This is a genomic window from Comamonas sp. MYb21, assembly GCF_037479395.1.
Lineage (GTDB): Bacteria > Pseudomonadota > Gammaproteobacteria > Burkholderiales > Burkholderiaceae_C > Comamonas.
On sequence record NZ_JBBGZC010000014.1, the window covers coordinates 1 to 57671 of the forward strand.

The 57671-nt window shown below is 62.5% G+C and carries 46 protein-coding genes and 1 riboswitch (1 of these 47 running past the window's edge); of the genes, 16 read left to right on the top strand and 30 right to left on the bottom strand.

Translation table 11 applies throughout. The features are described 5' to 3' along the window. Window positions 1–306: 306 nt before the first annotated feature. The gene (locus tag WH367_RS19865; RefSeq protein WP_339537385.1) at window positions 307–1041 is read right to left on the bottom strand and encodes an SDR family oxidoreductase; all 735 of its coding nucleotides are present in this window, start codon (window positions 1039–1041) and stop codon (window positions 307–309) included. A 104-nt stretch (window positions 1042–1145) separates the two neighbouring features. Here WH367_RS19865 and WH367_RS19870 point away from each other — a divergent pair, with 104 nt between their 5' ends. Together WH367_RS19870 and WH367_RS19875 are read left to right on the top strand one after the other, a co-directional pair. After that, window positions 1146–2069: a LysR family transcriptional regulator gene (locus WH367_RS19870; protein WP_339537387.1), complete on the top strand. Its 924-nt coding sequence runs from the start codon at window positions 1146–1148 to the stop codon at window positions 2067–2069. Window positions 2070–2145: 76 nt separating this feature from the next. Then, window positions 2146–2224: riboswitch (ZMP/ZTP riboswitch) on the top strand. Window positions 2225–2248: 24 nt separating this feature from the next. Continuing rightward, complete coding sequence (locus tag WH367_RS19875) at window positions 2249–2809, top strand: hypothetical protein (protein ID WP_339537388.1); 561 nt, start codon at window positions 2249–2251, stop codon at window positions 2807–2809. Between the two features lie 495 nt (window positions 2810–3304). Here the strand turns inward: WH367_RS19875 and WH367_RS19880 are convergent, their stop codons facing one another. Genes WH367_RS19880 through WH367_RS19895 form a run of 4 tightly spaced genes read right to left on the bottom strand, consistent with a single transcriptional unit; the run spans window position 3305 to window position 9357 of the window. Further along, the gene (locus WH367_RS19880; RefSeq protein ID WP_339537389.1) at window positions 3305–6445 is read right to left on the bottom strand and encodes an AAA family ATPase; all 3141 of its coding nucleotides are present in this window, start codon (window positions 6443–6445) and stop codon (window positions 3305–3307) included. Then, window positions 6442–7005, bottom strand: coding sequence for an ABC-three component system middle component 1 (locus WH367_RS19885; protein ID WP_339537391.1), 564 nt, complete (start codon window positions 7003–7005; stop codon window positions 6442–6444). Before WH367_RS19885 ends, WH367_RS19880 begins: the two co-directional genes overlap by 4 nt. Next, window positions 6986–8293, bottom strand: a complete 1308-nt coding sequence (locus WH367_RS19890) for an ABC-three component system protein (RefSeq protein WP_339537392.1) — start codon at window positions 8291–8293, stop codon at window positions 6986–6988. Before WH367_RS19890 ends, WH367_RS19885 begins: the two co-directional genes overlap by 20 nt. Then, complete coding sequence (locus WH367_RS19895; RefSeq protein ID WP_339537394.1) at window positions 8290–9357, bottom strand: ComEC/Rec2 family competence protein; 1068 nt, start codon at window positions 9355–9357, stop codon at window positions 8290–8292. The genes WH367_RS19890 and WH367_RS19895 overlap by 4 nt, the downstream gene beginning before the upstream one ends. Window positions 9358–10051: 694 nt before the next feature. On the opposite strand from WH367_RS19895, the gene WH367_RS19900 reads away from it, so the two are divergent. After that, the gene (locus tag WH367_RS19900) at window positions 10052–10312 is read left to right on the top strand and encodes a barstar family protein (RefSeq protein WP_445228140.1); all 261 of its coding nucleotides are present in this window, start codon (window positions 10052–10054) and stop codon (window positions 10310–10312) included. A 212-nt stretch (window positions 10313–10524) separates the two neighbouring features. On the opposite strand, the gene WH367_RS19905 is transcribed toward WH367_RS19900, so the two are convergent. From WH367_RS19905 to WH367_RS19925, 5 genes are all read right to left on the bottom strand, one after another. Beyond that, window positions 10525–12030, bottom strand: coding sequence for a hypothetical protein (locus WH367_RS19905; protein WP_339537396.1), 1506 nt, complete (start codon window positions 12028–12030; stop codon window positions 10525–10527). Between the two features lie 708 nt (window positions 12031–12738). After that, complete coding sequence (locus WH367_RS19910; protein ID WP_339537397.1) at window positions 12739–13719, bottom strand: tripartite tricarboxylate transporter substrate binding protein BugD; 981 nt, start codon at window positions 13717–13719, stop codon at window positions 12739–12741. Window positions 13720–13744: 25 nt separating this feature from the next. Next, complete coding sequence (locus tag WH367_RS19915; RefSeq protein WP_339537398.1) at window positions 13745–15145, bottom strand: class II fumarate hydratase; 1401 nt, start codon at window positions 15143–15145, stop codon at window positions 13745–13747. A 52-nt stretch (window positions 15146–15197) separates the two neighbouring features. Then, entirely contained in the window at window positions 15198–16586 is a 1389-nt protein-coding gene (locus tag WH367_RS19920) for a cation:dicarboxylate symporter family transporter (protein WP_339537399.1), read from the bottom strand. Window positions 16587–16608: 22 nt separating this feature from the next. Next, window positions 16609–17985 (bottom strand): class-II fumarase/aspartase family protein, encoded by a 1377-nt coding sequence (locus WH367_RS19925; RefSeq protein ID WP_339537400.1) that lies wholly within the window; start codon window positions 17983–17985, stop codon window positions 16609–16611. 117 nt (window positions 17986–18102) lie between these two features. Between WH367_RS19925 and WH367_RS19930 the strand changes: the two genes are divergently transcribed. Continuing rightward, entirely contained in the window at window positions 18103–18849 is a 747-nt protein-coding gene (locus WH367_RS19930; protein WP_339537401.1) for a GntR family transcriptional regulator, read from the top strand. 101 nt (window positions 18850–18950) lie between these two features. Here WH367_RS19930 and WH367_RS19935 read toward each other — a convergent pair whose 3' ends face one another. Both WH367_RS19935 and WH367_RS19940 read right to left on the bottom strand, forming a co-directional pair. Next, complete coding sequence (locus WH367_RS19935) at window positions 18951–20270, bottom strand: Ig-like domain-containing protein (protein WP_339537402.1); 1320 nt, start codon at window positions 20268–20270, stop codon at window positions 18951–18953. A gap of 357 nt (window positions 20271–20627) precedes the next feature. Continuing rightward, window positions 20628–23099 carry a TonB-dependent siderophore receptor gene (locus WH367_RS19940; RefSeq protein WP_339537403.1) on the bottom strand — a complete coding sequence of 824 codons (2472 nt, stop codon included), beginning with the start codon at window positions 23097–23099 and terminating at the stop codon, window positions 20628–20630. A 386-nt stretch (window positions 23100–23485) separates the two neighbouring features. Between WH367_RS19940 and WH367_RS19945 the strand changes: the two genes are divergently transcribed. Further along, window positions 23486–23851, top strand: a complete 366-nt coding sequence (locus WH367_RS19945) for a VOC family protein (protein WP_021025476.1) — start codon at window positions 23486–23488, stop codon at window positions 23849–23851. A gap of 13 nt (window positions 23852–23864) precedes the next feature. Here WH367_RS19945 and WH367_RS19950 read toward each other — a convergent pair whose 3' ends face one another. Next, a complete protein-coding gene (locus tag WH367_RS19950) occupies window positions 23865–25073 on the bottom strand; it encodes an MFS transporter (RefSeq protein ID WP_339537404.1) in 1209 nt (402 codons plus the stop codon). Between the two features lie 15 nt (window positions 25074–25088). Beyond that, window positions 25089–26102, bottom strand: a complete 1014-nt coding sequence (locus WH367_RS19955) for an NAD(P)H-quinone oxidoreductase (RefSeq protein ID WP_339537480.1) — start codon at window positions 26100–26102, stop codon at window positions 25089–25091. A 42-nt stretch (window positions 26103–26144) separates the two neighbouring features. On the opposite strand from WH367_RS19955, the gene WH367_RS19960 reads away from it, so the two are divergent. Then, window positions 26145–27134 carry a LysR family transcriptional regulator gene (locus tag WH367_RS19960; RefSeq protein ID WP_339537405.1) on the top strand — a complete coding sequence of 330 codons (990 nt, stop codon included), beginning with the start codon at window positions 26145–26147 and terminating at the stop codon, window positions 27132–27134. Window positions 27135–27185: 51 nt separating this feature from the next. On the opposite strand, the gene WH367_RS19965 is transcribed toward WH367_RS19960, so the two are convergent. Next, window positions 27186–28268, bottom strand: a complete 1083-nt coding sequence (locus WH367_RS19965) for a linear amide C-N hydrolase (protein ID WP_339537406.1) — start codon at window positions 28266–28268, stop codon at window positions 27186–27188. Window positions 28269–28357: 89 nt separating this feature from the next. Further along, entirely contained in the window at window positions 28358–28756 is a 399-nt protein-coding gene (locus WH367_RS19970) for a hypothetical protein (protein WP_339537407.1), read from the bottom strand. A gap of 199 nt (window positions 28757–28955) precedes the next feature. Between WH367_RS19970 and WH367_RS19975 the strand changes: the two genes are divergently transcribed. From WH367_RS19975 to WH367_RS19990, 4 genes are all read left to right on the top strand, one after another. Continuing rightward, window positions 28956–29897, top strand: a complete 942-nt coding sequence (locus WH367_RS19975) for a LysR family transcriptional regulator (RefSeq protein ID WP_339537408.1) — start codon at window positions 28956–28958, stop codon at window positions 29895–29897. 205 nt (window positions 29898–30102) lie between these two features. Beyond that, a complete protein-coding gene (locus WH367_RS19980) occupies window positions 30103–32475 on the top strand; it encodes a TonB-dependent hemoglobin/transferrin/lactoferrin family receptor (protein WP_339537409.1) in 2373 nt (790 codons plus the stop codon). A gap of 30 nt (window positions 32476–32505) precedes the next feature. Further along, a complete protein-coding gene (locus tag WH367_RS19985) occupies window positions 32506–33030 on the top strand; it encodes an EF-hand domain-containing protein (protein WP_339537410.1) in 525 nt (174 codons plus the stop codon). A gap of 3 nt (window positions 33031–33033) precedes the next feature. Next, a complete protein-coding gene (locus tag WH367_RS19990) occupies window positions 33034–33825 on the top strand; it encodes a DUF4198 domain-containing protein (RefSeq protein ID WP_339537411.1) in 792 nt (263 codons plus the stop codon). Between the two features lie 85 nt (window positions 33826–33910). On the opposite strand, the gene WH367_RS19995 is transcribed toward WH367_RS19990, so the two are convergent. Beyond that, a complete protein-coding gene (locus WH367_RS19995; protein ID WP_339537412.1) occupies window positions 33911–34831 on the bottom strand; it encodes a LysR family transcriptional regulator in 921 nt (306 codons plus the stop codon). A gap of 98 nt (window positions 34832–34929) precedes the next feature. On the opposite strand from WH367_RS19995, the gene leuC reads away from it, so the two are divergent. Genes leuC through WH367_RS20010 form a run of 3 tightly spaced genes read left to right on the top strand, consistent with a single transcriptional unit; the run spans window position 34930 to window position 37899 of the window. Beyond that, the gene (leuC, locus tag WH367_RS20000) at window positions 34930–36345 is read left to right on the top strand and encodes a 3-isopropylmalate dehydratase large subunit (RefSeq protein ID WP_339537413.1); all 1416 of its coding nucleotides are present in this window, start codon (window positions 34930–34932) and stop codon (window positions 36343–36345) included. Next, window positions 36338–37021 (top strand): 3-isopropylmalate dehydratase small subunit, encoded by a 684-nt coding sequence (gene leuD / locus WH367_RS20005; RefSeq protein ID WP_339537414.1) that lies wholly within the window; start codon window positions 36338–36340, stop codon window positions 37019–37021. Before leuC ends, leuD begins: the two co-directional genes overlap by 8 nt. Continuing rightward, the gene (locus WH367_RS20010; RefSeq protein ID WP_339520662.1) at window positions 37021–37899 is read left to right on the top strand and encodes an alpha/beta fold hydrolase; all 879 of its coding nucleotides are present in this window, start codon (window positions 37021–37023) and stop codon (window positions 37897–37899) included. Before leuD ends, WH367_RS20010 begins: the two co-directional genes overlap by 1 nt. A gap of 119 nt (window positions 37900–38018) precedes the next feature. On the opposite strand, the gene WH367_RS20015 is transcribed toward WH367_RS20010, so the two are convergent. Beyond that, the gene (locus WH367_RS20015; RefSeq protein WP_339537415.1) at window positions 38019–38642 is read right to left on the bottom strand and encodes an HAD family hydrolase; all 624 of its coding nucleotides are present in this window, start codon (window positions 38640–38642) and stop codon (window positions 38019–38021) included. Window positions 38643–39005: 363 nt separating this feature from the next. Here WH367_RS20015 and WH367_RS20020 point away from each other — a divergent pair, with 363 nt between their 5' ends. Together WH367_RS20020 and WH367_RS20025 are read left to right on the top strand one after the other, a co-directional pair. Further along, entirely contained in the window at window positions 39006–39473 is a 468-nt protein-coding gene (locus WH367_RS20020; protein ID WP_339537416.1) for a (R)-mandelonitrile lyase, read from the top strand. After that, the gene (locus WH367_RS20025; protein WP_339537418.1) at window positions 39451–40257 is read left to right on the top strand and encodes a carboxymuconolactone decarboxylase family protein; all 807 of its coding nucleotides are present in this window, start codon (window positions 39451–39453) and stop codon (window positions 40255–40257) included. Before WH367_RS20020 ends, WH367_RS20025 begins: the two co-directional genes overlap by 23 nt. Window positions 40258–40261: 4 nt before the next feature. On the opposite strand, the gene WH367_RS20030 is transcribed toward WH367_RS20025, so the two are convergent. The 11 genes from WH367_RS20030 to WH367_RS20080 all read right to left on the bottom strand — a co-directional run bounded on the left by WH367_RS20030 (window position 40262) and on the right by WH367_RS20080 (window position 55728). After that, a complete protein-coding gene (locus WH367_RS20030) occupies window positions 40262–41674 on the bottom strand; it encodes an efflux transporter outer membrane subunit (protein ID WP_339537420.1) in 1413 nt (470 codons plus the stop codon). A 2-nt stretch (window positions 41675–41676) separates the two neighbouring features. After that, the gene (locus WH367_RS20035) at window positions 41677–43743 is read right to left on the bottom strand and encodes an ABC transporter permease (RefSeq protein WP_445228136.1); all 2067 of its coding nucleotides are present in this window, start codon (window positions 43741–43743) and stop codon (window positions 41677–41679) included. After that, window positions 43740–44918 carry an efflux RND transporter periplasmic adaptor subunit gene (locus WH367_RS20040; protein ID WP_339537422.1) on the bottom strand — a complete coding sequence of 393 codons (1179 nt, stop codon included), beginning with the start codon at window positions 44916–44918 and terminating at the stop codon, window positions 43740–43742. The genes WH367_RS20035 and WH367_RS20040 overlap by 4 nt, the downstream gene beginning before the upstream one ends. 94 nt (window positions 44919–45012) lie before the next feature. Then, window positions 45013–45363 carry a DUF3325 domain-containing protein gene (locus WH367_RS20045; protein WP_312987750.1) on the bottom strand — a complete coding sequence of 117 codons (351 nt, stop codon included), beginning with the start codon at window positions 45361–45363 and terminating at the stop codon, window positions 45013–45015. Further along, window positions 45360–47060, bottom strand: a complete 1701-nt coding sequence (locus tag WH367_RS20050) for a PepSY-associated TM helix domain-containing protein (RefSeq protein WP_339537424.1) — start codon at window positions 47058–47060, stop codon at window positions 45360–45362. The genes WH367_RS20045 and WH367_RS20050 overlap by 4 nt, the downstream gene beginning before the upstream one ends. 1 nt (window position 47061) lies before the next feature. Next, a complete protein-coding gene (locus tag WH367_RS20055) occupies window positions 47062–47355 on the bottom strand; it encodes a DUF3649 domain-containing protein (protein ID WP_239811237.1) in 294 nt (97 codons plus the stop codon). A 203-nt stretch (window positions 47356–47558) separates the two neighbouring features. Beyond that, the gene (locus WH367_RS20060) at window positions 47559–50045 is read right to left on the bottom strand and encodes a TonB-dependent siderophore receptor (protein WP_339537425.1); all 2487 of its coding nucleotides are present in this window, start codon (window positions 50043–50045) and stop codon (window positions 47559–47561) included. Window positions 50046–50181: 136 nt separating this feature from the next. Beyond that, a complete protein-coding gene (locus WH367_RS20065) occupies window positions 50182–51543 on the bottom strand; it encodes a sigma-70 family RNA polymerase sigma factor (protein WP_339537426.1) in 1362 nt (453 codons plus the stop codon). A gap of 98 nt (window positions 51544–51641) precedes the next feature. Further along, window positions 51642–54065, bottom strand: coding sequence for a TonB-dependent siderophore receptor (locus WH367_RS20070; RefSeq protein WP_339537427.1), 2424 nt, complete (start codon window positions 54063–54065; stop codon window positions 51642–51644). Between the two features lie 149 nt (window positions 54066–54214). Beyond that, complete coding sequence (locus WH367_RS20075) at window positions 54215–55222, bottom strand: FecR domain-containing protein (protein ID WP_339537428.1); 1008 nt, start codon at window positions 55220–55222, stop codon at window positions 54215–54217. Continuing rightward, window positions 55219–55728, bottom strand: coding sequence for a sigma-70 family RNA polymerase sigma factor (locus tag WH367_RS20080; protein WP_339537429.1), 510 nt, complete (start codon window positions 55726–55728; stop codon window positions 55219–55221). Before WH367_RS20080 ends, WH367_RS20075 begins: the two co-directional genes overlap by 4 nt. Window positions 55729–55933: 205 nt before the next feature. On the opposite strand from WH367_RS20080, the gene WH367_RS20085 reads away from it, so the two are divergent. Then, a complete protein-coding gene (locus WH367_RS20085; RefSeq protein WP_339537430.1) occupies window positions 55934–56830 on the top strand; it encodes a LysR family transcriptional regulator in 897 nt (298 codons plus the stop codon). 90 nt (window positions 56831–56920) lie between these two features. Here WH367_RS20085 and WH367_RS20090 read toward each other — a convergent pair whose 3' ends face one another. Then, a protein-coding gene (locus WH367_RS20090; RefSeq protein ID WP_339537431.1) for a ParB/Srx family N-terminal domain-containing protein crosses the window boundary here: on the bottom strand, window positions 56921–57671 show its 3' portion. Its footprint extends 902 nt past the window's final position; 751 of the gene's 1653 nt are visible here — the last part of the coding sequence; the start codon falls outside the window, past its right edge; the stop codon is at window positions 56921–56923.

Sequence of the window (57671 nt, forward strand, 5' to 3'; positions counted from 1 at the left end):
CAGGGCTATCGCCCATCGAGTTTGAACAGCGCCATTCCCAACGGCTCAAGAGTGTCTAGCCAAGTCGGGGCGATTCAATGATTGTTTAACTCCGATGAGAAATGGAAAGCTCAAGATCGGCATAACCTCATTTGATCTTGAATACCGTTCAATGTTTGGCGATGCCATCGTCGTCGCTGAAGAGGAGATGCGTAGAAGATATCCGCAAGGATGACGCGAGTACCTACGAACATAGAGGAAGCCACAGCCTGAAAACCCCAGCTCCATGCAAGTAAGCTCTCACGCCCGCCCATCATCAGATTTCCATCAATGCGGGCTCGCAGTGGGCCGCATGATGATCTCGCTGGTATCCACATCCGCCGGCTGCGAGATTGCAAAATGGATGGCCCGCGCGATCGCCGATGCGCTGATGGCCACCTTGCGAAACTCCTTCATCTCTTCGCGGCCAGCGGCATCCGTGATGGTCTCCGCCAACTCCGACTCCGTCACTCCAGGGCTGATCGTGGTCACGCGGATGTCGCTGCTTTCCTGCCGCAGCCCTTCCGAGATGGCCCATACCGCGTACTTGGTGGCGCAGTACACGGCGGCGGTCGGCGACACCGCATGCGCGCCGATGGAGGCAATGTTCACGACATGCCCAAAGCCCTGTTGGCGCATGGCGGGCAGCACCGCCGCAATGCCGTGCAGCACACCGCGAATGTTCACATCGATCATCCAGTCCCACTCCTCCACCCGCAATGCGGCAAGGGGTGACAACGGCATCACGCCAGCGTTGTTGATGATGGCATCGATGCGTCCATAGCGATTCAGCGCATGGTCGGCAAAGGCCTGCAGTTGCGCACGCTGGGTCACATCCAGCGCCAGCGCTTCGGCCACACCGCCTGCGTTCTGGATATCGGCCACGATCTGGCCCAGTTTGTCGACCCGGCGAGCGCCGAGCACAACGGTAGCACCGTGCGCAGCCAGCAGCTTGGCGGTGGCCTCACCGATACCGCTGCTGGCACCGGTGATCAAAATGACTTTGTCGAGCAAGTTTTTCATAGCGAACTTTCTGCACATGGCGTTGGAAAGTTCAAACTGTAGGCAGCTTGGTTTGATCAGAGAAGTGCGCCAATGCTGCACAATTTGGTTAGACTTTCTAACCAATGAAAGACGAACTCCAGCTCCTCCACTGCTTCTTGGCGGTGGCCAAAGCGCAAAACTTCCGTGCTGCCGCCGACCAGCTGGGCGTAACACGCTCTGCCGTCAGCCAAGCCATGCGCAAGCTGGAGGACCAACTGGGCATCGCCCTGGTCCACCGCACCACCCGCCATGTACGCCTGACCGAGGCCGGCCAGACGCTGCACCAGCAAATCAGCGGCCCCTTGGCTGCCGTGCAGGTGGCGCTCGAAGAAGTATCCGAAGAAGGCCCAGCGCGCGGCCTTTTGCGCGTGGCGGTCACCTCCATCGCCGAGCGCTTTCTGTCCGGTCCCTTGATCAGCGCCTTTACCGCCGCCCACCCGCACATCACCTTGGATGTCACCGTCACCGATGACGAATCCGACATCATTGCCGGCGGCTTCGATGCCGGCCTGCGTCTCGGTGAAGTCATCGAGCAGGACATGATCGCCATCCCGCTGACAGGGCCGCAACGGCAAGTGGTCGTCGCCACCCCCGCCTACCTGTGCGCACAGGGAACACCCCAGCACCCCAATGACCTGCTGGGCCACCGCTGCATCGGCTGGCGCGCGGAGCTGGAGTTCGCCCCATACCGCTGGGAATTCCAGGAAAACGGCCGCGATTTCAGCCTCGCGGTCGCCCCCCGTGTCACCACCAATGACATGCTGCTGATGGTGCGCACCGCGCTGGCCGATGGCGGCATCACCATCGGCATGGAGGAGACCTTTGCGCCCTACCTGGAACGCGGGGAGCTGGTCTCGGTGCTGGACAGCTACCTGCCCTACTTTCCCGGCTTTTACCTCTACTACCCCAACCGCAGAAACCAGCCGCGCAAGCTAAGGGCCTTGGTGGAGCATGTGAAAGGCTGGGTGCCGGTGGGCGGATCTTTGCCCGGGTCCATATCGGCTTAAGTAGCAAGAGAGATCAGCAAGCTGCAGGTGATCTGCAGGCCCGCGCTTGTTCGCCGAATCACTTTTGGCTATGCTGGCCGGGTCATGTGACTGGCGAAAAAGATGGAGCACCATCAGGGAGCATGATGCATGAGCCGTTCGCCTGGGCGTTTTGGTATTCCTTCCATTCCGGAGATTTGATGACTAACGCCCCCCATCCCCTCAACGCCCCTTTCTGCTCTGCCGAGGCCCTGGACCTGCGCAGATCCCCACTTCTTGTTCCCTCACGCTTCCACGGTGTGCCCTTTGTATTTGAGCGCTACCCTGGCGCCCCTGGTGTCAGTGGGCTGACCGGTGGCGCCAACTGCCAGCAATACGCCTATGAGTTTTTACGCGAGCACGGATTCTCCATTGGCGATTTGCGCTCCAGCAACTTGTGGGAAGACTCGGAATATACGGATGAAGTTGCCACACCACAGGCCTTTGATCTGGCCCTGGTGCATGACCGCCCAGACGCATGGGGTGCCCATGTGATGGTTGCAGTGGAGAGCGATCTTTTCCTGCACCTTTCGATCCGCATTGGCAGGCCCGCCGTGGAGACATTGGCCGAGGTCATGGCGCGCCCCTATTACCAGCACCTGATTGGGTTCAAGCGCTGCCGGTTTCGTGACATCGTTGGCGGGGCGAAAAATGAAAGGAGGGCTGGTGTATGCACCGTCGCCAAGGCAACGGGAGAACTATCGCTTAATTTGCAAGGCTGATGACAGCTCATGCATGGCCAACATCGGTCAGCCGCATAGTTCACTTCAACGACTGGTGCAGGCTGGTCGCAGTCGCTGAGATTTAGCAAGCCTGTAACCGCTGCCGCCGATACCAGACGTTGTCCTGCTATCTAGCCAAGTTTCCGCTGTACGCCTGAAACCGGAAGCTTGCTGGATCGCAGTGCGCCAGACAGCCTGAACGGCAGCTCTCGAAAGCTGCGAACTGGTGCTGACGACCCGTTGTCGACATTCTCCGGGAGCGACCGATACAGCAGATTCCAAAGAACAACGGCCATTCAGTCGGACGCGTCGGTTGGCTGGACGTCGGCCAAAGCCGACATCGCAGCGGCTTGGGTGTGACGGCAGGCTGGCCGCTGACTTTGGCAGCACTAAGCAGCCGGACGGCAGCTTGCCTTCGTTGCTCGCTACGCGGGATTTTCCGGTATGCATTGCCCTTCAGGAGATTTAGAATCTCGACTTCATGCTGTTGAGCCGCTATGAAGGCTCCGCTTCACCCGTTCGCGCCTTTATCCGACCAAACGTCTCCAATTCAAGGAATTTTGACTCATAGTGATATTCAGGAATCTTTCGCTTGAGCAGCTCGAAAAAGTTCCTATCATGCGTCGACAATATAATCTGTCGGTCAAATTTTCTAGAAATAGTACGCAACAGGTCTATCGTAGCCAGTACGTTGATTGAATCCATAGAGTGAATTGGATCGTCAATGAAGATGCATCCAACTGGCTCTCCATGCGCCTTTACATGAAGTGCGCGTGCCAGAAAAATGCTTAGACTAAGTATGTTTACCTGAGCTGCACTGAAGTAAAGGTTAGGTGCGATGCAGTCGCCGGCCTCGTCCGAAACGAGGACGTGGAGACGCGGTTTTTCCCCTTCTGGAAACTCGCACGTAAAGCGAACCTCTTTGAAGTCCGGGTGTGGATCGATTTTCCTGTAAATCGAATTGATTAAATCAGTAAAAAAGAAGCTACTGATTCTCGAATCCAACCTTTGAATGACGTGCGTGTATTCGCCATTAACTTTAGCGCTGAGGGCCTCATGCCTAGCCTTCTCAGTTAGTAGCTTATCGAGTTGTTTCCGCGCCTCAATCGATTCGACATAGGGAAGCGCGAGCTCCAATTGTTCGCCTAGCAGCGCATATTGCCTAGCCAACCCTGTTGTTGTCTCTTTCTGTTGCGCATACATCGCATTTGCGGAATTAATGCCATCCACGATCCTTTCAGGCAGCCACGACAAATCGTACTTTGGCAGATGCGAGCCGATCTTAGATACGAACGTAGAAATTTCCGCCTCCGATTCAAGCCGTGAGCGTTGGTTCGATTGTTCCTCGCGCTCTACGGAGGCCAGGTCATCTGTGCTCGGGTTAGGCGCCGTGGCCTCCTCCTTCTCCAACTGATCTCGCGCATCCTTCAACTGCTGCAAAGCAGCTGCTGCTTTACCCTGGCTGTCTCCCAGCATCTGAGCCACGTGCTGCCTTAGTTGTGCAGGATCGACGGCATTTGACAAACAAACGGCCATTAATTCTTTGTACACCTCGCCACCTTTAGCCTGCTCCGCCTTTGCCCTTGCCTCGCCAATCGCTTGAATCAGCAGTTTCACCGCGTCTCTGCGGAGTTGAGCCTCATCCTCCGAACGAGAGAGGTCCGACTGTTCCGTCGAGCGACGCTCGGAAACCTCACGAATATCTTTTGCTAACTTTTGGCCAAGTTGCTCTGCACTTAGATTCAGCACGAGCTGAGCCGAAGTCTGTGCGCGAGAGGCCGCAGCCTGAATGTCGCGATCGAGCGACTTTATTTCTAATGTGAGCGCTTGCAACTCCCGTTCGCTCTGTGAGACTCCAGCTCGGAAGTCAAGTACTGCCTTATTCTTTCTCTGATTCCACTCCTCGATTAAGGCAGTGACATGCAGACATGATTCGTCGAAGGCGGCCTGCGCATCATTCTGCTTGTGGAGCGCGGCTGCTTCCAGTTGATTAAGTAATTGATTGCCCAGGATGTTCTGCAAAAGCTCGTCGGGGCTCGCGTGTTCTTTCGTGCATAGCGGGCATTGATTCGAAGGCGTTTTCGCTAGTATCTCGCAGCCGAGTGACACCAATGTCGCAAATTGGCCTTTTTGCGCATCGAATGCTGCTAAAGCATTTCTCGCGGCCACAAGAAGCTCAGCCCGTCGGGCTTTCTCAAGAACAGCTTGCTGAACAGGAAGTACGGATATGCCCTCTTCCAAAATCATGGTCAATTCAACTGCGTTGATTGATTCTTCGGTAATTTCTAGGCCAATCAGACTTTCGAGATTACTCCTCTCCAAATCACGCTTCGCGGTTAGCACATTAAGACGTTGTTGGCGGTCGTCCCTTTGAGCCTGTCTTTCGGCGATAACAGCGCGCCCTTCGTTGAGATCACGAAATATTTCGGGGGCCTGCTCTCGTAGAGCCACTAGTGCGTTCGCATTAACATCCAAATCTTGCAACGATGTCTTGCATGTTGCGATGCGTTCTTCCCAGCTTTCAAGCTCCGCCTTCTTGACTTGAAGCTGCGCTACCGACTCTTGCTCTCGTGCAGTGATTTGAGCAATTTGACCAAGCGTCTCTTCGAACAAAGGTACTTTGCTCAACAAGGTCTGATGCCTTATCGTGTCCGCGTGTGTTCGTTCAACGAACTCAGTCGAATGCGCGACTTTCTCTTTGAGCTTGGCGTAGCGATTCAGAGCATGACGCCGTTTCTCGAGTTCGGACAACGCCTTTATTGCAGTAGCTCTCGTCGCCATGGATTCCGCTATAACAGGCAACTCGACGAGCGCTGCCTGCAAGTCGGTCAGAAACCGCTCAAAGTCCGCGCTATTATTGTTCAGTTCGTGCAGCCGCTGCGCAATCAGATTGCGAAGATCGCGCTCGCTGTCTGCGTCAAAGCTCTGTGAGACCGATTCAATGCGCTCACCACGATCGACCAGACTTTGGATAGTCCGATTAACACTTTCGAAGATCCCGGTGTCAGTCTGTTTTGCGAGAACTTCTTCGTATCTTCGCTGCTCCTCGGACATGCCTTTTAGCAGGATCGTCAATTCGCGCCTAAGGGCAACGAGATTGGCGCGATAGGTATCATCGCTATCTCCGAAGTTTTGCATAAACCTGTCATAGCGCGCGTCAGGCTTCTCCTCTCGAAGGAATCCGTCGATGGCCTCTTGAGACAGGAAAACTCCCGCGACCTCTTCCATTCCGTGCACCGGTGCTTCGCGTTTGAAGAGATAGTCTCGGCTACCAGCGCGCGCCTTCGGCACATCTTTAATGACATCCCCGAATCCGATTCCCGTTACGGTCACTCGTGAAGGCGCAGAATCTGGGATTACACGATTCCGCAAAATGTGTTGACGACGACTCTCCTGATTCTGAGCTCGAGATATATTATCGTTTTCAACGCGAGTGTAATCGCGAACGAATCGCTCGATATTATTCGTAAGCGCCCACTCTACAGCATCGTAAAAAGATGTTTTACCAAAGCCGTTTGGGGCATAGATGGAAATAAATTGTGCAGGGTCGCCCGACGGAGTTGTGAAGTCAAAGGTTCCATCGCTTTTCTTTTCATATGCGCGGAAACCTTCAATGATGACTTTTTTGATTTTCATGAGAAGGATCCTAGACGCTCGAGAAGTTCATTGATGCGACCGCGCCGAATTTCGGAAGAACGCTCTTTTCCATCGAGAGGAAGTTTCGAGGAGGCCGAGAGGAATTCTCGAAATCGATTAGAGTTCTCAAGCTGATCGCACAGTCCGTCCACTACATCCGAAAGCTTAAGGTCTCGCCCTAGAATGGAATTCTCCAGAGCCTCTCGCACGACAGTGTCGGAATCCGAGGCAAACGTCGGTCCTGCTAATACCAGCTTTCTGAGCGCGAACCTATCGTTCTCAATGCGGTACTTGAGGTGCTTGTCCATCGCCGACGGTGTCACCAACGCGAGGTAGATGTTCCAAGACAAAAATTCGTCTGGCAACGAAGACTGGTATTCAACGGCGATTTCGTTGTTGATCAATCGCCAATATTTTTCGCAGGTTTCGTTGTCTGAAAAGCGAGCTACAAAGCAACTGATTAAATGCCTCTCGTCATCTGACTGAAAGAATGCAAAATCGACAGCCGGCGCGATACTTTTCAGAAAACCTACATCCAGATTATTGGGCAATAGCTGCACGATAGGCCTCCGCTAGCAACTGCAGTACGGTATGTTCATCAAGTCCAAGTTTATTGTCGTAAAGTTCTTCTTGCCGAACAATACAGTCCATGTGGAGACCATCAAGATGAAAAAGTCTCACTTTGCCGATAGGTTTACGCGGAATTCCGATGTCAAACGCCCCACTCAGGGGAAGACCGATATCTGGCACCACTCTTGATAGGTCTTTGATTGACCTGGTTTTAGCAGGCGACCCTTCGATCCGATTGCTAACAAGCACCAGGCCGTCATCAGCAAGACCACCGAGGTCAGATTGGATGATCCGTTCAACGAACGCTGTCCACTCGCCCTCGGAGCCACTGTATAGAAATCGACGTCGTGAACGTAATTTCTCGATATAGTCCGCATCGACAATTTGTGGCCTGTCGAGCAATACAGACAAGGTTAGGTACTCTAGCCACGAAATCCAAAGCTTCCTGTCAAGCAGGCTACATTCGGGATCCTCTTGAACTAACAGCCTCTTCCCAAAGATGTTCAAGATTCCATTGGGTGTTGGAGAGTCAGTAGCGAGGTTTGTTCGAATAACGCTAAGAAGGGCCGTTCGCAGACGTTGCAGCGTTGCGGGACATTCGAAGCCAGGTAGCGGAAATACTGCATTCGCAAGCCCAGCAAACGACAGCAAGAACGGCGGCAAGATCGGAGGGAATCCATGATCTCTGATCAAGTTGTCGAACGCAGGTATTCCGATGCAACGCAGCCAGTTGTGGCCCTCTTGAGGCCGACCTTCCATCTCGTACTCGACCGCGACAAGAATCCAGCGGTTTGCGACCTTGATATACACGCCACCACCTGAGACCCCTCGAACTTCATCAACTGTCGCAAAGCTCTTAGTGGAGACATCGATCGACAGTGCGTCGAAGTTCTCTATCTGCCCAGGGAAAAGCCGGAGCGGCTCGTTCGAATTGCGTCGAATTTCTGGAAATCCGACCAACCACATCGATTGCTCCATCTCGACCGACGTCGATGTCGCCGTGGGGTCAAGTGTCTGACTGACCACCACGATCACTGCAATATCGAGCATTGGGGAAACGATGAGCTGCCTAACTTCAATCTCGGTGCCATCCCGCAATTTCACGACAGTCTCGTTCGGCTCCATGAGCGATGCGACATTAGTCCGCTCTTTAAGCAGATTGTGGCGTGCTGTCAGAACGTACGAGTGGTCGGCGCTGAGCGCTGTCACCAGCACGCCAGACCCATCGTTGACCATCACCGCCCGCTGATATATCTCTTCTGGTCTAAGCGCGCTCACAGTATCAACTCTCCTGTGAGCGCTTTTATGTTCCCGTAGGCAGCACGCTCTTCCAAATTTGGAAAGACGTCGTCTCTGACTGCCTCGTAATTGAACAGTATCTCGCTATTCGGTTGCATTTCATTGATTCTGGCGAGGGTGATTTTGCTCGGTAAAGCATGACGCATGCCATTGGTCGAAACAACGAATTTCTCGCATCGAATTAACGACAGCAGGTCCTCGCTTGTGTTCGCTTTGCTGCCATGGTGCGATAGCTTGCAAACAGAGACTTCTAGTGGGTTCTCGGACGATACGCCTAAATGCTCTCGAAGCGCCGAGCAGACAGTGGATGGGAGCGCGTCTCCGAGAAGTAAGACTCTATGTCCCTGCGTTTCGATGAGAACCGCTATCGAGCTTCCATTATGTACAGATGTGTCTTCGACAAACTTGTCATTGGCCCGCAACTCAGAGAGCGACAGGTGGTAGTCTTTTGCCACGCCAGAAGTGAGCGAATCAGCTTTTTCCGTCTCCCACTTGGAAAGCAACTTGGTCAGTTGCTGTTCCGTCGGCGAAAGAATAAATATCTTACCGTGCTTGAACAAGATCTCCCGGCCATCTACAAACCTGACTTGCCGACGCGAGGTACAGTACCCATCCAAGAGGGCGTCGAACTCTACGCCCTGAGCAATGCTCGTAAGGCGGTCTTCAGGATCGGCTATCCAGATGTCTGATCCCTCAGGTACCTGCGTGTTGAAGGCTTGGGCAATTACTTTTCCGGAGTTGAACCAGACGTCATTTGCAATGACGGAACGGTACTTATCTTGCCGGCAAGCCTTCAATAGGCCTCCGATATGATCGTCATCGACATGGGTCACTATCGTGAGGTCAAATCGCTCGCCTCTCTGTCGCAGATCCTCTAACACCTCTTGCAACGGGCCCGCTGTTCTCTTCCCACCTTGGCGACGCTCGTAACACTCTGACGGACCGCCGTCAATCAAGATTCGGAACGTCTCAGTGCCCACGCATGTCTCAATGACAATCGCATCGCCGTGTGCCGCTTTCAGGAAACTTACTTTTAGAGTCATCAACAGCTCAGGTAACGTTATCTTCGGCGACCGTGTCAGAGGATCATGTACGTTTATATCTTTGCTACCCGACCTATATGGCGACAAAGTGATCTCTGACGCCGGCAACAAGAGAGGCCACCGACGCATCAAGGGTCCCTGTAAGCGATCATAATGTACCTCACCTGCCACGCTGGATCAGTACGCTGAACATTCACGCATCGTACAAAGCGCAAAGGTTAAACATGCCAGCGTAGAGCCGCTACAGCTTATCATGGGATCCGCACCGTCGGAAACCGGATGGCCGAGGTGGTCGTAACGGAGCCTTTGCTGATTCAACCAGTTGGATCCGACACTATCAACGCTGATAAGGTTCGCTATACGCTAGGCTGCCGACTTAGGATGCGAGCACAATCAATGTCGGAAATGGCCTATGAAGACGCGTTCGTCTATAGCAATCGGATGGATCGTTACAGAGACGAAGCCGACACCTGAACGTCCGACTGACGACGCACACGAACGGCGGTTTGTGGCCGGCAGCCCCAGTTCGTGGACCTCGCTGACAGCTGACTTCTCCGGACGTATCAGGAGGTCTGCGTCCTTGTGCATCCATGCGTTCACGCCATCGGCCATGAGCCATCCTTCACGTCGGTGGCAGAATTTGTCCCAAAGGAGGCTCGAATACATGGCGTGAGCGAAGCAGATTGTGGTGGTGGTGGTTGGAGATGTCTTGAAGGTGGACGAGCTTCATCAACGATTTACGAGTGCTTTGGGATTTCCTGATTTTTATGGCAAAAATTGGGATGCATTCTGGTATCCCATAGTTGTGCTTGTTGAGATGCCGCATGTTCTTCGATTGGAGGGATGGCAGGAACTGGTCCAACACCTTCCCTGTGAAGCTGCATTGATGAAGGAATGTCTTGAGCGCATGCAAAGAGACTTCCCTGAGCATGCTGCAACGGTTGAGTACGCATAGCACCTATGCCTCTCACTAGCCTGCGGCACTTTCCAGTATTGAACCAGCTCAGAAGGATTTGGCATGAATGGCAGTAAGGTGGCATTCTGTGACAGGCGCAGATCGGCCACAAAGAGTCGTTCGGCATCGTGACGCAAAGCAGTCTCTCGGGCGCCGCTAGAAAGAAAAACCCGAGCTACTCGCCAGAAAAAAGACAGCTCCAGCAATTGCCCTTACGCCCCTACCGCAATGGATCTGAATCGCAAGATCTCGCCGAAGGCCAAAACGCAGGGGTTCTGCGTTGCAATGGGAAAGCGGCTCACAACGAAGTGCTTGATTGCGTTCAGATTCAACTCCCCTAAGAGCGTTTGCTCGCGCGCGCGTTCCTTCTCGAGCGCCTTCCGGTAGGCCTGGTCAAGGGAGCGGTTGTAGCGAACGAACCTTCGTACGTCGGCCTCGATTCGATTCAAGTCGACGAGGTTATTCTTGCACTGAACGTTGTAGATCACGCCGTCGAGCGTCGCAACGACGTCGAACTCCGCATGCCCCACTCTCTTGATCTCTGTGATGTCGAACCCTTGGGCCCGCAGCGCCGCTTTGACCGACTTCTCGAAGATGAATCCAGAGCGGATCTGGTATCGACGAACACGGTTCAAACAGGCATTTTTCCAGTGGTTCGCGAATCGACTGAGCAGGGTAATCGACGTGATCAGGTCGTCGCCGATGCGCGTGAATGGCGCGTAGGTGCTGGTGTTACCAACGTAGTCAAAGCCTTCAACGACAAGAGCCTTGCTGAGGGTAGCGGGTAGCTTCTGCTCGGAACACAACTCATCGAAGCGCTTTACGGTCAGCCGAACGAAATACTCATCAACGACGAGAGGGATCAAGCTGCGGATGAAAGCAACCAACTGACCGTATGACGTTTCATGCAGGTTGAACTCCACATACGCATCCGCGATGAGCGCTAAATTGTTCTCCAATTCGGCCTTGGAGAAAATGAGTCGGCGATTCACTGGAACACGCTTCACCGCGCTGAAATCGACATCGGTCATCTCGATGATGGCTGTTCGCTCAGGCTCCAGAAACAACGAGTCCAGCCCGTTGAAGCTGTGGCTTGCCAATATCCCAACATCGTCGACGACCAAGGCGAAGTCCGGGTACACCTGTGCCAGCATCAGGTTGCAATGCATTGAAGTTGCCCCCCGGCCGGCAGTCTCAATGAGGTATAGGAACTGGTTGAGACTGTCCAGTTCGTGCAGCTGTCTAGTTCCCCTGCAGGCGCCAGGAATCGTGTGAAGCAGTGCTAGCAAATGCCGTCTGCGCGACTGAAGGTAACCAATGGCCGTGCCGATGGTTGCCATCTCCCGAGCTACAGGGAAATGATTCGTCGCAAACGACATGGCGATGGCATGGAGCTGCATGAGCGTGTGTACAAGCCGGCGTGCCACTAATCTTGAGAATCGGGACTCCAGACCCGTTTTGATGGATGGCAACGCCCGGACCACCTCGTCAATGTCCAAGAGGACAAGCCCCTTAATCTCGTCAAGGAGAGACTCGCCTCGCAGTTCGCCAGGGAGGTTGATTAGCTCTTCGATGCCACGGAAGGTCGAGAACCAGACCTCGAATGTGCTTCTTGGCTCGAAGGGTGCCAGAGCCGATTCAATACCGGCACGTGAATGAGCCAGCGCCTTTATAGCCTCGGTCTGCGCAGCCGCGCCCGTAAATCGTTGTCCTGCCATTCGTCGGATCCCTGCGAAGGCGTGGAATCGTTGCCCCGCGCCCTCTTAGTGTTGAAGTTGCCCAATCTTGCCGGATAAATATAGCGTGCGCACGAGTGCCATCATCAATCTCCTCACCATTGCGGATCACCCGCTGGCTAAGTCTTCTCCCGGCCGACCTATATCGACAGCATGCCATTCATGACGCGGCCTCTACCGACGCTCAGTTAAAAACTGAGGGTAAGCACACCGAGAGAGTTGCCGATAACGATGCTCCCGCGAAGGCCCGCATCCTGCAGGTGCAGAGTGCCCGCTACGGGTCGCAAGCTCCTGTTTGCACCACGTGACAGCGGACATCCTGCGACCTATCTGCTTGCACTTGATGATCGCTGTCCGCTGTACACCTGAAACCCGTCATTGAGCTGTCGCCCGCGTCGATGCTCGGATGGCCGGTATGGGTCGGTGACCGTTAGGAAGCGTTGCGGCTACGAGCAGCGGCAATCGCTGCGCAGCGGACATTGGCATCAAAGGTGTGAACAACAGCAGCGGCTCGTTTGCAGCCAGACAAATGACCCAAACACAACAGCTAGATCAGCGCCGAAGCAGATAGGAAACCTGGCCCAGCAAAAAAGCGACATGAACCAAGTCAGGCTGAATACAACCCATTCAGCGCCGCTAGCACTCGAAAGCCGGCATCCGCCCAGCCAGCCCATCAAGTGCCCGCCCCTCTCAATCCAACGCGATCTGCGTCTTCGCCGCCACATCCTTCCAGCGTGCCACTTCCGCCTCGGTATGCCGGCCCAGCGCCTGGCCGCTGTACTGCTCGGGCGGCAGCAGCTGGATGGCCTGGCTGATGAGCTTGTCGGTGTATTCCTTGTCGCCCATGACTTTCAGGTAGGCCGTCTGGAACTTGTCCAGCGCCTCTTGGGGCGTGCCTTTGGGGGCGTAGATGCCGTACCAGGTGCTGGCTTCAAAGCCTGGCAGGGCGGTCTCGTCCAAGGTGGGCACATCCTTGAGCTGCGGCAAGCGCTGCCTGGAGGTGACGGCCAGCGGACGCAGCTTGGCGTCCTTGAGCTGTGGCAGGGCGGTGTTGGTCTGGTCAAACATGCCGTCGACCTGGCCGCCGATGACATCGAGCAATGCCGGGCCCGCACCTTTGTAGGGCACCAGGGTGACTTTGATGCCGGCCGAGGTCGCAAACAAGGCGGCGATCAGGTGCGAGCTGGAGCCGATGCCCGCATTGCTGATGTAGAGCTTGTCCGGGTGGGCCTTGCCCCATTCGACCAGGGCCTTGATGTCCTTGGCCGGGTGCTCCTTGCGGACCATCAGCACCAAGGGCGTATCGGGAAAGCGGAACACGGGCGCGAAATCCTTGACCGGGTCGTAGCTGAGCTTTTTGTACAGCGCGGGCGCCGCGCCCATATAGCCCATGTGACCGACCAGCATGGTGTAGCCATCGGGCTTGGCGCGTGCGGCCTTGGCCGATCCCACCGTGCCACCGGCGCCGGGCGCGTTGTCGATGATGATGGGCTGGCCCACCTCCCGCGCCACCCGCTCGGCCACGCTGCGGGCCAGCGCATCGGTGGGGCCACCGGCGGCAAACGGCACGATCCAGGTGATGGGTTTGGATGGGTAGCCCTGGGCCCCGGCCCCGGCTGCAGCGGTGATGAGGGCAAGCGCCGCCATACCGTTCTTCAAAAACGATGTCATGTCTGTCTCCTTGTCATTAGAAAAATCAGGGCGCTGGATGGGGCCGCGCCAAGGCCTTGGCATCCACATGCCGGTCGTAGTCCTCGCCGCTGAGCAGGCCCAGCGCCAGGGCCACCTCGCGCGGGGGCCGGCCGGTACGCAGGCTCTCGCGCACGATGCGGGCCACCTGGTCGTAACCCAGCACGGGGTTGAGGGCGGTCACCACCAGCAGCGAGCTGCCCACATTCGCGGCCAGCCGCTCTTGGTTCAAACCCAGGCCATCGACCAGGCGGGTCGCAAAGACGTGCGACGCATCGCTCAGCACCCGGATCGACTGCATCAGGTTGTAGATGAGCACGGGCTTGGCCACGTTCAGCTCAAACAGCCCGGAGGCATTGGCCATCGTGATGGTGCTGTGGTTGCCCATCACCTGCAGGCAGGCCTGCACCAGCGCTTCGGCAATGGTGGGGTTGCGCTTGCCAGGCATGATCGATGAGGTGAGGCCGTCATCAGGAATGTGCAGCTCGCCCAGGCCGCAGCGCGGGCCCGATCCCAGCAGACGCAAGTCGTTGGCGATCTTGACCAGGGAGCTGGCCAGCGTGTTGAGCGCGCCCGAGGCCTCGACCAGCGCATCGTGCACGGCCATGCCTTCAAACTTGCTGGGGTTGGGCACAAAGGCCAGCCCGGTCAGGCCCTGCAGCTCTTCGCAAAAGGCGGTATCAAAACCCGGCGGCGCATTGAGGCCGGTGCCCGCTGCCGTGCCGCCCTGGGGCAGCACCAGCAGGCGCGGCAGCGTGCCCCGCACCCGCTCCATACCCAGTGCCAGCTGGCGGGCATAGGCGTCAAAGGCCTGGTCCACCATCATCGGCACGGCATCCATCAGGTGGGTGCGGGCAATTTTGACCACGCCCTCAAAGGCCTGCGCCCTGGCGGCCAAGCTGGCTTGCAGCACCGCCAGCGCTGGCAGCAGGCGCTGCTCCAGCTCCCGCACCGTGGCGATATGCATCACCGTCGGAAAGCTGTCATTCGATGACTGCGAGGCATTGACATGGTCGTTCGGGTGGACCGGCGCCTTGCTGCCGCGTGGCTCGCCCAGCAGCTCGTTGGCGCGGTTGGCAATGACCTCGTTGGCATTCATATTGGTCTGCGTGCCCGATCCCGTCTGCCAGACCGTCAGCGGAAAATCCGCAGCATGCTGGCCGTCGCGCAGCAGCGCCGCCGCCTGCACAATGGCATCGGCCAGCCGCGCATCCAGCACGCCGCAGCGCTGGTTGGCCTGGGCGGCGGCCATCTTCTGCAGGCCAAAGGCTTCGATGAGGCAGCTGGGAAAGCGCTCGGTGCCGATGCTGAAAACGCCCATGGCGCGCTGCGTCTGCGCGCCCCAGTAGCGCGCGGCGGGCACCTCCACCGGCCCAAAGGCGTCATGCTCGATACGGGTGTCGTTCATGCTGTGTCTCCATCGGGCATACCAGCGGTGCATGCCCCGGGGTTCAGTGGGCTCAGCCTGCGCTGGGGCTGCGTTGCAGGGCGGCGCTGGCAGCGCTGTCGTGGGCGTCGGAGGCCAGCAGGTTGCCGCCCTCCATCGCCTCGTCGGCCGCCAGGGTTTGCGGGTAGCGCTCGGGGTACAGGTGGCGCTCGGCCGCCTGCGCATCGAAGGTGCCCGACCACTTGGCCACCACCACCGTCGCCACGCTGTTGCCCAGGGTGTTGCAGGTGGCAATCGCCATCGACAAAAAGCGGTACACGCCAAAGATCACGGCCAGGCCTTCCACAGGCAGGATGCCGGTGGAGGTGACGGTGGCCGCAAACACCACAAACGAGCCGCCCGAGACCGTGGCTGCGCCCTTGGAGGTGAGCAGCATCAGCAGCAGAATGCCGATCTGGTGGTCCAGGCTCAAGGGCACGCCGTAGGCATGCGAGATGAACATCACGCCCATGGCCATGAAGAGCGAGGTGCCGTCCAGGTTGAAGGCATAGCCGGTGGGCAGCACCAGGCCCACCGTCTGCTTGGCGCAGCCCAGGCGCTCGAGCTTAACCAGCAGGCGCGGCAGTGCGCTCTCGGACGAGGCCGTGCCCAGCACGATCAGGATCTCATCCTTGATGTAGCGCACAAAGCGCCACAGGCTAAAGCCCGCAATGCGCGCCACCAGCCCCATCACCACGGCGATGAAGAGCGCCACCAGCACATAAAAGCCCAGCACGAACTGCGCCAGTGCAATCAGCACTGCCGTGCCATTGCTGCCGACCGAGTAGGCCACCGCACCAAAGGTGCCGATGGGTGCCAGCTTCATCACCAGGTTGATAAAGGCAAACAGCACTTCGGAGATACCATCGAGCGCGGCATTGATGGGCTGGCGGCGCGCATCGGGGATGGCCAGGATACCGATGCCCACCATCACGGCCAGCACCACCACCTGCAGCAGCTCGCCCTTGGCAAAGGCGCCCACAAAGTTGTCCGGCACGATGTGCGCCATGAACTCCAAAAAGCCCTGGGGCGCTGCCGCCTTGGCCACCGGCGCAGCCGTGCTAGCCGTCACATGGGCCATGCCCTTGCCGATTTCGATCAGGTTGCCCGCGAGCAAGCCCACAACCAGCGCGATGGTGGACACGATCTCAAAATAGACAATCGCGCGCCAGCCCACGCGGCCCGCGCTTTTGACATCGCCGGCCGATGCGATGCCGTGCACGATGGTCAAAAACACCAGCGGTGCCACGCCGGCCTTGATCAGCGACAAAAACATGTCGCCCAGCAGCTTGAGCTTGGATGCAAAGGCCGGGAACACAAAGCCCACGGCAATGCCCAGCAAGAGGGATACCAGCACCTGCATGCCGAGCTTGCGGTACCGGGGCAGTTTGCGCACCGGTGCCAGAGTTGAGGTAGTCGTCATTGTTGTCTCCTCCACCGCAGCCTCAGGCCTGCACCTGCGCCGACAGGGCCAGCGCGCGGTCCACCATCTGTGGCGCCAGGCCCAGGTAGTTGGTCGGATCGGTCAGGCGGTCGATGGTGGCGCGGTCAAAGTGCGCGGTCACCTCGGGCAGCGCGGCCAGCGCCTCGGCCAGGGTGCCGCCCTTGTCGTTGACGGTGCGGCATGCGTCGTACACCACATCGTGCGCCTGCTGGCGGCCAATGTGCGGGGCCATGCCCATCATCACGGCCTCGGCCACGATGAGGCCCCGGCTGATGCCCAGGTTGTGCTTCATGCGGTCCTCATCGACGATCAGGCCGCCCAGCGCAAACTTGGCCTGGTGCAGCGCGCCCGAGCTCAGGATAAAGCTCTCGGGGATGGCAATCCACTCGGCATGCCAGGGGCCGGTGGCACGTTCAAAGTCCTGCACCATGGCATCGACCATCAGGCCGGCATGCTGGCGCACGGCCTTGGAGGCGGCCAGCATCAGCTCGCTGGAGATGGGGTTGCGCTTTTGCGGCATGGTGCTGCTGGCGCCACGGCCCTTGACGAAGGGCTCATACACCTCGGCGAACTCGGTCGAGGCCATGATCATGATGTCCAGCGCAATCTTGCCCAGCGATCCGGTGATGAGCGCCAGCAGATTGATGGTTTCTGCAAAGCCATCGCGGGCCACATGCCAGGTGGTGGCAGGCACGCCCAGGCCCAGCTCTTCAGCCAGCGCCTTCTGGATCGCAAAGCCCTGCTCGCCGACCGAGGCCAGGGTGCCAGCGGCGCCAGCAAACTCAACCACCGCCACACGCGGGCGCAGCTCGGCCAGGCGCTGCTGGTGGCGGTCAAACATGGCCAGCCAGATGGCGACCTTATAGCCAAAGGTCACCGGCAGCGCCTGCTGCAGGTGGGTGCGGCCCGCCATCGGCGTGTCGCGGTGCTTCTTGGCCAGGTTGGCAAGGATGCCGCGCAGCTCGCGCACATCGGCATCGATGCTGTCGATTGCATCGCGTACCTGCAGCGCCACGGCGCTGTCCATGATGTCCTGCGTGGTGGCGCCCCAGTGTACATAGCGGCCGGCTTCGCCACACATCGCCACCAGCTGGTGCACCAGCGGCAGGATGGGGTAGCCCACGATGTCGGTCTCATGGCGCATGTGGTCAAAGTCGATGCGTGAGAGCTGCGATTCGCGCGCGATCACCTCGGCGGCATCGGCAGGGATCACGCCCACCCGCGCCTCGGCCTTGGCCAGGGCCACCTCCACATCGATATAGCGCTGGATCAGGGCCTGGTCCGAGAAGATGTCGCGCATCTTCTGGGTGCCAAAGGCGTCACGGAACAGGATGGAGTCGACAACCGTGCTGGACAGAGGAAGGGAGGTGGCGCTCATGGTAGGTGCTGTAGTGCGTTAGAGTAGATGACATGCTATGTCCGGACTAATTATGTCCGGACATATGAACTATAAATATGTTCGGACATATGCATTACAGGGTATACCCTTGCCTCCATGAATGACGCCACCGCCCGCAAACTGAACTTCAGCGATATCGCCAACCACCTGACCGACGCCATCACCTCCGGGCATTTCGCGGTGGGGGCGCTGCTGCCCACCGAGCTGGAGCTGTGCGAGCACTACCACACGAGCCGCCACACTGTGCGTGCGGCGCTGACAGCGCTGCAGGAGCGAGGCCTGGTATCGCGCAAAAAGAACGTGGGCACACGCGTGGAGGCCTCCAAGCCCAGGAACCCGTTCCGCCCCACCCTCGCCTCGGTAGATGACCTGGTGCAGTTCGGCGCCGAGCATTTGCGCCAGGTGCAGCGCATTGAAGAAACCGTGGCCAGCGCCAGCCTGGCGCAGGAGCTGGAATGCCCACCCGGCGCGCGCTGGCTGTGCATCTCCAGCCTGCGTCTGGAAGGCGACCGCAAGGCCCCGCCCATTGGCTGGACCGATGTCTACGTGGACCCGCAGTACCAGGACATTGGGGCGCTGGTCCGCGCCAGCCCGGGCGTGCTGATCAGCAGCCTGATCGAGGAGCGCTATGGCCGCCAGATTGCCGAAATCCGCCAGGACATCCAGGCCGTGCAGATCGATGACGCGGCGCTGGCCCAGGTGCTGGAAGTGCCGCTGGGCGCGCCGGCGCTGAAGATTGTGCGCCGCTACCTGGACCTGGACGGCGAGCTGTTCGAGGCCAGCATCACCACCCACCCGGCCGAGCGCTTTCGGGTGTCGATGCGGCTGCAGCGGATGAAGTGAGCGCAGCGTTCGCAAGGGGGCCAGGGTCTCTTTGCACCACGCCCCGCTCGATGCACCGCTGCCCCCAGGCAACAAAAAACCCTCCGAAGAGGGTTTGGTCACTAGGCAGTGTGGCGCTTTCTGCTGAAGAACCCGGCCAGGCCCAGCGTCAGCATCGACAACAAGCCAATGCCCCAACCAGCCAGCCCGGGAACGGGCGTTGGCGCAGCCGGCTCAGGTGGCGTGACCTTGGCAGGAATATGCAAGGTGACGGTGACAGGATCGGTCGTACAGGCAGGCGTAGGGGTCGACGTGTCACAGACCCTGTACTGGAAAGTCACATCGCCAAAGTACACACCATCGGGCGTGTAGAGAATCAGCTCGGGGTGGCTGGGATCGGGAATGCTCAGCGCGCCATACTGCGGAGCGCTCAACAACTGGACCGATGCCTTGTTGATGGCGCTGCCGCTGCCTTCCACATAGTCGTTGGCGGTGACATCAGGAATCGCAAAGGCATCCGAGATATTGGGCAAGCTGTGCTCATCATCAACGCCCTTGACCACCTCGGCGGCTGGCACCTGCGAGGCAGTCACCAGAATATTGTCAAAGGCCGCATAGGACTGGTCAGTCTCCAGTTCCCAGACCACGCCCAGGCGCTGGGTTGAACTTGAACTATTGAAACCCATGTTTGCCATATCCAGGGCATAGTGCATCGCATGCCATTCAAACGACAGGCCATCGGGCGAAGCGCTGGAGAAAGAAAACACCTCCGTGCGCACAGGGCTGGCAGGCACCGCATTGATATTCACCGAGGACTCCGCAGCCGCGTTGTCCACCAAGACAAAGCTGTCACCAGCTTCCAGCCGGTAGAAACGGAATTTGACGCTGTAGTCTTTGTCCGGTCTGTTGATCCACAGCTTGTTGTAGAAGTCGTTAGGGTTGGCGGGGTTGGCACCATCGAGCTGCACGGCAAGCCCAGACCAATCCATCGACAGATCCATGAACTGCTGGCCTTGTGTCGGAAAAACCAGGCCCACCGCCTCTCGGTGTTGATGGTCACCGGACTGACGAACAATGCCACCCGTGAATCGGTTCAAAGGCCGCGAATCATCGGCGTAGCCAGTGCCTTGCCAAACCGGCGAGTGGCTGGCATTGGCCGTAGGATTGTTGAGCGCCTTGGTACACAGACGATCGGCCGTTTTGACTTGGACGAACGAAAAGCCATTGGCCGGATCGCTGTAATTCTGGGAGAAGGTACCGTAACTGCCACTCGCCGGGGTGCCACCGCCATCCTTGCAAATCTCTGCCGCGTACTGCGCTGCATTGGGCGTTTCAAAATCGTTCTGGTACACCGTGATCAACCCCTGGGCAAAGAGGCTGGAGGTGGCCAGCAACATGGCCGAGGAAACAACGATGTTCCGGGCGTTCCGCTGACGAGTCATAACACTTCCTTGGCAATCATATTAGGCACTATCAATACATTTGATCGCATCGATAAAGCAAAAGACGAAGTCTATTTAGCAAAGCATGACGAAACACGTGATGAAGGTCAAATAACGTGAATCGATGACCATTTCATCCGGTTTGTCGCGGTTTGTGGCGCAGACCACATACACCACCCAGTGTAAATGTATTTATTTGTTTCCATTTCACCGACCGATATGTATCCCGTGGCCAGCCATTGATGTAGCAGCAGACTTCTGCGCGTCACCCGCCTTGCGCAAGGCCACCCCTGCCCGCAGAAAAATGCACCACCCGCCTTTGCAGACCGGTGGTGCATGCGTTGACTACAGCAGTGCTCAGAACTTGTAGTTCAGGCTCACATTGACCGTGCGCGGCTCGCCCCAGGTGTAGGTGCTGTACCAGCTGAAGATGGTGTAGTACTTCTTGTCAAACAGGTTCTTCACGCTGAGCGAGGCGGACAGCTGCTTGTTGAAGTCGTAGCGGGCCATGGCGTCCCAGACCCAGTAGTTCTGCACGGTGTGCACGGCATTGCCACCGGTCGGCACACTGATGCTGCCCCAGGTTTTGTCCTGCCAGCGCGCGCCGCCGCCCAAGGTCAAACCGCTCAGGCTGCCGGCCAGCTTGTAGCTGGTGTAGAGGTTGAACTGGTTGGAGGGCGTGAGGGTGGAGACACGCTCGCCATCCTTGCGCGCAATGCTGTGCGAGTAACCGGCCTGGATCTGCCAGGCAGGGGTGATCTGGCCAGACACCTCCGCCTCCCAGCCCCGGGTCTTGACGCCCTGGATTGCCCTGTACGCGGGGTTGCCGCTGGGGGTGATGCCGCCGCTCTCCACGGCATAGTTGTCCTGCAGGGTCTGGAACACGGCAGCGCTGGCATTGAGCCGGCCGCCAAAGAACGAGGCCTTGGCGCCGAGCTCATAGTTCTTGCCCTCGAGCGGATCCAGGGTGCGGCCCTGCTCGGTCTGGTAGGACTGCGGTTTGAAGATGCCGCTGTAGCTGGCGTAGACCGAGTAGTTCTGGTTCAGGTCATACACGGCGCCCAGGTAGGGCGTAAAGACATTCTTTTCCTTTTGCTCCTGCACCCGGTTTCTGTAGTTGGACAGGCGCCCGCCCGTGATGAGCTTCAAGTCATCGCGCAGGTTCCAGCGGGCCGTGGTGTAGAGGCCGTTCTCATAGGTGCTCTCGTCATCACGGTAATCGGGCGCACTGTTCCAGACCGGGGCAGGCACCTTGCCATTCCACTGGTAGTAGTTGTCCACCACGCCGTCAAAGCCGCTGTTGTCGTTGTAGTAGCCATCGTTTTTCCAACGGCGCTTGGCCAGGCTGCCTCCCACCACCAGTTCATGGCTGCGCCCCAGCAGCGAGAAGGGGCCACTGGCATACAGGTCGGCCGCATCGCTGGTGGTGCGGCCAATGTACTGGCCTCGCCACATGCGCACGCCGGCACCGGTCAGCGGGTCGGGGTTGCCACCGGCTGCAGCGCCCAGGTTGGCGTTGTAGCCGTTGATCTGGTGGTTGAGCTGCAGCTTGGTGACCCAGCCACTGTCAAAGTTGTGCTCCAAGGTGGCAAAGGTAGTGCGCGTGTACTGGTCCCAATGGCTCCAGTCGGCACCGTTGTTGAACGAGCGCGGCATGGCGTTGAAATGGCCGTTCGCATCGAGCAAGGGAATACCGCCCCAGGTCGATGCCGTGGGCTTGTTGTCCTGGCGGTCGGCGCCCACCGTCAGCAGCGTTTGGGGCGTCAGGTCCACCTCGACGATGCCGTAGAGCACGCCCGTCTTGCGCTCGTAGCGATCGAGCTGCGAGTGCTTGTCCTGGTAGGTGGCAACGCCGCGCGCGCGGATGCTGCCGCTGTCGTTGAGCGCGCCGCTGACGTCCAGCTCCCCCCGGTAGTTCTGGTAGCTGCCGGCGCTGATGCTGGCATGGCCGCTGAATTCCTTGGTTGGCTTCTTGCGCACCAGGTTGATGGTGGCGCCCGGGTCGCCACTGCCAGTCAGCAGCCCGGTGGCCCCCTTGAGCACTTCCACCCGGTCGTAGATCGCCATATCGGTCAGCGTATTGCCCGCGGAATAGGCCGAGTTGCGCGACATCGGAATGCCGTCGTACTGGAAGTTCTGGATCGCAAAGCCGCGCGCGTAGTACTCGGTGCGCTCGCTGTCGTAGGTCACGATGCTCACGCCCGGCGTGTGGTTGATGACATCGTCAATCGAATGGAGCTGGAAGTCATCCATCACCTGACGCGTCACCACGCTGACGGACTGCGGCGTCTCACGCGGCGTCAGCACCAGGCGGGTCGCCGTTGCCACAGCGCCAGGCGTGTAAGAGCCCGAGCCCTCGGTGATCTCGCCAAGCTGGTTGCTACGCACGGTCACTTCGGACAGCGTGACTTCCCCTCCCGCTGCAGATGGGGAGGCAGCCGATGCTGCGGCAGCCGGAGCTGCGGCAGCCGGAGCTGTGGCAGCCAATGCTGTGCCAGCGGGCACAGGCGCGGCTGCCTGCACCATCAACACGCCCCCTTCCACCCGGCCCTGGAGGCCCGATCCCTGTAGCAAGGCCTGCAAAGCCTGCGACACATCCTGCGCTCCTTGCAGCGCTGGCGCCTGGCGGCCCTGCGCTGCCTCCGGCGCTGCGCTAAAGCGCAGATTCGCCTGCCGGGCAAATTGCGCAAGCGCGCTAGCGAGCGGTTGCGCCGGAATATCGAAGCTGGCGGTTTGCGCCATCGTCGCCTGCAGGTGCAGGGCCAGGCCCAGGCAGACCGCCGCATGCGCCAGCACGGTGCGGCGCGGCTTGAAAGTGAATGAAGACATGAAAGAGTGCTCTCGTCCGATGAAAAGCGATGACGGGACGAGACAGCGCTGCAAAGCGCGTGCGAAGCTTGGAGTGCAGGCTGCCAAAGCGCACAGCACACTGGGCGCTGCCACCGTCAGATGGATTCCTGCGTGGATGGCGTGGGCTGTACACCGCCTGAAATCCGCGAATGCCTGGCAGCGCTGGGGACAGCCGCTGGCCAAAGCGGCCTCCATGATACTTATTCAAATGCGAATCAGTCTCATACTCAATATTAATAAGTGGCGTTTCAGCAACAGTTTGGTGAAGCATCCAGAGCAGGGGTGCCGGTCTACCACCCAAGGGGTCACCGGCCTCCGTGCGCGCGCCGGCGCAGGCGCAGCCAGCACTGCCATAATGGCCCGCCATGACCATCGCGCTCACCACCCTGCTCATCTACGCCAAAGACATGCAACGCACGGCGCGCTTTTATGTCGAGCACTTTGGTTACGCCTCCGACTGCGCCGTGGTCGATGGCCTGATCGCCCTCCAGCCTCTGCATGGCGGCGCGGAGATCCTGGTCCACCAGGCCGCCAAGAGCCTCAAGTTTGGCTCCGCGGTGCTCAAGCTCTCCTTCAGCGTGGCCGATGTCGAACAGTTTGTGGCCAAGGCCGCCGCAAAGGGGCTGGATTTTGGCCCGGTGCACCAGGCCAATGGCTACGCCTTTGCCAACACCAAGGACCCGGACGGCAACGCGATCAGCGTGTCGAGCCGCCAATACCGGGCGGGATAGGCACCACGCAAGCTCAACCCTTCAAGACCTTGCGGCCATACGAGGCTTGAGCGACCCAGTTCATCACCCCAGCAATGGCGGCAAGCGCTATACCGACGAGTGCCAGGCCATGCCATCCATCTACATGGGCGCTGTAGCCACCCAGTGCAGCGCCTGCGGCACCACCTAGAAAATAGGACACCATGAAAATCGTATTGGTCCTGTTCCTGGCCTCGGGATGTGTCGCAAAGATTCTGGATTGATTGGCCACCAATCCGGCTCGATTTCCCACATCCATCAACACCATGCCAACCACCAACCAGGCCAGACTCAAGCCGGAGAGGGCCACAAAGACATAGGCCAATGCGATAAGGCTGCAGCCATAAAGAATGGTTCTTTGGGCGCCGAATCTGTCGACCAGCATGCCAATTTTCTTGGAAGCAAACAAACCCACCAAGCCGACAAATCCAAACGCACCAATGGCTGCAGGATTGAAATGGTAAGGCGGCTGAGAAAGCATGCTGGCTAATGAGGCCCAGAGGGCACTGAATGCGGCAAACATCAAAAAACCCGAGGTAGATGCCAGGCGGATAAGGGGTTCTTCTCGCAGCATGGCGACCATGGATTTCAACAGGCCTGCGTAAGACACCGATGCCTGGGGATGTATCACGGGCAGCGTGCGCCACACCATGAAAAGCATGACGCCATTGAGCGCCGCAGCGACTGCAAAAATGGCATGCCAGCCAAGCTCTGCGCCTCCATAGCCGCTCAGCATTCTGGCCAACAACAGCCCTGCCGAGAGTCCACCCAACAGCGAACCAATCACCTTTCCCTGCGCTGCCGGTGGAGACGCGCTGACCATCGTCGGTATGATGATTTGCGCGGTGATCGCGGTCATGCCGACCACGGCGCAGCCGATCAGCAACCAGGTAAAACTGGGGGCCAAGGAGCAGGCCAGCAGTGCAAGCGCATTGACGCTGATGGTTCTTGCGGCCAAAGTGCGCGGCTCGATCCGATCCGCCAGAGGGACAAACAGCAGCAGGCCCAACGCATAACCGAGTTGCGTGATGGTCGCGATCCAGCTTCCGCTGCCGAGTGAAACGCCAAAAGTATCCGCCATTTGTGGCAGCAGCGGCTGGTGGTAGTAGATGGCAGATACTGCAAATGCACAGCACCAGGTCATTGCAAACAGCTGGTGACGATGCATGCATGCGTCAACCTTTTGCAGAATGGTTTTTGGCATGAAGGCTCCCCTCGTCTACTCTTGAGCCAGCCGGTCATTTCCCAGCGCTGCCGTCGACAGGATTATTTTTCCGACTGCCTGACCGGATTCCAATCGGCGATGGGCCGCTTGCGCATCTTCAAGTGCATAGACACTGTCGACAACGGGATGCAGCCTTCCGTCGTCGAACAGCGCTAGCCAACGCTCTGAGAAGCGTTCCACCATGGCGCACTTCTCCTCCAGCGAGCGGCTTTTCATCACCGTCCCCATGATGGAGAGACGACGGTAGAGAACACGGTCCAATGGCAACTCACCTCCGCTGCCGCCCCCGAGAATGCCCACCTGGATCATTCGCCCGCCTTCGGCCAGCGAATGGATGTTGGCGGCCAGATACGGCGCACCAATAAAGTCCACAACCAGATTGACGCCTTGGCCATCGGTATCGGCGTCGATCACTTGCTGGAAGCTCTCGGCGCGGTAGTCGATGACCCGATCTGCACCCCAGGCCAACACGCGCTGCAGCTTCTCAGCGGAAGTGCTGGCAAAGATGCGAGCACCAGCGCAGTGGGCGAGCTGCACGGCAGCAGAGCCAACCCCTCCAGCGGCGGCATGCACCAGGACGGACTGATCCGCTTCGAGACGGCCCAAGTGAAACAGCGCTTCATGGGCAGTGACAAAGACCTCGGGAATCGCTGCTGCTCGCACATCGTCCATTCCGCGCGGAATAGGCATAGCCATCCTGTGGTCCATACGGGCGAATTCGGCGTAGGCCCCTCCACCGACGATCCCCATCACCCGATCACCTATTTGATAACCCGAAACGGATGCACCAAGGTCAACCACCTCGCCAGCGACCTCCAGCCCCATCAGCTCGGAGTCGCCAAAGTTGGCCCGGCCATAGCGGCCCATGCGTTGCAAGGCATCGGCCCGGTTGACGCCAGCGGCCCCGACTCGCACCAACAGGTCATGGGGCCGTACCTCTGGAATCGGCAATTCCTCGATCTGGAGCGTCTCAGGACCACCAAAGACTTTTTGAACAACGGCTTTCATCAACTTGCGACTCCTTCTTCGAGCGAAATCAGCTCAACTACAATGGATTCGATGGTACGGGGCCAGGCCCCGCGTGATAACTGGCCAGAATTCGTTAACGGTTTTGCGGGAAATGCAAATATGGGCGCTGAGCGCATCGCTGAGTTTCTGGAGGTGTTTGTCCACGTTACCCGTGAAGGCAGCTTCTCCGCAGCAGCTCGGCGCATGGGGGTCGCCCCCTCGTCGATCACGCGCAGCATTGACACGCTCGAAGCGCGTCTTGGAACGCCTGTTTTCAGGCGCTCTACGCGGCTCATCACCTTGACCGAGGCTGGTGCTGCGCTGCTTGTCAGAGCCAAGCGCGTGCTGGACGAGTTGGCAGATGCGCAACAGGAAATTGCGGCCCTGAGTGGTGGAGCCCATGGTGTTTTGCGCGTGGCCTGCTTTCCCACCTTCGGCAAGCGGTACGTGATTCCTGTGGTGGCCTTGCTGGCCAAGACCCACCCCCAATTGCGCGTGGAGCTGGATTTGACAGAGCGGCTTGCAGATCCTGTGGCTGAGCGCCTGGATGCGGTGATAAGGATAGGCAAACTTCCGGACAGTTCTCTGGTCGCCACCAAGATCGCCACGCAAATCCGTACGCTGTGTGCCAGCCCTTTGTACATCTCCGCAGTGGGTGCACCAAAATCCCTGGACGATTTACCAAGCTACCAGCTCATCGATAAACTGCATGGCGCAGATTTGCTGGGCTGGTCTGACTTTCTCGGACATGGCGTTTTGCCAGACCAGGCCGTTTTTCGTTGTGATGATTTTGAAGCCATGCGCTTGGCTGCGCTGGCGGGCGTGGGCATTGCGCTGTTACCCGATTGGGTAGTGGGCAACGACATTGCCACGGGGCATCTGCTGAAATTGACTGCCGGCCCCGGCGACAGCACCTGCTTGCATTCCGACATCCATCTGCTGCGCGCGCCAGTGGAGCCCAGTGCCAAACTGCGCGTGTTCACCGAGCAGTTAAAGCGCTTTATCGGCGAGCCCCATCGTTGGGCGGTGTGAGCTGAACAGCCTGCGCGGCCCGCCAGATGGCGGACCTCATCAAGCACCGCCTTACTGCAGCCCCAAAAACTTGAACGGCTCCGAAGGCTGGAACGATGCCGTGGCATCGCCGGCAAACGCATGGTTCTGGTTCGGTCCCAGATCCAGCTTCATCACCTTGCCGGTATCGTGGCTGAAGTTCAGTGCCTTCAGGTCCACCCAGAAGGTATTGGGCGTCAGGGCCGATTCAAAGAAGTAGAGCTTGCGCTTGTGGTCGAACACCGTGCGCCAGCGCGTCGAGGAGATATTGGGCTGGTCCGGGGTCGTGATGCCATAGGGCACGGAGACATTGCGGATCACGCTGAACACGCTGGCCAGCGCCTTGTTGGGCTCCTGGTCCTGCGGCACGGCTTTCACATAGAACGAAGCGCGGGCAAAGCGGTCGGCCGCCCGGTTGGTGCCCGGCAGCATCACGGTGCCGCCAATCTGCTTCCAGTAGCTGTTGAGCGCCAGCTGCTCGTCAAAGGTGGGCGAGTTGGTCATCACCTGGTAGCTGCGGCTGTGGTGGATGACCTGGCGGCCGCCGATGTACTCGACAATGGCGCTGTCGCCACTGGCGTCCGACATCGACAGATGCAAGGTGGTGAGCCGGTCTTCGCCGGGCACATTGTCCGAGACGATGATGAAGGGCTGCTGCTCCAGCGCCTGGACAGCCTCGGCCACGGTCGCAAAGTTGTCGAGCACATACTGGGCCCAGGCGGCAATCGTCAGGCCCGGTTTGCTCTTGTCATCGAACGCCGGGTACTGCGACTCGGCCAGCCACAGCAGGTTGGCGCTCAGCCCCGCTTCGTTGACGCCGTCAGTGGTGGAGACGTCGTAGCCCGAGGTCACCAGGCTGCCGTAGCGAGAGGTCCAGCGCAGCGAGTTGGGCCCTGCCTGGCCGGTGCGCTCCATGCCGCGTGGCAAGACCCAGAGGTTGCTGGTGATGTCATTTTTCCAGTCCATCGAGCGGGCGGTGATCACCTGGTCATGCGCGCCCAGGTAGACCACCCGCGTGCAGGCGATGGCGCTGCTGATGGTGCTGAGGCTCAGCACGCCGGCCAGCCATGCGGTGCCCAGCTTGCGCGCGGGCAGCAGTCTCTTTTTTTGCGTCATGGGTCACTCCCCCACCGGTGGATTGGCAATATCAGACCCGCCAGCAGGCCGCGCCTACCGGGTCAGGCAGCGGCGCCCCGGCTGCCTGTTTACTGGGCGCTGGCCTTCCAGCTGCCGTCTGCTTGCTTGCAGAACCAGAACTGCCACTCCTCCTTGAGCTTGCCGTTGGGGCGGCTCGCTTCCACATTCAGCAGGCGGCAGGTATCGGCCTTCTGGGTCTGGCTGGTTTGCAGCGGCGTCAGCGCCATCTGCACCTGGCGGTGGCGCGGGCCGTGGCTGCTGGCCCACTGCGTGGTGCTCTTGTCAGCGGCATTGTTCAGCACATCGCCCACGGCCTTGCGCAGCGCGGGCACATCCTTGGCGGGCACGCTGGCGGTGATGGTCTGGTTGAGAAACGACAGGGGCGCGGCAGACGCGGCCAAGGCCAGGCTACCCAGGACGGTGGCCAGCACCAGGGCGGGCAGTTGGCGTGCAGCAGGCTTTTTCATGGTGTCATATCCTCTCATTGAATTGTTCGGTGCGATCAGCAGCGAAGCTTCAGGCCTGCCATGCGGGCTGGCCCTGCGCGCTTCACCTGGACTCGCGTTATCAGCGAGTTGATCATATTCCATATAGTCTGATCCACCCACCCTATGAAAATGACGATGACGTTCAGCAACGCCACCCAGCCCCCAGCAGGACCCCGCCATGCCCCGCGAAAACATCAATGACTTGTTGGCCTTTGTCGCGGTCGCGCGGGAAGGCAGCTTCACCAAGGCCGCTACGCAACTGGGCGTATCGCAGTCGGCGCTCAGCCACACCATCCGGGGCCTGGAGGCCCGCATGGGTGTGCGCCTGCTCAGCCGCACCACGCGCAGCGTCTCGCCCACCGAGGCGGGGGCCTATCTGCTGGCCCGCATTGGTCCGGGCTTTGACGAGATTGAATCGGGCGTCGCCGCGCTCAGCGATTTTAGGGACACGCCGCGCGGCCATGTCCGCATCACCACGGCCGAGCATGCGGCCAACACCGTGCTCTGGCCCAAGCTGGCGCCGGTGATGCAGCGCTACCCGGATGTGTCCATCGAGATCAATGTGGACTATGGACTGGGCGATATCGTCGCGCAGCGTTTTGACATGGGCATACGCCTGGGTGACCAGGTCGCCAAGGACATGATTGCGGTGCGCATCGGGCCCGACTGGCGCATGGCGATTGTGGCCACGCCCGACTATCTGGCGCGCATGCCCGCGCCCCAGACACCGCAGGATCTGGCCGCCCACCAGTGCATCACGATGCGCCTGCCCACCCATGGCGGGCTGATGGCCTGGGAGCTGGAGAAAGATGGCGCTGCGGTGCAGGTGCGCGTGCAAGGGCAATGGGTGTTCAACGGCAGCCGCGCCATGCTGCGTGCCGCGCTGGCCGGATACGGCCTGACCTATGTGCCCGAAGACATGGCCGCGCCCCATATCGCGCAAGGCGAGCTGCTGCGGGTGCTGGACGACTGGTGCCAGCCCTTTAGCGGCTACCACCTGTACTACCCGCACCGGCGCGGCATGTCGCCCGCGATGCGCGTGGTGGTGGATGCATTGCGCCACAGCGAGGTGGCCACCGTAGCCGATCTGCCCGCCGTGTTGCGAACTACGCACATGTAAAAAATTCGATGCAAATGATAATCATTTTTATATAGAATGGCGTTTTACAGGCGCCAGCAATAACAACACCATGCCACCAGGGCCTCCTGCACCACCCCTCATAAGGGTTCCGCAGCAGACCCCTCAGCCTGCATCATCCGCATGCAGCCCAGGTCAGTAGCCAGCAGTCTTTTCTTTCCCCCCTTGCTTTAACTGGCTGGACCCTATGGCTTCTCGCACCTCTTCCCAGGCGCAGCGTATCTCTGCGCGCGCCACTTCCACTCTCCAACCCCGATACCTGGCCGCCGCTGTGGCCGCGCTGGTGTCTGCCGGCGCCCTGGCGCAGCAGGCTGCGCCGGATCAGCCAATGCAACTGGCGCAACTGGGGCAAGCAGAATCGACCATGCCGCAGGTCACGGTGCTAGGCAAGGCCGAGAAGGCCCCCGGCACGGTGACCGTGATCTCCGGCGAGGAGCTGGAAAAAGCCAACAGCATGGCGGACATCTCGCGCTACCAGCCCCTGGTGTCGGCCCCCGGCACCGCATCGGGCACCAGCCGCAACCGCAGCAGCTTTGACCGCTCGGGCACCACGGGCTACAACATTCGCGGTATCGAAGGCAACCGCATCGGCATGGATGTGGACGGCATTGAAATGCCCGATGCCAGCACCCGCCCCTACGTCAGCCGCGCCGGCAACAACACCTTTGGCATTGGCCGCGACTTTATCGACCCCGAGATGTTCTCCTCGGTCGGCATCCAGTCGGGCACCACCACGGCCCGGCGTGCAGCCGGCGGCATTGGCGGCGCCGTCAGCTTCAAGACCAAGTCGGCCAGCGACTTCTTGCGCAATGGCAACACCAGCTACTTCGGTGGCAAGCTCGGCTTTGATTCCGCCGACCACTCCTGGAACGAAAGCATCACTGCAGCGGGCAAATCGGGCAGCCTCGATGGCCTGATCGCCTTCTCGCGCCGTGATGGCAAGGAGACGCAGAACAACAGCGCCCTGGGCATCAAGGCATCGCCGGAAGACTGGCATTCCAACGCGTTGCTGATGAAGGGCGGCCTGCAGATCGATGCCGAGAACCGCCTGGAGCTGTCTGCCGACCTGTACCGACGCAGCAACCAGAACCAGTTCTATGGCTGGAGCACCGACAACAGCGCCATCACGCAAAACAATATGCAGGACAGTGACACCAGCCGCAACACGCTGCAGCTGTCGCACCTGTGGACGCCCAGCAGCGCCTTTGTCGATCAGCTGGACACGCGCCTGTTCTTCCAGAACACCGATACGGAAGACGTGACCGACACCACCACCTTGGCGAGCGGCGCCACCACGCGCAACCTGTCGCAAAACAAGACCAAGGCCTGGGGCCTCTCGACCACCGGCGACAAGCGCATCGACCGCCACCGCATCAGCTTTGGCTTCAACGCACAGACGCAGAGCCAGGAGCGCCCCTGGAACGTGGCCGGCTACATGAAGCCGCAGCCCGACACCGACACCACGCGCCTGGGCGCCTTCATCCAGGATGACATTGGTTTTGACGTGGGCGGCAAGCGCCTGGGCGTGATCCCGGCGCTGCGCGTGGACCGGGTCAAGGTCGAACCCAAGCACCTGGGCGATTTTGCCGAAGGCGCTTTGACCGAAGACGCGGCCTCCAAGCTGTACAGCAACCTCAGCAGCACCATCTGGAGCCCGAGCCTGGGCCTGACCTATGAGCTGACGCCCAAGTTCATGGCCTATGGCCAGTACAAGCGCAGTGGCCGTGCACCGACCGCTGGCGAAGTGTTCGGCTCCTGGAACATGGACCAGAACTACGCGGGCTCCGCCCAGTACGCGCTGATCGGCAACAGCAACCTCAAGCAAGAGACCAGCAACGCCTTTGAGATCGGCGTCAAGGGATCGCCCGCCGACGGCGTGCTGTTCAATGCATCGACCTTCTACACGCGCTACAAGGATTTCATCGGCTACACCCGCTACACCCGCGCCAGCGCGCCGGACAAGTTCAGCAATGTGCCGGCCCACATCGGCACCATCTACCAGGCCGAGAACCGCGACGAGGCGACGATCTATGGCCTAGAGATGAGCGCCCGCCTGGACCATGGCCAATGGGCACCCGCCGTCAAGGGCCTGTACTCGACCTGGGCGCTGGGCCTGGCCCATGGCACCTCCAAATCCAACTACGCGGGTGACAAGGATGTGCCGCTGGATACCATCCAGCCACGCAAGGCCGTCATCGGCGTGGGCTATGACGCGCCCATGCGCGCCTGGGGCGTCAACATGACCGGCACCTTTGTCGCCGGCAAGCAGGCCCAGGCCACCAACCGCGAGAGCTATACCAATGCCGGCACCGACATTGCCGACTCCAGCATCGAGCAGTTCCGCGTGCCCGGCTATGCGCTGTTCGATCTGTCGGGCTACTGGCAGATCAACAAGAACGCGCGCCTGAATGTCGGCATCTACAACCTGACGGACAAGCGCTACTGGGATTACGCCAGCAGCCGCAGCCTGCAGCCCTCCGTCGCCAAGGACCAGCGCGACATCCAGCTGCTGACCAACCCGGGCCGCACCTACGCCGTGTCGTTGAACGTCAATTTCTAAGCTTTTCTCCCACCACGAAAGGACCCCAGCATGAACCGCTTTTCCGCCGCCATGACCGCCGTTGCAGCCGCCGCGCTGCTCAGCGCCTGCGCCAGCAACAACGGCAACGACAGCAAGACCGCAGCGCCCGCCGCTGCCGCCAAGACCGAAGCCAAGGGCCCGGCCACCCCCGTGGGCGGCCACGGCCACAATGCCTTCATGGGCGGCTATGACGCCAACCGCGACGGCGTCGTCACCCGGGACGAATACGACACGCTGCGCAAGGAGCGCTTTGTCGCCGCCGACACCAACAAGGATGGCTGGCTGAGCGAGGACGAATACGTGGCCGAGTTTGAAGGCCGCCTCAAGGCCCAGTACGCCGCCGCAGGCAAGAAGCCCGACCAGCAGTACGAAGGCAGCATCAAGCAGGCCCATGTGCGCTTCCACATCCTCGATACCAACAAGGATGGCAAGCTGAGCATCGAAGAGGAAATCGATATCGCCAACAAGACCTTCAAGAACGCCGACCGCAACGGCGACGGCGTGGTCAATGCAGCCGATATGGCAGGCCAGTAAGCCATGCAAGCGCGCCATCTGTTTGCTGCGCTTGCCGCGACGTTCAGTCTGAACGCCGCCCAGGCCCACATGCCCTTTCTGCTGCCCAGCGTGTTTGATGTGCAGCCCAAGTCCACCCTCAGTGTGGATGCGGGCTTTGCAGAAAAACTGTTCCTGTCCGAAGTCCAATTTGGCGCTACGCCATTCAGCATCACCACGCCCTCGGGCACCACGCTGCCCTTTGGCGAGGTGCACCAGTTCAAGACCCGCACAGTGGCGGAGCAAAAACTGCCCGACGAGAAAGGTACCTACCGCCTCTCCAGCGGCCCGCGCCTGGGTGCGATCTTTCGCAGCTGGGAGGTGAATGGCAAAACCACCGTCGTGCGCGACCCCAAGGCCGTCATGCCCGAAGGTGGCGTGATGAAGGTGCATTACCAGTCGCTGTCGGTTTCCGAGGCCTACGTCACCGCCGGTGCGCCCACCCCCATCAAGCCTTACGGCAAGGGGCTGGAGATCGTGCCCAGCACGCACCCGAGCGACGTGTTCGCCACAGAGAAGTTCAACTTTGTGGTGCACTTTGATGGCAAGCCACTGGCAGACCAGAAGGTCAGCATCTACCGCTCAGCGATGGATCTGCAGGGCCAGAACAGCGTGGATGAGCTCAGCACCGACGCGCAAGGCGACATCAGCTGGACCCCGAGCAAGCCAGGCATCTACATGGCCCTGGTGCGCCACCGTGCCCCGGCTCCCGAAGGCGCGGCAGCGCCGACCTATGGCTACAACTACACGCTGACCTTCCGGGTACTGGCGCAGTAGTGTTGCTCAGGGCTGCGGCACTCGCAGCGCTTGCTCCGTGTCGAGCAAGCTCCCCGCGAGACCACGGCCCGCCTTCCATCACCCATCACCAGCTCGCATCCGCCCTCCCCGGCGGGCGCTGCGGCGCGAACACCTCGACCAGGTGGTCCACCAGGGCCTTGGTCTTGGCGGGAAGATGGGCCCCGCCATGGAACTGCAGATAGATATCGGCCGGTGGCAGCCGCCATTGCGGCAACACCGGCTGGAGCTGGCCCGCGCGCACGAGCGGGCCGACCTCCCACTCCGAGCGCATCAAGATGCCATGCCCCGCCATCGCCCAGGCCGTGGCCGACTCCCCATCGTTGGCACTCAGCGGCCCCCTCACCTTCACCGTTTCTGTCTGCGCGCCATTGCGCAGATGCCAGGTGCCAAACGCCTCGTCGCCCTCGCGGATGAAAAGGCAGGCGTGGCGCGTCAGTTCCTGGGGCGATGATGGCGCGCCCATTGCTTGCAGATAGCGCGGCGAGGCACAAAGCACACGGCGGTTGCGTGCCAGCACCCGGGCCGTCCAGCGGGAATCCGGCATATCGCCCATGCGGACCACCAGGTCAAAACGGTCCTCCAGCAGGTCGGCAGGCCGGTCGCTCAGCTGCAGCTGCAGCTCCACCTCTGGAAAGCGCTGTGCGAATGTTCCCAGCGCTGGCGCAATATGCCGGCGCCCAAAGCCAAAGGTGGCATTGACCCGCAACAGGCCCTGCGGCACGGCGGCGGCTCCGCCAATGGCGCGCTCCAGCGAACCAAGCTCGGAGAGCAGACGCGCACCTTCGACCAGGTAGCGCTCGCCCTCAGGCGTCAGGCTCATGCGGCGGGTGGTTCTTTGCATCATCCGGGCACCCAGCCGGGCTTCGAGTGCTGCAAGACGCTTGCTGACGGCGGGACCCGTGACACCCAGCTGCTGGGCCGCGCTGCGCATGCTGCCCTCTTTGCTGAGCAGCGCAAAAAAGGCGATGTCAGAAAATCCATCCATTCGTAACTCCAGCGACCGAAAGTCGTGCTCTGCCGCGCATTGTATATTTCCGCCTCAGCTGTGAGACTCGGAGCCATCGCGTACACAGAGCACCCCCCATGCACCGAACCCTTTACCGCAAGCTGGTCGACACCCATACCGTCACCCAGCTCGACGCGCAGAACGTCTTGCTGTTCTGCGACCTGCACTTGATGAACGAGTACACCAGCCCCCAGGCCTTTGCCGGCCTGGACGCGCAAGGGCGCAGTGTGCCGATGCCCGGCCAGAACATGGCCGTCGTCAGCCACGTGATTCCGACCGACCCGGGCGCCATCCGGGTCATCCGCGATGCCGCACCCGCGCTGCAGGCCAGCAAGCTGCGCAAGAACTGCGACCAGCACGGCATCCCCTTGTTCGACACCCAGGATGCGCTGCAAGGCATCGAGCATGTGGTGGCGCCTGAGCATGGCATGGTCCGCCCCGGCATGGTGGTCATTTGCGGCGATTCGCACACGACCACCTATGGTGCGCTGGGCGCACTGGGCTTTGGCATCGGCACCTCGGAAGTCGAGCATGTGCTGGCCACGCAGACCTTGGTGTACCGGCTCGCCAAGGACATGCGCATCCAGGTCGATGGCGTGCTGCCGTTGGGCACCAGCGCCAAGGACCTGATCCTGATGGTCATCGGCCATATCGGCGCCCAAGGCGCCCGGGGCCATGTGATCGAGTTCTGCGGCACGGCATTTGACGCCATGTCGATCGAAGCCCGCTTTACCGTGTGCAACATGGCCGTCGAGGCAGGCGCCCGTGGCGCCTTGATTGCGCCCGATCAAAAGGCCGCAGACTACGTGCTGGCGCGCTCCGCAGACCTGAACGGCCCCATCCAGCAGGCCGCCCTGCAGCACTGGGCCAGCTTGCGCAGCGATGAAGGCGCGGTGTTCGATGTGGAGCACCGTTTTGACGCCAGCGATGTGCCCCCGCATGTGACCTGGGGCACCAGCCCGGACCAGGTCGCGCCCATTGGCGGTGCGGTGCCTGATCCCGAGACACAGGCCGCAGGCCCCCTGCGCCGCAGTACCGAGCAGGCACTGCGCTACACCGGGCTCGCCGCAGGCACCCCGCTCGAAGGCATCGCCATCCAGCATGTGTTTATCGGCTCCTGCACCAACGCCCGCATGGAGGACCTGCGGGCCGTGGCCGAGGTGGTGCGCGGGCGCCAGGTGGCCCAAGGGGTCCGTGCCATGGTGGTGCCGGGCTCCGGCGCGGTCAAGCAGCAGGCAGAAGCAGAAGGCATTGCCAGCCTGCTACTGGAGGCTGGCTTTGAATGGCGCGAGCCGGGCTGCTCCATGTGCCTGGCGATGAACGGCGACATCCTGGCAGACGGGGTGCGCTGCGCCTCCACCACCAACCGCAACTTCGAAGGGCGCCAGGGACGCGGCGCCATCACCCACCTGATGAGCCCTGCGATGGCAGCCGCCGCCGCCGTCACCGGCACCATTACCGACGTTCGCCGTCTGGAGACCCGCCATGCGTGAGCCACATATCCTGAGCGGCAAGATGGCCGCTTTGGCTATCGAGAACCTGGACACCGACCAGATCATGCCCAAGCAGTTTCTGCACGGCATCGACAAGGCCGGGCTGGACAAGGGCCTGCTGTATGACCTGCGTTTTGATGCCGCAGGCCACCAGCGCCCAGGCTTTGTGCTGAACCAGCCCGAGCGCGCCGATGTGGAAATCCTGGTGGCCGGCGCCAATTTTGGCTGCGGCTCCAGCCGAGAGCATGCCGTCTGGGGGCTGCAGCAGTACGGCATACAGGCCATCATCGCGCCCAGCTTTGGAGAAATCTTCTACTCCAATGCGATGAACAACCAGCTGCTGCTGGTCATGCTGCCTGAGACAGACATCGCCCAGCTCATGGCCGATGCAGGCAGCCTGGAGACCTCACAGGTCCATATCGACCTGCAGACCCTCCGGGTCAAAAGCCCGAGCGTGGACGCGCGTTTTAGCCTGTCGGAGCGCCACCACCGCATGCAGCTCGAGCGCAGAGACCTGATCGGCATGTCACTGACGTACCAGACAGAGATCACACATTTTGCGCAACGCCACTGGGCGGCCTATCCTTGGCTCAAAGACGTGGCCCTGCGCACCCGCCAACAATTGGGCGCGACGCCACGCGCACAGCCACCGGCCAGCCTTGGAGGAAAAGCCTGATGTTCCAGCGCTTTGACACCCGCGATATAGCCGTCAACGGCACCGTGATTCGTTGCCGCGTCGGGGGCAGCGGCCCCGCGCTGCTGCTGCTGCACGGCCACCCGCAGAGCCATGTGATGTGGCACCGCGTGGCCCCGGCGCTGGCCGAAACATTCAGCGTCGTCTGCGCCGACCTGCGCGGTTATGGCGACTCGGCCCGCCCCGGGGCCAGCCCGCACAATGCCGCCTACAGCAAGCGCACGATGGCCCAGGACATGGCCGATCTGATGACCAGCCTGGGCTTTGCGCAGTTCCGCCTTGCCGCCCATGACCGGGGCGCCCGTGTGGCCCACCGGCTGCTGCTGGACCACCCGGGCCGGGTGACGCGCGCCATGCTGCTCGATATTGCGCCAACCTTGGCCATGTACGAGCAAACCACGGAAGCCTTCGCCAAGGCCTACTGGCACTGGTTCTTTCTGATCCAGCCCGCACCGCTGCCAGAGCGGCTGATTGACGCCGACCCCGCCGCCTATATTCGCGATGTCATGGGACGCCGCCATGCCGGCCTGGCCGCCTTCGCGCCCGAGGCGCTGCAAGAGTACCTGCGCTGCATTGCCATCCCGGGCACCGCCACCGCCATCTGCGAGGACTACCGCGCATCCGCCGGCATCGACCTGGAGCACGATCGCGCCGATAGGGACAAGGGGCACAAGGTGCTGACCCCGCTGCGTGTGCTATGGGGCGAGGAAGGCGCCGTGGGGCGCTGCTTTCCGGTGCTGGACCTGTGGCGCGAGGCCGCCACTGACGTCAGCGGCAAAGCGCTCGACTGCGGCCACTACATTGCCGAAGAGCAGCCGGCACAGTTGCTGGAGGAGATGCGGGAGTTTTTTGCCATCTGATGGGCAGGATGGCGGTGGTCGTTGCGAGGCCCGCTGAGGGTATCAGCGGGCTTTCTTGGGTTTGGCTGGAGCGTTGGTGCCACCAATAGCCTCACCAACAATCGTCGTGTGGCAGACGCTTAAGAAAGATCCAGCCCAGCCTCTCTGAGCCGAGCACGTAGATCATCGACTCCCACAAAGTGGATGGCATTGAGCCCCACACGCCTGGCCGCTTCCACATTACGCAGGCTGTCATCAATGAAGAGGGTGGATCTGGGGCTCAAACCGAATCGTTGGATGGTGAGCTCAAAAATCTCGGCTTGAGGCTTTACCAGTCCCTCGAGACCCGAGACAACGATGCCCTCGAACCAGTTGAGAAAGTCAAACCGCGCTTGCGCGATAGGAAAGGTTTCGGTAGACCAGTTGGTCAGTGCCAGCAAGCGCAGATGGCGCTGCCCAAGCTCCCTCAAAATGTCCACCACATCGTTGTTCGCACCAGGCATCATTTCCTCCCATCGATCGTAGAAGGCACGAATGTTCGCCTCCTGGGACGGATGCCTTTCAATAGCTTCTGCAATGGCTTCACTCCATGGCCTGCCTTGGTCCTGACGTTCGTTCCAATCAGGACTGCACACTTCTGCCAAGAACGCTTCCATACCTGCAACGTCCAGGCCAAAAATCTTTCGGTACAAATGTCTCGGGTCCCATTGGATCAGCACATTGCCGAGGTCAAAAATCACGGTATCTATCAGCGGTCCGTTCATGCAATCGCTCAAAGTAGTAGAACCGCTGCACCTTACACCAAACGATGGATCTTGTTGCCGCTTGCGTAGGTCTTGGTAGCTGCTGATCAACGCATTGCGGCTCAGCAGATAACTGCGCTTGATCACAATCCACCCTCGTAGAGCCCCCATTCATGAGCCCCGCTCATGGCGGCATGCGCCCCAAAGGGCTCAATCAAAAGCCGTTCCATCTCTAGCATGCAAGCCATGGATCACCCGGCCGCGCCAGCGGCCCTTCCCTGGAGTTGATATGCAGATAAACGGCTATACAGCCCACACCCCAGGCACGTCTGTGCCCACCCGAATCCCTGACAGAAGCCAGCACTGGGCCCCACAGGAGGCCGTATGAGCAAACACCTGATTGCAGCAGGCGCCTCCATGCTGATCAGCAGCAGCATCGCGCAGGCCCAGGGCATTCATATCAGCCCGGCCGGCACACCGGCCACGATGATCGGCGCGGCGCAGAACTTCAGCGGCCATGTGGCCGTTGACATCAAGGCCGCGGGCGACAGCGCGCAGCAGGGCAGCGTGGGCATGGTCGACTTTGCGCCGGGCGCCCGCACCGCCTGGCACACCCACCCTGTCGGGCAGCTGCTGGTGGTCACCGATGGAAAAGGCTGGATACAGCAGGACGGCCAGCCCCGGCAGAACATCCAGGCCGGTGATGTCGTCTGGATCGATGCCGATGTGCGCCACTGGCATGGGGCCGCCACCACCACCGGTATGCGCCATATGGCAGTGACCTATCTCAAGAACGGCAAGAACGCCGACTGGAAGGAGCTTGTCAGCGATGCGCAATACAACCCCCGCTAAATACCTGCAGCAGCTGCTGTGCGCCACCGGGCTAGTGGTAATGGCGGGTGACTCTGCGGCACAAAGCACGGCCACCCGCCCGGCTGCCGCGAGCGCACAGGCCTGCACGGCCAACGGCAAAGCCCAAGCCCCCTCGCAGCTGCTGAGCGCCCAGCAGCATGCCATCCTGCCGATCGCAGCATTTGCGGCCGCAGGCGACATGGAGCGGCTGACGCCCAGCCTGCAGGCCGGGCTGGAGGCCGGCCTGACTATCAGCGATATTCGCGAAGTGCTGGTGCAGCTATACGCCTATGCCGGCTTTCCGCGCAGCCTCAATGCGCTGAACGCCTTTATGCAGCTGCTGCAGCAGCGCGAAAAAAGCGGCATGGTCGATGCACCCGGCTGCCCACCCAGCCGCGCCATTGCGCAAGGCGATGCGCTGCGCGCGGCCGGCCGCGCCAACCAGACCCAGTTGGCGGGGGCGCCCGTGCAAGGGCCCTTGTTTGACTTTGCGCCTGCCATTGGCGAGTACCTGCAGTCGCACCTGTTTGGCGCCATCTTTGAGCGCGACAACCTCGACTGGCACAGCCGCGAGCTGGCCACCGTCGGCATGCTGTCGGCGCTGCCGGGGGCCGAGGCGCAGCTGCAATCGCATATGCGCATCAGCCTGAATGCCGGGCTGAGCGCCGCCCAGCTGCAGCAGGCGGTGGAGCTGCTGGACAGCCGCGTGGGCAGCGCCAACGGCCAGCGCGCTAGCACGGCCCTTGCCAACACCCTGGCCGCGTTGGCCGGCCAGAAGCGTTAAAGCGCTAGCCTTTGCTGGGCTCGCCCTGCACCTGGCCCCAGCCGCCGCCCAGCGCCTTGTACAAGGCCACGCTGGCGCGCAGGCGCTCCTGGTGCAGCTGCACCGCCAGGTCCTGCGCCTGGTACAGCGAGCGCTGCGTGTCGAGCAGTACCAGCTGGGTTTCGGCGCCCGCGCGGTAGCGGGCCTCGGCCAGCGCCAGCGCCTTGCGGGCCTGGCGCAGTTCTTCCTCTTGCGCCAGCGCCTGCTGCTGCACACCGGCCACGGCGTTCAATGCGGTCTGCACATCGCTGAAGGCCTGGACGATGCTCTGGCGGTAGGCCAGCAGCAGCTCCTCGCGTTGGGCGATCACCAGGTCGCGGTTGGCGGCCAGGCGGCCGGCGTCAAAGATGGGTGCAGCCAGGCCGGCTGCCAGCGAGTACAGCGGGTTGTCCAGCACACGGTGCAGTTGCCGGCCTTGCGCGCCCAGCTCGGCGGTCAAGCTCAGCCGGGGCAGCATGGCGGCACGTGCGGCCTCCAGGTCGGCATCGGCCGCCTGCAAGCGGGCCTCGGCGCGGGCAATGTCGGGCCGGCGGGTGACCAGCTCGATGGGCTCGCCCTGGTCGATGCGGGGCACCTGCAAGGCCAGCACACTGCTTTGGCTGAAGGCAGGGCCTTGCGCCTGGCCCAGCAGCAAGGCCAGGCTGCGCTGGGCATCGGCCTGCTGCTGCTCCAGCGCCGCCAGCGCCCGGCGCTGCGCCGCCACCAGGCCGCGCTGCTGCGCCAGTTCCAGCGATGTGGCCGCGCCAAAACTGGCCTTGGATTCAACCAGCGCCAGCAGGCGCTCGGCGGTTTGCAGATTGCGCTGGGCAATCTCACCACGCTCACGCAGGCCCACATTCAGCAGCCAGGCATCTGCGACTGCGGCGGTAACCGACAGCCGCACCGTGTCGTGGTCAAAACTGCTGGCGCGCAGCGCAGCGCCTGCCGCATCGCGCTGCGACTGCAGGCGGCCCCAGAGGTCGAGCTCATAGCTGGCAGCCAGGCCGACGGACAGGTTGCGACCCGTCGTCTCGGCGTGGCCCCCCAGCCGGCCTTGGTGCCCGGCCTGTGCAGTGGCATTGACCGTGGGCAAGAGCTCGGCCCCGGCATAGCGGGCGCTGGCCTGTGCCTGCTGCACCCTGGCCATGGCGGCGGCCACATCCAGGCTGTGCTGCTGGGCATCGGCCACCAGCGCATCCAGCTCCGCGCTGCCAAAGCTGCGCCACCAGCCCTGGCTGACGGCATCGCCTTGGGCAGCGTCACTGCGCTGCCACTGGGCCGGCACATCCAGGGCTTGCAACTGCGACTGCTGCACCTGATGCACCTGCGTGGGCGCCGACACACAGCCGGCCAGCACCAGGGCCGCTGCCAGCGCGCTGGCGATTGGGAAGATCTGCATACTCACTCTCCTGCCAGGGCCCGTACCGGGTCCAGGCGCGCGGCCGTCTTGGCCGGCATATAACCAAACACCAGGCCGGTGACCACCGCGCAGGCAAAGGCACCAGCCATGGCCCGGATGGAAAACACCACCGGCACACCGGCCAGCACCAGCACAGCGCCTACCAAGGCGCCCACCACCAGGCCCACGGTGCCGCCCGACAGGGTCACCAGGCTGGCCTCGGTCAAGAACTGGCGCAGGATATCGCTCTGGCGTGCGCCCACCGCCATGCGGATACCGATCTCCCGCGTGCGCTCGCGCACCGTCATCAGCATCACATTCATCACGCCAATGCCGCCCACCACCAGCGACACCGCCGCAATCAGCCCCAGCATCACCGCCATGCTCTGGCGCGTGGCCGCCTCGGCCTGGATGCGCGCGGCGGCATTGCCAATGCCAAAGTCCTCGCGGCCGCCGTGCCGCGCCAGCAGCACGCGGTGGATGGCCGCCTCGGCCTCGTTGACCACCTCGGAGGACATGGCCTCGACCACCACATAGTCCGGCTGGGTCTGCGCCTGGTAGACGCGCGCCCGGCCCGATTGGTAGGGGATAAAGACCATGTCGTCATAGTCCTGCGCGCCCGAATCGGCCCCGCGCTCGCTCATCACGCCAATCACCTCGAAGGCCGAGGTACCGATGATCAGCTGCCGCCCCAGCGGGTTGGGCGTGTCAGGGAAGAAGTGCTTGTGCGCCTTGTGGCCCAGCACCACCAGCGGCGCCAGATCGCGGTCCTCGGTGTCCGTGTAATAGCGGCCCAGCTTGGGCTTCCAGTGGTGCACCAGCGGCATCTCTTGGCTGGCAGCAAACACATAGACCTGCTTGTCCGCATTGCCATAGCGCACGGTGACCGGGTCGCCAATCACCGGCATCACGCGCCGTATCTCGGGCAGCTCGCGCAAGGCGGCCAGGTCTTCCTCTGTTATCTGGCCGGCCGGCCCACCGGTGGCCGGCGGCTTGCTGCCCATGTAGAGAATCGCCGTGCCCATGGTGCCCATCTGCTCGACCACCTTGCGCCGCGCGCCTTCGCCAATGGCCAGCATCACGATCACCGAGACCACGCCGATCACTATGCCCAACAAGGTCAGGCTGGTGCGCACCCGGTTCATGCGCATGCCCCTCCAGGCCGAGCGCGCGGCCTCCAGCAGCTCGGCCACCAGCGGCGCAGCCGAGGCACTGCCGCCCTGGGGCACCGGCGCCAGCTGCATGCGGGTGCTGTCGCTGGCTACTGTGCTTGCGGTGGTGCTTGCGGTGGTGCTTGGCGTGGTGCTTGTGTCGGCGCTTGCGGTAGCGCTGGCAGCGGCAGGCACCGCATCAGCCTGGCTGCCACTGTCACCCACAATACGCCCATCGCTGATCTCGATGACCCTCTGCGCCTGCGCCGCCACATCGCGGTCGTGCGTGATCAGGATGATGGTGTGGCCAGCAGCGGCCAGCTCGCGCAGCAGCGCCATCACCTCGGCGCCGCTGTGCGAATCGAGCGCGCCGGTAGGTTCGTCGGCCAGGATGATGTGGCCGCCATTCATCAGCGCGCGCGCAATCGACACGCGCTGCTGCTGCCCGCCCGAGAGCTGGTTGGGCCGGTTACCCAGGCGCTCACCCAGGCCCAGGCGCTGCAGCAGGCCCTGGGCGCGCTGCACCCGCTCTTCCTTGGGCAGGCCGGAGTATATGGCCGGTATCTCCACGTTCTCACTGGCGCTTTCGCTGGCAATCAGGTGGTAGCCCTGGAAGACAAAGCCAAAGGCCTCGCGCCGCAGCCAGGCCAGCGCGTCCGAGTCGAACTGCGCCACATCCTGGCCCTGGAAGTGGTAGCTGCCGCCGCTGGGCCGGTCCAGGCAGCCCAGGATGTTCATCAACGTGGACTTGCCCGAGCCCGAGCTGCCCACGATGGCGACAAACTCGCCCGCGTCGATCTCCAGGTCAATGCCATGCAGCACCGTCACCAGTGGCTGACCGCTGGCAGGGTCGCCATAGTGTTTGCGAATGCCGCGCAGTGCGATCAGTGGCTGCTGGGGGTCAACCGCCTCGCTCACCATTGCAGCCACCTGGGGCCACGCTCGAGCGGGGTCTCGCCGATGACGACCTTCTCGCCTTCGGCCAGGCCCTCGAGCACCTCCACCTGGTGGCGGCTGCGTATGCCCAGCTTCACGCTGCGCGTCTGGGGCTGGCCGTTGGCATCCAGCACCCGGGCCACATGGGCGCCTTCGCGGGCCTTGTCTTCTTCCACCGCCGTCAGCGCCACGGCCAGCGCCTGGCTGGCACTGGCGCTGACAAACACCACCTGCGCCGTCATCTGCGGCATCAGCTCGGCGTCCTCATTGCCCACATCAAACAGCACGGTATAGGCCACGGCCTTGGTGGCGGGTGCCGGCGTTTGCGCATTGCCGGCCGGCTGGGCCTGGCTGGCAGCGGGCGCGGGCAGCACCTGGCGCACCTGGCCCTTCCAGCGCCGGGGCTTGGTCTGGCCGGCGCCCCCCAGGGTGGTGAAGTAGACCGGCATGCCCTCTTTGACACGGCGCACATCGGCCTCGGACACCTCGGTCCAGACCGTCATCGCCGACAGATCGGCAATGCGCAGGATATTGGGCGTCTGGTAGGTCGCGTTCAGCGTCTGGCCTTCGCGTGCCTCGACCGACACCACGGTGCCCGCCATCGGTGCATAGATGCGGGTGTAGCCCAGGCGCGCCTCGTCGGCCTTGAGCGATGCCTGGGTCTGGCTGATCTGGGCCTTGAGGTGATCCATGCGCGCCACGGCCATCGCCAGGTTGGCCTGCGCCGTCTGCAGGTCTTCCTCGCGCGTGGCCTCGTGCGCGCTCAGCTGCTGCTGGCGCTGCAGCTGCTGGCCCGCCAGCCGGTGCTGGGCCTGCTGCTCGGCCAGTTGGGCACGCAGGCCCGCCAGGGATGCACGGCCCGCATCCACCGTCGCCCGCTGCACGCTGGGGTCAATCTCCACCAGCAGATCGCCCTTGGCCACCTCGGCACCGGGCTGCACACGCAGCTTCAGGATCTGGCCCGATACCTGCGCGCCCACATCCACATAGCTGCGCGGCTGCAAGGTGCCAATCGCCGTCACCGTGGCCTCGATATCCTGGCGCGCCACCGGCTCGCTCTGGTAGGCCATGGCCGGGCGGCCCGACCACCACAGCAGCGCCCCGGCCACCACCGCCGCAGCGGCGACCACGGTCACTCCCACACGCGAGACCTTCATGAGATGTCTCCCTCAGCCACGCCCAGCCACTGCTTCTGCACACCCGTCATTGCTTCCCCCACCATAGCTCCCTCACGTATTCATCAGCAAGCCATCAGGCCCACCGCCACATCAAACCCAACAAGGCCAGCGGCGCCAGCGCAGCCGCTGCACGCGCTGCCCAGCGCGGCGCAGCCGCAATCCACAGCACGGCGACCAGCGCCCCGGCCGATATCCAACCCAGCCAGGCGACCACCCCCACGGTGGCACCCCAGCCGCCCACGCTGGGCAGCACGGCGGCCGCCAGCAGCAAGCTGCCCAGCAGGCGCAGCAGCTGGCTGCGCCGCCTTGGTATCTCTCGCTCGCCCGTCAACTGCTCATGGTGGCGTTCCATCGCAAAGGCCAGGGCCGTCATGCCGGCAAAGGCTAGCGCCAATGCATACGCGGATGCTTGCCAACTGTTCATGCGCCCACCTGTACCTTGTTAGCGGTTGAAGATGCCGCCTTGCCCGCCACCAGCGCGCGGCGCCGCCACAGCACCCGGCAGGCCCAGACGGCGGCCAGGCCAAAGGCCCAGGCGCCCAGCTCCACGCCGGCACTTTCCCAATCGCCGCGCAGCAGCTGCGCGGGCCAGTGGTCGCCCACGGTCAGGGCATTGAGCACCGGCAGCAGCAGGCACAGCACAGCGAGCAGCGCCATCTGCTCGAGCCAGGCCTTGGCCGGGGCGCGCAGCAGGCCATGCAGCAGCGCGGCCAACCACAGGCCAAAGAACACACCCAGCTCCCACTGCGCGCGCTGCGGCAGCTCCAGCGGCAGCAGGCGGTTGGCCCAGAGGTAGCCAATGCAGGCCACGCCCAAGCCGGCAATGGCCGCCACATTCAGCCCCTCGATCAAGCGGTAGACGGCGGCCGTGGCACTGCCAAACTCGCCCATGTGCTTGCTGCGGCGCTTGACGACAAACAGGATGGCGCCGGTGGCCATCATCGCGGTGCCTGCCAGGCCGCAGACAAAGTACAGCCACTTCATCACCCAGCCGCCAAACTTGACCATGTGCAGCCCGCCCATCACCGACTGGGTGAGCGATGCGCCACCGCCTTCGGCCTCACCAGGCATGCGCAGTTGCAGCAGCTCGCCGCTCGCAGCCGAGAACATGGCCATGCCGGTATTGGGGCTCAGGCGCTTGTCGGCATCGGCATCGCTGTTCCAGCCGTAGATGCCAACGCGCGCAGCTGCATCGCCAGGGTGGTTCACCACCACGGCACGCACCGGCTGGCCGATCAGCGCCTGGCCGCGTGCGGCAAAGCTTTCCAGATCGGGCACCGCCATGGCCTCGCCCGAGCGCGGCGGCTTGCCCGGCTCGCCCAGCTCGGCCGCAAAGGTCTGGACGGCGCCGGGCGCCGTGCCGTACTGGCTCCAGATGCCAGCGGGCATAAAGGTCAGGGCCGATATCGCAATGCCGGTGTAGGCAATCATCAGCTGAAACGGCAGGGTCAACACCGCCACGGCGTTGTGCGCATCCAGCCAGCTGCGCTGGCCCTTGCGGGCGCGGAAGGTGAAAAAGTCCTGAAAGATCCGCTTGTGCGTAATCACGCCGCTGATCAGCGCCACCAGCATGGCCATGCCGGTAACACCGACCACCCACAGCCCGGCCTGGCCGGCATGCAGCTCGTAGTGGAAATGCACAAAATGCTCGCCACCCATCGTGGCCCGCATCGCGCCATGGTGGTGCTCGTCCAAAGGCTCGCCCGTGCGGGTGTCCAGCTCGGCATCGGCGTACTGGCGCTGCTGGTCAAACCAGTAGACCTTCAGGTCGCCGCCGCCCTTGGCATCGGTCGGCCAGATCTCCCACATCTCGGCGCCCTGGTGGTGCTTTTCCATAAAGGCCGCGCCCCAGGCCAGGCGCTGGCCCCGGCTGGAGGCCTGGCCGGCGGCCTCGGCAGCGGCCTGCTCGGCCTCATGCGCCGCTTCTTCGGCATGGTGCTCGGGCGTCATCCAGTGGCCAATGGCCTCCTGGAACACCGCCAGGGTGCCGGTCAGGAACACCGCATACAGCAGCCAGGAGAACCACAGCCCGCACCAGGTATGCAGCCAGGCCTGCGCCTGCCGAAACCCGCCCCGCCCTGCGCCGCTGCCCGGCCGCTTGTCGATCACGGTCTTGCCCATGTCAGCGCCCCAGCACCAAGGCGCCCGCTGCCAGCAGCGCGCTGGGCAGTGCAATCCCCAGCCAGACCTTGCCCGGCGAGACCGGCGAGAACGCCCACACCGCCGCCAGCGCATGCAGCGCAAAGCTCCACTGCATGCCGGCCAGCACGGCCTCGGCGCGGGCAGCGGGCAGCACGGCTGCCAAAAAGACGGCCAAGGCGCTCGCCAGCAGGTAGCCGCCGAACACGGCAGCCAGCAAACGGCTCAGGACGGACAGGCCCGGGTGGGCGCTGGGGGCGTTAGGAATGGGGTTCATGGATAGGGGCATCGTGGTGGTTGCGGGATAAACAATTTTTTAAGTCGCCAATGGGCCTTTTCAGGCCCCTCCTCTTACATGACAAACGAGATGCAAAAAAGGGCCAGCTGGTTTGTAAGCACCTGTCGGGAGCGTCCCGCCTGTGGCAGCGGGTGGGCCCTCAAACGGTACGGTTTCAAGCCAGTGGCCCGGCGCTTTGTTGTTTAGAAGGTCCCCCGCAAGGTCAGCATCGCGCTGCGCGGGCTGCCGTAGTAGTTGCTGCCGCTCGCATAACCCACCGACTGGTAGTAGGTCTTGTCGAACAGGTTGTTGAGGTTCAAGGTCACGGTCCAGCGCGGGTCAACCCGGTACTGCAGCATGGCGTTCCACACGGCATAGCCGCCTTGGCTGAAGTCATAGCTGCGCACCGGGTTCCAGTCCGCGTCATACAGGGTATCTTTCACATAGTGCTTGCTCTGGATGTGGGCGCTGGCCCCCAGGCGCCAGGCAGACAACTCGCCCGGCAAGGTATAGGCGGTGCTCAGCTTGAGCAGATGGCGCGGCGTGATGCTGCTGAAAGGCGCCCCCTCGGTCTCATCGCGGGTGGAGACATAGGTGTAGCCCGCAGAGGCTTGCCAGCCCGCACGCAACTCGCCGCCCACTTCCACATCAAAGCCCCGGCTGGTGACCCGGCCCTGCGGCAGGTAGCAGCAGTTGCCCGACCATTCCTCGTGGTTGTTGGGGTAGCGCGTGTCAAGCACGGCCGTGCCGCTGCGCTCCACATGGAAGAGGCTGAAGGTCGCGTTGAGCTTGCCCTCCATCAGCTCGCCCTTGAGGCCGGCCTCATAGCTCTTGCCCTTGACAGGCGCAAGCGAATCACCGGGCGGCGGGCCGGACTTAGACAAGGCCTGCGGCTTGAGAATCGACGCATAGCTCAGGTAAGCAGACCACTGGCCATTGAGGTCATAGATCACACCGCCATAGGGGCTGAACTTGCCAGGCTCGCTAAAGCGGCTGCCCGATGCCAGCTCCCAGTTGCCGGCCGCATCCATAGCCTCATACACCTGGTTGAACTTGTACTTGGCGTAGCGCCCACCCAGGAAGACATGCAGCCGGTCCGTGGGGTGCAGGCGCAGCACGCCGTAGCCGCCCAGCTGCTTTTGGCCCCAGGGGTTGTAGCGGCGCGAGACCGGGCCAGCCGCCGCCGGCTGCCAGTAGCCAGGGTTGAACACATCAATCGGTACCACGCCTGATGGATCGCTGGAGTAGCCCACATTCCAGAAGCTCTCCACGCTTTGGCGATCGACGCCCAGCACCAGCTCATGCGTGCGGCCCAGCAGCGAGAAGTTGCCCGACAGGCTGGCATCAGCCACCGTCTGGGTGTTCTTGTACAGATAGTGGCCGCCGCCGTTCCAGGTCACACCACTGCCCGTTTCGCGGTCCAGCGCGCCATAGCCAAAGGCGGTGGTGCCGTCATAGTCCGAGGTGCTGCGCGTCACATTCAGCTTGGCGCGCCAGTTCGGGTTCAGCCGGTGTTCCAGCGCGGCAAACAGCTCATTTTTCTGGGTGCGGCCCGTGGCCCAGGGCTGGGTCAGGCTGGTGTTGCGCGGCAGGCCAATGTCGCTGCCATCGCTGTAGCGCGGCACATCGCCCCCGCCCTCGCCGCGCGTGCGGGTGTTGGCGCGGCTCATGCCGGCGCTCAGCAAGGTGTCGGGCGTCAGATCGGCCTCGATGATGGCGTAGAACTGGGGCGAACGCTTGTGCTTGATGTCGATGTAGGAGTCGCTGTCGATATAGGACAGCACCGCACGGCCCCGCACCCGGCCGTCGAGCGCCAGCGGCCCGGTCACATCGAGCATGCTGCGGTAGTTGTTCCAGCTGCCCAGCGACTGCTGCACCGTCACACGCGGTTCGGCCAGCGGCTTTTTGCGCACCACATTGATGATGCCGCCCGGATCACCCACGCCGCCCAGCAGGCCGGAGGCCCCCCGCATCACCTCGACCCGGTCATAGAAGTCCATGTTCTGGGTGGCACTGTAGGTATAGCTGGCAATGTTCAGCGGCGCGCCGCCGTCCACCTGCATGCTGTCGATCTGAAAGCCCCGCGAGAAGAAATTGGTCGACTCGAAATTGGTCAGCGACGTCGTGATGCCCGGCGTGGCGGCCAGCGCATCGCGCACCTCGGTCAGGCGGCGGTCATCGAGCTGCGCACGCGTCACCACCGATACCGACTGCGGAATCTCGCGGAAAGCCAGGTCGGATTTGGAGGCGATGCTGGTGACCCGGCTGGTGTAGGAGCCCGTGTCCTCGGTGGTGCCATCCACCGCGCGGCGGGCCTGCACCCGCACCTCGGCCAAGGTGCTCTCGCGCGTGGGCGCTGTCTCTACCGTCAAGGTGCCATCCTGCATGCGGCCATGCAGGCCGCTGTTCTTGAGCAGCATGTCCAGCGCCTCGCGCAGCGGCAACTGGCCGTGCAGGGCCGGGGCCTGGCGGCCGGCGGCCAGCTCGGGCGCAAACACCAGCTGCAGGCCCGCCTGGCGCGCAAACTGGTCCAGCGCAGCGGCCAGCGGCTGGGCGGCCATGTCAAAGCGCAGGGTCTGGGCGGGGCTGCCGGCTTGTGCCAGCGCGCCCTGCAGCGGCAGCGCCAGGCCCAGCAAGAGCACGGCATGGGCCAGCGGCGAGCGCCGGGCACGGAAAAGCAATGAAGGCATGAAAATCGTCCTTGTGATGAGGGGGTGAAAGCAAACGCTCACCACAAGGACGACTGGGCCCGAAAGTTCCTGAAAAATAATTTGATCGCGGCTGCCGCAGCCCGCATAGTGCAGTGCCATAGCGTGCGCTGCTCCCTCAAGACCGGCTGCGGCGGCTGAGCAGCAGGCTGCCATCGCTTTGCTGCTGCACCTGCACCGGCAAGGCCCGGGGCAGTGCCTGTATCCAGGCCTGGGCCTCGCCAATGCGCACCCGGCCACTGAGCGGCAGCCGCGCCGCATCGGGCGTGGCCACGATTGCAAACGGCGCATAGCGCGCCAGCCGTTCCAGCGCCTGGCCCAGGGTGGCATGCCTGAACACCAGCTCACCGTGGCGCCAGGAGGCGGCCGACTCCAGGGGCGACAGCTCGGGGCTGCGGTCGCCCGCCGCCCACTGCAGCGCCTGGCCGGCCTCCAGCGTATGTACAAAGCCATCATCTTGCGCCGTTGGGGAGGCATCGCCATCAGCCATCGGCTCCACGCGCACCCGGCCGGATTCGACCTGCACGCTGACCCGGCTGGGGCCGCGCCCCATCGGCGTGATCTCCACGCCAAAGCGCGTGCCCAGCACGGTGATGCGCAGGCCGGCCGCCTGCACCTCAAAGGGCCGGTTCTCCTCACGCGCCACCTCAAAAAAGGCGGCGCCCTGCAGCAGCTGCACCGATCGGCGCGCCGCAAAATACTGCAACTGGGCCTGGCTGAGCGCATCGAGCAGCAGGCTGGAGCCATCGGGCAGCGCATGGCGCACCTGCTGGCCGCGTGGGCTGTGCCAACGGGCCTGCCACTGCACATGCTGCTGGCGGTAAAGCTGCCACTGCTGCCAGCCCAGATGGCCGCCCAGGCCCACACCGGCAACACCCAGCAGCGCGGCCAGGCTGCGGCGCCGGCCCGCGCGCCGGGCGCTGCCCAGGTGGTTGCCGCGCCAGCGCTGCAAGGCGTCTTCGACACAGGCACTGGCCTGGATCAGATCGCGCTCGATGGTGTTCAGCGATACGCCCAGCCGCTCGGCAATCAGCGGCTGCTTGTCGCCATGGATACGGTGGGCCACAAAGGCGGCGCGGCTGCGCTCGGGCAGGCCGGCCAGTGCCGTCTCCAGTACCGCCAGCGCCTGGCGGTACATGACGGAGTCGGCCACATCCGGCGCATGGCTGGGCGCCAGCTGCTCCTGCAATACGGCGCCTTCCACATAGCGGCCATGGCGCTGGCGGCGGCGGTGCGCATCCAGCGCCAGGTGCTGGGTCATTACCGCCAGGTAGGCTGTCGTGTCATCGGGCTGGTCGCCAGCGGCCTCGGCCTGGCCACTGGCCTGCGCATGTTCGGCCAGTTTGAGCCAGGCCTCATGCACCAGCTCACCCGCCTCGTCGCGGCTGCCGGTGCTGCGCGTCGCCACCCGCACCAGATCGGCATAGGCCCGGTCAAAGCCGGTCAATAGCGCGCGGGTGAAGGAGGCAGACAATTCCATGGGGCTGGATCATAAGCCATGTAAAGAGAATCATTCTCAATAGCCATACTGATTTTCTGTCCTCTGCCCCAGGAACGCGCTTTTCTACCTCTGCATACTTAGAAGAAGTACTTGAAGCTCAGCGTCGCCTCCCGGTCCACACCGCGGAAGATACCCGCGTAGTAGGTCTTGTTGAAGAGGTTGTTGACGTTGAGCGCCACGCGGTACTGGGGTGTTTCATAGGCCAGCGCCAGATCGGCCACGGTCACAGCATCGTTGTAGTTCAGGCTGCCATTGGAGGCCAGGTTATAGGGCGAGCGGCCCTTGTAGCGCAGGCCAGCCCCCACCATCACGCCCGGCAGGCTGCGCGGGCGGTAGTCCAGCCAGAGGCTGGCCATGTGGCGGGAGGTCTGCAGCGTTTGCCGGCCGATCTCAGCTGGGCGGTTGCTCTGCGTGGTGCGCGGGTCCAGGTAGGTGTAGCCGAGCATGCCCTGCACCTCAGGCGTGAGGGCCATCTGCGCTTCCAGCTCAAAGCCGGTCGAGCGCACCTCGCCGGTCTGCACGCTAAAGCGCGGGTGGTCCGGGTCCTGGGTGGTCACATTGGTCTGGCGCAGGTCAAACACCGAGGCGGTGACCACGCTCTTGCTGCCGGGCGGCTGGTACTTGATGCCGACCTCGTACTGCTTGCCCTTGCGCGGCGCAAAGGCACTGCCATCAAAGGCCAGGCCGGTGGTCGGGTCGAACGAGGTGGCGTAGCTGGCATACGGCGCCAGACCATGGGCCATCTGGTAGAGCAGGCCAACGCTGCCGCTGGTGGCGTTGTCGCGCATGCGGGGCTGCGTGCTGCTGTTTTGCGTGGTGCGGGCCGCATCATGGCGCAGGCTGAGGTTGGCAATCCAGGGCCCGCGCTTGAACTGGTTGAGCGTGTAGATCCCGGTCTGGCGCAGGTCGCTGTTGCTGTCTTCGAGCTCAGGCACCGCAATCGACTGGCCATAGATGGGCGCGCTCAGGCTGAGGTTGGGCACATCCCAGCCAAAGCCCAGACCGCCGCGCTCCTTGTACTGGGTGACATCCACGCCCCAGGCCATGCGGTGCTCCACATCGCCCCAGCGCAGGTCCTTCTGTGCCCGGGTGTCCATCGCCAGGGTCTTGCCCTTGGTGCGCTGGGCCAGGCTGGCGCGGGTGATGCTGTCGCCATCGGCCAGCACATCCATCGCATAGATGTGGCGGTAGTCGATGTCGATCGTGGAGTAGCGCAGGTTTTGCGTGAAGGTCCAGCCATTGTCGGTCTGGTGCGAGAACGCATAGCCCAGCGAGCGGGTGTCGCGGTCAAAGCGGTCAAAGTCCGGGTCGCCTGCTGTCAGCTTGGGCGACAGCTGCTTGATCTGCGGATAGGTGAACAGGCTGGGCCACCAGGGCTTGGGCGTGCTGCGCTCACGCGAGTAGTTGGCCAACACCGTCAGCTGGGTCTGGCTGGAGATATTCCACAGCAGCGATGGCGCAATGGCCAGGCGGTCGTCGCGCGATCCGATAGCGCGGCCATCGCTGTCGCGGCCCTTGAGGTTCAAGCGGTAGAGCAGCTTGCCATCGGTATCGAGCGCGCCGCCCAGGTCGGCGCTGAGCTGGGCGCGGTGGTAGCGCCCGTACGAGGCGCCCACGCTGTTGACATGGTCCGCCTGGGGCCGCTTGGACAGCACATGGATGACGCCGCCAGGCCGGCCCTGGCCAAACAGCATGGATGCGGGGCCCTTGATGACCTCCAGGCTCTCGATCTCGTCGATCTCATCGTTCCAGGAGCCATAGGTGCCGGCGGCAAACTGGCGCAGCCCATCCTTGTAGTAAGAGCTGCCATCGCTGAAGCCCCGGATGATGGCGCCCGTCATGCGCACATCGGCGCCCGTCACCTCGGTGGCCACGCCGGGTGTATAGGACAGCGCCTGCTCAATGCTCTTGGGCGCCTGGGCCTGCAGCTGCGCCTGGCTCACGACCGAGATGCTGCGCGGCGTCTCCATCAGGCTGGTGCCCAGCTTGGTGGCAGACACGGGGCCGGGGCTGGCATAGCCCTGCTGCGCCTGGCCGCGCTGCGAGGTCACCGTGACTGCCGGCAAGGTGGTGTCGCCCGCCTGGCCCGGTGCCACGGCCGGGCGCGGCGCGGCTTGCAAGATATAGGCGCCAGCGGCCGTGCGCTGCAGGGCCAGGCCGGTGCCAGCCAGCAGGCGCTGCAGCGCTTCATCCGGCGCATAGCTGCCCTGCAGGCCCGCGCTGCGCAAGCCCTGGACCTGGTCTTGCGTGAAGGACAGCAGCAGGCCCGATTCGCGCCCAAAGCGGTTGAGCGCATCTTCAAGTGCGCCAGCCGGGATCTGGTAGCTGCGGCTGGCTCCCACGGCCTGCGATGCCGCTGGTTGCTGGGCATGGCTGCTGGCCATGCCGGCACAGGCCAGCGCCAGCACCAGGCTGCGGCAGGCCCAGGCATGGGTTGCGGAAGAAGCGCTAAACAACGGCAGCCCGGCAGCGGCGCGCGGGTGGACAGAAGACTTGGCCATGGTGATCACAAAGAAAAGAGGACGGGTGGCAGGAGCGCCGTGCAAGACGGCGCCATGCCGCTTTCCTTTGACATGTCCCGCGAGAACCTAAAACAGACCAGGGTGGTCAAAAAATTCTTCAAAATTTTTTGCCCTGCCTTCGATCTGTCTCAGCCAGCCCTCTCCACCACCACCTCGCGCTGGCCCCACCAGCGCACCAAGCTACGCACCCGCAGGCCCGGCAGGGCGTCAAGCGTGGCCAGCACCCGCGCCACATCGGCCAGCGGATAGGTGCCCGACATGCGCAGCGCCGCCACCGCCGGGTCGCAGACCAGGCGCTCCACGCTATAGGGCTGCAGCGCCGCCAGCATATCGGCCAGCGGCATGCCGCGCGCCACCAGCATGCCGTCGGTCCAGGCCAGGCTGTCTTCGACCACCGCTTGCGGCGTAGAGACCGACGCGGCTTGCAGCGTGGCGCTAAAACCCGCCTGCAGCACCTGGCCGGCGGCACCTGCTTGCGCAGGGCTCAAGCGCACTGCGCCCTCAAACACGCTGACCAGGCTGCCGCCGCCGGCCAGGCTGCGCAGCGAAAAACGGGTGCCCAAGGCCTGCGCCAGGCCTTCGCGTGTCTGCACGACAAAGTCGCGCGCAGGCTGTTGGTGATCGGCTGCCGTGGTGATCAGCACCTCGCCCTCCACCAGCTGCAGGCGGCGCAGGCCTGCGCTGTAGTCGATGTTCAAGGCCGTTGCGCCGTTCAGCACAAGCTGGGTGCCGTCTTCCAGGCGCATGCGCTTGCGCTCGGCACGGGCCGTGCGCACATCGGCACTCCAGCGCCGCCAAGGCAGCTGCTGCTCGGCCTGCCAGACGATGCCCGCGCCAAACACCAGCAGCGCCAAGGTCTGCACCACCTGGCGGCGCCGCGCCGATCCCCGGGGCGCCAGCGCCGCCCGCGCCACCTCGGCCGCGCCGCTGCTGCCGGGCGCCGCCAGCGCGCTGAGTTTGTCGTTGACCCGGGCCAGGTGCTGCCAGGCCGTTTCATGCAAGGGGTCCGCTCCCCGCCAGGCCATCCAGGCCTGGTGCTGGCCTTCCGTCAGCGCGCCCTCTTGCTGCTGCAGCCACCACTCCACCGCGCTGCGCGCTACCTCGGGCGGTACGGCCAAGGCACCGGGGGCCGTCATGGCGCCACCGCAAAAAAGCAGCGCATGCCCGCCTGCAGCAGGTAGCGCTTGACGGTGGTGAGCGACAGGCCGAGCGCCTGCGCAATCTCGGCCTGCTTCATGCCATCGAGCTGGGCCATCAAGAACGCCCGGCGCACGGGGACCGGCAGGCCATCGAGCCGGCGGTCGATCTCGTCGAGCGCCTCCAAGAGCAGCGCCCGCTCTTCGGGCGAGATGGCCGTGGCCTGCGGCACCTGGGCCAGCGCCTCCAGGTAGGCGCGTTCGAGCTGCTGGCGGCGGTAGTGGTTGGCCAGCACGCGCTGGGCCACCGTTGTCAAGAACGCCCGGGGCTCGCGCGCCTGCACCGGCTCCTCGCGCGTGAGCAAGCGCATGAAGGTGTCCTGCGCCAGATCGGCCGCCTGGTGCACATCGCCCAGCTTGCGGCGCAACCAGCCCTGCAGCCAGCCATGGTGGTCGGCATAGAGCGTGGCAACTTCTGAATGCACAGGGGGTTCGGCGCTGGTCATAGGGCTGGGGGCATGCAGGCATGCCCATAGACAATGCAAATAGGAATTAATCGCATTGTAACCAGCGGTATTTGACCCCTTTGGCCTCCGAACCACGGCCGCCCTCTTCCCCCTGCGGCCATTGCCCAAACCCGCATGGCCACGCCGGAAAGCGAGGGCCACGACAATATCAGCCAAATTTAGCTATATGTAAACTTCGATAAGCATGCGAGATATCAAGAAGATGGACCTCAACCTGCTCAAGGCGCTGGACGCACTGCTCGATGAGCGCAGTGTGACGCGCGCGGCCGGCAGGCTGGGGCTGACCCAGCCGGCGATGAGCGGCATGCTGCAGCGCCTGCGCGAGAGCTTTGCCGACCCCTTGTTTGCGCGTGTCCAGCGCGGTATGGTGCCCACGCAGCGCGCGCTGGATCTGGCCCTGCCGGTCAAGCAGATGCTCTGCGAGATCGATGCGCTGCTGCAGCCGCCAATATTTGACCCCAGCACCGCTCGGCTCACCTTCCGCATTGCCGCCACCGACTATGCGCTGCGCGCCATTGCCGTGCCCTTTCTGGCGGCCTTGAAGCGCCAGGCGCCCAGCATCCGCGTATCGCTGATCCCGCTGGAGCCGCGCCTGGTGCAGGGCCAGCTCGAGCGCGGCGATATCGACCTGGCGTTTTTGACCGGCGAGAACACCCCCCAGGACATGCATGCGCGCGAGCTGTTCCAGGAGCACTATGTCTGCGTGATGCGCGCAGGCCACCCCGCTGCGGGCCGCAAGCTCAGCGTCAAGCAGTTCTGCGCGCTGGACCATGCGCTGGTGTCGTACGAGGGTGGCGGTTTCCACGGCGTGGTGGACGAGGCGCTGGAGAAGCTGGGCCAGCGCCGCGAGGTCACCTTGTCGCTCAAATGCTTTGTGGTGCTGCCCGACATCCTGCGCTCCAGCGACCTGGTCGCCGTGTTGCCCAGCCGCCTGGTGGCTGGCATGGAGGGCTTGTCGGTCTGCAAGCCGCCCGTGGAGGTGCCAGGTTTTAGCAAGCTGGCCGTCTGGCATGAGCGCAGCCACCACAACCCGGCGCAGCGCTGGCTGCGCGAGCTGCTGTTTTCTGCGACCCAGGCATAGGAAAGGGCCCCGTAAGGGCCCATCAGAATTGCCACTTGAGCGCCCTACCCCAAGGTTGCGGCGCTCCAAGGGCTTAGGTGCTGGCCACGCTTATTGCGCTACCCAGGGTGGCGACTGGATGTAGTGGTCCCAGCATGCAGGCTGCTGCGCTGGAGCGCCTTGGCAGCTGCGCCAGCCTACGGCATACCAGGCCTTGCCGCCGTTGCGGTAGTCGCCGGATTTTTTGGCGTCACTGCGCCAAACTTCCTTTTCCAGCGTGTCGTTCCAATCCTTTGTCTTCAAGGGGCTTGTGCTGGGTGTGAGCTGGCCCATGGCGGTGTTGGTCACGCCAGGGAAAATTTCAATGCCAGGCGTGGCGCTGCGCATTTTGAAGGCCGCATCGCGTACAGCGGCGACATAGCTGACGGTGCTGCCTGCGCCCGCTGTTTCAACGCCGTTTTGGACATTGACTTCGGCAGCGTTGAGGTCCTTCAGGTTGTACTTGCTCAGGTCGATCGCAGCTTGGCCAGACGCTGCTTCGCGCAGCCACAGGCCCCAGTAGAACTCGGCAAACTCCTGCACCTGGGCATTGCTGTAGCCCATATCGCGGGTGAGGTAGACCAAGGAGCGATAAGGGTCGTCCGCCAGTGCGCTCAGGCCCAAGGTGCTGGGCAATTGTTCTGGCGTGATGGCCTTGCCGGCCTTATCGAACAGCCAGACGAACTTGTTGGCCTGCATTTTTTGCCAGAAGCTCGTGAGGTCTGGCGTATCGCTGAAATTGCCTGCGACGCGTACATACACCGTCAGGTCTGGGCCGCCATCGGCCAGTTCCCACAGGGTCGTGAAGGTGTGGTGGCCATCG

Coding starts and splice junctions, on each gene's coding strand:
- WH367_RS20065 (WP_339537426.1), bottom strand. CDS start 51,543: ATGGAATTGTCTGCCTCCTTCACCCGCGCGCTATTGACCGGCTTTGAC.
- WH367_RS20045 (WP_312987750.1), bottom strand. CDS start 45,363: ATGAACAGTTGGCAAGCATCCGCGTATGCATTGGCGCTAGCCTTTGCC.
- WH367_RS19915 (WP_339537398.1), bottom strand. CDS start 15,145: ATGAACGACACCCGTATCGAGCATGACGCCTTTGGGCCGGTGGAGGTG.
- leuD (WP_339537414.1), top strand. CDS start 36,338: ATGCGTGAGCCACATATCCTGAGCGGCAAGATGGCCGCTTTGGCTATC.
- WH367_RS20040 (WP_339537422.1), bottom strand. CDS start 44,918: ATGAAGGTCTCGCGTGTGGGAGTGACCGTGGTCGCCGCTGCGGCGGTG.
- WH367_RS19865 (WP_339537385.1), bottom strand. CDS start 1,041: ATGAAAAACTTGCTCGACAAAGTCATTTTGATCACCGGTGCCAGCAGC.
- WH367_RS20070 (WP_339537427.1), bottom strand. CDS start 54,065: ATGGCCAAGTCTTCTGTCCACCCGCGCGCCGCTGCCGGGCTGCCGTTG.
- WH367_RS19950 (WP_339537404.1), bottom strand. CDS start 25,073: ATGCCAAAAACCATTCTGCAAAAGGTTGACGCATGCATGCATCGTCAC.
- WH367_RS19930 (WP_339537401.1), top strand. CDS start 18,103: ATGAATGACGCCACCGCCCGCAAACTGAACTTCAGCGATATCGCCAAC.
- WH367_RS19870 (WP_339537387.1), top strand. CDS start 1,146: ATGAAAGACGAACTCCAGCTCCTCCACTGCTTCTTGGCGGTGGCCAAA.
- WH367_RS19940 (WP_339537403.1), bottom strand. CDS start 23,099: ATGTCTTCATTCACTTTCAAGCCGCGCCGCACCGTGCTGGCGCATGCG.
- WH367_RS19880 (WP_339537389.1), bottom strand. CDS start 6,445: ATGAAAATCAAAAAAGTCATCATTGAAGGTTTCCGCGCATATGAAAAG.
- WH367_RS20060 (WP_339537425.1), bottom strand. CDS start 50,045: ATGCCTTCATTGCTTTTCCGTGCCCGGCGCTCGCCGCTGGCCCATGCC.
- WH367_RS19990 (WP_339537411.1), top strand. CDS start 33,034: ATGCAAGCGCGCCATCTGTTTGCTGCGCTTGCCGCGACGTTCAGTCTG.
- WH367_RS20010 (WP_339520662.1), top strand. CDS start 37,021: ATGTTCCAGCGCTTTGACACCCGCGATATAGCCGTCAACGGCACCGTG.
- WH367_RS20025 (WP_339537418.1), top strand. CDS start 39,451: ATGCGCAATACAACCCCCGCTAAATACCTGCAGCAGCTGCTGTGCGCC.
- WH367_RS19935 (WP_339537402.1), bottom strand. CDS start 20,270: ATGACTCGTCAGCGGAACGCCCGGAACATCGTTGTTTCCTCGGCCATG.
- WH367_RS20015 (WP_339537415.1), bottom strand. CDS start 38,642: ATGAACGGACCGCTGATAGATACCGTGATTTTTGACCTCGGCAATGTG.
- WH367_RS20020 (WP_339537416.1), top strand. CDS start 39,006: ATGAGCAAACACCTGATTGCAGCAGGCGCCTCCATGCTGATCAGCAGC.
- WH367_RS19895 (WP_339537394.1), bottom strand. CDS start 9,357: ATGACTCTAAAAGTAAGTTTCCTGAAAGCGGCACACGGCGATGCGATT.
- WH367_RS19925 (WP_339537400.1), bottom strand. CDS start 17,985: ATGAGCGCCACCTCCCTTCCTCTGTCCAGCACGGTTGTCGACTCCATC.
- WH367_RS20050 (WP_339537424.1), bottom strand. CDS start 47,060: ATGGGCAAGACCGTGATCGACAAGCGGCCGGGCAGCGGCGCAGGGCGG.
- WH367_RS20055 (WP_239811237.1), bottom strand. CDS start 47,355: ATGAACCCCATTCCTAACGCCCCCAGCGCCCACCCGGGCCTGTCCGTC.
- WH367_RS20075 (WP_339537428.1), bottom strand. CDS start 55,222: ATGACGGCCCCCGGTGCCTTGGCCGTACCGCCCGAGGTAGCGCGCAGC.
- WH367_RS19945 (WP_021025476.1), top strand. CDS start 23,486: ATGACCATCGCGCTCACCACCCTGCTCATCTACGCCAAAGACATGCAA.
- WH367_RS19920 (WP_339537399.1), bottom strand. CDS start 16,586: ATGACGACTACCTCAACTCTGGCACCGGTGCGCAAACTGCCCCGGTAC.
- WH367_RS19910 (WP_339537397.1), bottom strand. CDS start 13,719: ATGACATCGTTTTTGAAGAACGGTATGGCGGCGCTTGCCCTCATCACC.
- WH367_RS20085 (WP_339537430.1), top strand. CDS start 55,934: ATGCGAGATATCAAGAAGATGGACCTCAACCTGCTCAAGGCGCTGGAC.
- WH367_RS19955 (WP_339537480.1), bottom strand. CDS start 26,102: ATGAAAGCCGTTGTTCAAAAAGTCTTTGGTGGTCCTGAGACGCTCCAG.
- WH367_RS19875 (WP_339537388.1), top strand. CDS start 2,249: ATGACTAACGCCCCCCATCCCCTCAACGCCCCTTTCTGCTCTGCCGAG.
- WH367_RS19970 (WP_339537407.1), bottom strand. CDS start 28,756: ATGAAAAAGCCTGCTGCACGCCAACTGCCCGCCCTGGTGCTGGCCACC.
- WH367_RS19985 (WP_339537410.1), top strand. CDS start 32,506: ATGAACCGCTTTTCCGCCGCCATGACCGCCGTTGCAGCCGCCGCGCTG.
- WH367_RS20030 (WP_339537420.1), bottom strand. CDS start 41,674: ATGCAGATCTTCCCAATCGCCAGCGCGCTGGCAGCGGCCCTGGTGCTG.
- WH367_RS19965 (WP_339537406.1), bottom strand. CDS start 28,268: ATGACGCAAAAAAAGAGACTGCTGCCCGCGCGCAAGCTGGGCACCGCA.
- WH367_RS19980 (WP_339537409.1), top strand. CDS start 30,103: ATGGCTTCTCGCACCTCTTCCCAGGCGCAGCGTATCTCTGCGCGCGCC.
- WH367_RS19905 (WP_339537396.1), bottom strand. CDS start 12,030: ATGGCAGGACAACGATTTACGGGCGCGGCTGCGCAGACCGAGGCTATA.
- WH367_RS19960 (WP_339537405.1), top strand. CDS start 26,145: ATGGATTCGATGGTACGGGGCCAGGCCCCGCGTGATAACTGGCCAGAA.
- leuC (WP_339537413.1), top strand. CDS start 34,930: ATGCACCGAACCCTTTACCGCAAGCTGGTCGACACCCATACCGTCACC.
- WH367_RS20080 (WP_339537429.1), bottom strand. CDS start 55,728: ATGACCAGCGCCGAACCCCCTGTGCATTCAGAAGTTGCCACGCTCTAT.
- WH367_RS19995 (WP_339537412.1), bottom strand. CDS start 34,831: ATGGATGGATTTTCTGACATCGCCTTTTTTGCGCTGCTCAGCAAAGAG.
- WH367_RS19975 (WP_339537408.1), top strand. CDS start 28,956: ATGCCCCGCGAAAACATCAATGACTTGTTGGCCTTTGTCGCGGTCGCG.